We start from the raw sequence: 57460 nt of genomic DNA, 5'->3' as shown, positions 1-57460 counted from the left end.
TCGATCCGGTACGGCAGCGCCGAGCCCATCGGGTACAGGTCGATCAGGCCGCCGCGCACGCTGTATTCGCCGGGACGCATCACCGCGCTGACGTGCTCGTAGCCGGCCAGCGTGAACTGGGCCTTGAGCGCGTTCTCGTCCAGGCGCTCGCCCTGCTTGAAGAAGAAGGTGTAGGCCGCCAGGAAAGCCGGTGGCGCCAGCCGGTACAGCGCGGTGGTGGCCGGCACCAGCATCACGTCGCATTGCCCGGTCTGGATATCGTGCAGCGTGGCCAGGCGCTCGGACACCAGATCCTGGTGCGGCGAGAAGCTGTCGTAGGGGAGGGTTTCCCAGTCGGGCAGCAGGCGCACGCGCAGCTCGGGCGCGAACCAGGGGATTTCCTCGGCCAGGCGCTGGGCATCGACCGCGTGGGAGCACACCACGGCCAGCATCGGCGCGCGCTCGCGGTGCTGCCGAGCGTACGCGGCCACAGCCAGCGCATCGGCCGAGCCGCGCAGGCCGGCCACGCTGTGGCGCAGCCCCGGCTTGACCAGCGGCAGGTTGAGAAAGGGGAAGGCGGGCTTGGCGTCAGGCATGTCGGCAGCGGGGCGTTCAAAACGACGATACCCCGCCGGCATTGCGGGCGGGGGTCGGAGCAGGGGACCTCAACGGCCCGTGCCGGGCACGCGTCAATGCGGAATGGCGCGGCATGGCGACGGGCAAGGGCCGTATTATAGAATGCGCACCGGTTGTCCCGCTGGCCATGCTGGCCGGCAGGCGCCCGCGCCTCTTTCACTCCACCCCGATCCTGTGTCCGCTCGCCGCTTTGCCCTGATTCCCTGTGCCGGTTCCGGCAGCCGCGCCGGCGGCGCCGTGCCCAAGCAATACCAGACCGTGGCCGGCCGGCCGATGATCTGGTACGCGCTGGCGGCGTTCTCCGCGTGCGACGCCATCAACGCCACCGCGCTGGTGCTGGCGCCCGACGACATGCCGCTGGAATCGCGCTTCGGCGCGGCGGCGTTTGCCGGGCTGCGCTTCGATACCGCCTTTGTCGGCGGCGATACCCGCCATGCGTCGGTGCTGGCCGGGCTGCACCACCTGGCGCAGCTGGGCGCGACCGAGAGCGACTGGGTGCTGGTGCACGATGCCGCGCGCCCGGGCCTGACCCCGGCGATGATCCACGCACTGGTGCGCGCGGTGGAAAGCGACGGCGACGACGACCCTGACGCCGCCATCGGCGGCATCCTGGCTGTGCCGGTGCCCGACACGCTCAAGCGTGCCCAGGAAGACGCCCGCATCGGCGCCACGGTGCCGCGCGAGGGCCTGTGGCAGGCGCAGACGCCGCAGATGTTCCGCCTGGGCGTGCTGCGCCAGGCGCTGCAGGACGCCATGGCGGCCGGCGCGGTGGTCACCGACGAGGCCAGCGCGATCGAGCGCCTGGGGCTGCATCCGCGTCTGGTCAACGGCTCGCTGCGCAATTTCAAGGTGACCTACCCGGAGGACTTCGCACTGGCCGAAGTGCTGCTGGGCAACGACGGCAAAGGAGACTGACCGCATGATGCCTTTCGATATCCGGGTGGGACAGGGCTATGACGTCCACGCGTTGGTGCCTGGCCGCAAGCTGATCCTGGGCGGGGTCGAGATCCCGCATGACCGCGGCCTGCTGGGCCATTCCGATGCGGATGCGCTGCTGCACGCGGTCACCGACGCGCTCTTCGGCGCGGCCGCGCTGGGCGATATCGGCCGCCATTTCCCCGACACCGACGCGCAGTTTGCCGGCGCCGACAGCCGCGCGCTGCTGCGCGAGGCCGCGCGCCGCGTGCGCGCGGCGGGCTATGAAATCGGCAATGTGGATGCCACCGTGATCGCGCAGGCGCCCAAGCTGGCCCCGCATATCGGGGCGATGGTGGCGAACCTGGCGGAAGACCTGGGGGTGGCGCGCGGTCGCTGCAACGTCAAGGCCAAGACCAACGAGAAGCTGGGCTTCGAAGGGCGCCAGGAGGGCATCGTGGCGCAGGCCGCGGTGCTGCTCTGGCGCGCCTCGGTGGGCGACGTGCAGGACTGATCAGGGCCGCGCGGCGTCTGGTGCCGCGTTTTCCGGCGGGATGGCGTAGGTGTAGTCGATCAGGCGGGCCATTGCGCCCGCGCGCGCACCGGCTTCGGTGCGCTTGGTGAAGCCCATCTGCTGGCACAGCCGGTTGGCCGATGCCATTTCCGGCATGGTGCGCACCACCAGCGTGGACGCGCCGATATCGCGCGCGCGCTGGATGCAGATCTGCATCAGCGTGCGGCCCAGGCCCAGGCCGCGCGCCTGCGGGCTCACCGACAGCAGCCGCGCTTCCGGCTGGGTCAGGGTGATGGTGCTGCCGTCCAGTGCCGGCAGCGTGGCGCCCGGATGGCAGAACAGCACGGCGCCCATGATGCCGTGATCGGTCTCCGCCACCCACCATTCCATATCCGGATGGCTGGTCGCCAGCACCGCCTGCATGCCGCGCTGGAACGAGGCGCGGCAGTCTTCCATGATGGCTAGCTCATATTGCCCGTAGGCTTGTTGCGTGACGGCGGCGATGTCGCCCCAGTCATGCACCGCCGCGAGGCGGTAGTGGAAGCGGGGGGAAGTCGGCGAAGGCAGGGTCATGGCAGGCTGTAAGTGCGTGTCCTGCCTGGATTGTAGGCCGATCGCCGCACGTGTGCAGCCTCGGCGCGGAGCGGTTGCAGGATGGGAACAGCCGGCAATTCCTGATGGGAAGCTGCCGGCTGCTGTGCTACGGCGCCCGTGGCAGGGCGCCGCGGAGGGCGCGGGGGCGCGCTTTGGCGGGGCTTATTGCGCGGCGATCACGTTGGCGGCGGCCACGATCACGGCGGCGATGCGGCCGACATCGCGCAGTTGCTGCGCGGTCATGCCCTGTTCATTCTTCAGCAACTGGTAGTGCGACTTCACGCAGAAGTGGCACTTGCCCACGATTGAGGCGGCCAGCGCGTACATTTCGAAACGGCGCTTGTCCACGCCGCCATGGGTGGCATAGGCGTTCATGCGCAGGCCGGCCGGCTGGGTGGCCAGGTCCGGATCGTCGGCCATCTCGACGTACGGGTACCAGGTGTTGTTCATGCCCATCAGCGCCGCTGCGGTCAGCGCGGCGTTGGTTTCCTCGGGCGACAGCACGCCGGCGTTGCGGATGGCATCCACCAGCACCTTGCTCTGCGCCGCGAATGCCGCCGCCAGCGCCACGCCCACCGCATCGTTGCCTTCCAGCGAAGAGCGCGCGATAGTGCCGTCCACGTTCAGGCGGATGTCCTTGGCGTAATCGGGGATGAGATTTTTAATCGCGCTGAGGAATTCCATTTATTTCTCCTATCGATCGGGGCTCAAAAAACCCGCGCAAGCGGGTTTTGATGCGGAGGGCAGGACCCTCCGCGAATCGCCACGGTGTCTGGCGACAGACAGCAAATTACAGCGTGGCGCCACCAACGGCACGGTTGCACGGGCACAGCTCGTCCGTTTGCAGACCGTCCAGGATGCGCAGGACTTCTTCCGGGTTGCGGCCCACGTTAAGGTTGTTCACCGACACGTGCTGGATCACGTTGTCCGGGTCGACGATGAAGGTCGCGCGCAGCGCAACGCCGGCAGCGTGGTCACGCACGCCCAGCTGGTCGATCAGCGAACCGGTCACGTCGGCGAATTGCCACTGGTTCAGCTTGTTCAGGTCCTTGTGTTCGCGGCGCCATGCCAGCTTGACGAATTCGTTGTCGGTCGAGCCGCCCAGCACGATCGCGTCGCGGTCGGCGAAGTCGCCGTTCAGCTTGGCGAAGGCAACGATTTCGGTCGGGCAGACGAAGGTGAAGTCCTTCGGGTAGAAGTAGATGATCTTCCACTTGCCTTCGAACGACTTTTCGGTGATGTCTTCGAAAGCCGACTGGCCGTTCTCTTCGTGATTGTTGAAACCCGGCTTGACACCGACGACGTGGAAGGCTTCGAGCTTGTCACCAACGGTCTTCATAGACTATCTCCTGATACGGTTGCAATGAGAGCGGTGCTGCCGCCGCGCGGCTGGCGTGGGCCGGCTGCGTGGCTTACCGCGACAAAACGTGATTATGCGTCATCACCAGATGCCGGGCTAATTGATATTCTCAAAGAGCCCGATAGGCAAGGCATGTGACGCCTGGAGCGAATCCCGGCATGGGCAGCCGCGCGGCATCAGCCTGGCGGCTTCGATGCGGAAGGGCAAGTATGCCATGCGCGATGGGCCCGCTCATGGCAAGTTGGTGACGATTGCGGCGAGTTCAACCCGCCATGTTCAGGCCGGATGCATGACCGGCTCCGCGCGGCGCGCCCGGAAGATCACCAGCGTGGCGACCAGTCCGCACAGCGCGGCGAACATCAGCCACAGTCCCGGCGCCGCCTTGTTGCCGGTGGCGTGGATCAGCCAGGTCGAGATTGCCGGCGTGAAGCCGCCGAACAGCGCCGTGGCCAGGCTGTAGGCCAGCGAGAAGCCGGTGGTGCGCACCGCGGGCGGCATGATCTCGGTCAGCGCCACCACCATCGCGCCGTTATAGCTGCCATACAGGAACGACAGCCACAGTTCCACCATCAGCAGCCGCGAGAACGACGGCTCGGCCACCAGCCACGACACGGCAGGGTACGCGGTCAGCAGCGTCGCCACGGTGAAGAACAGCAGCAGCGGCTTGCGCCCGATGCGGTCCGACAGCGCGCCCATCAGCGGCAGCCAGATAAAGTTGGACAGGCCCACGCACATGGTGACGATCAGGTTGTCGGTGTCGTCCAGCTTCAGCACGGTCTTGCCGAAGGTCGGCGTGTATGCGGTGATCATGTAGAACGACACCGTGGTCATCACCACCATCATGCAGCCGGCCAGGATGATGCGCCAGTTGTCCAGCATCGAGCGGTAGATCTCGTCGATGGCGGGGCGGTGCTTGCGCGCCTTGAAGGCTTCGGTCTCTTCCAGCGAACGGCGGATCAGGAACAGGAACGGCACAATCAGGCAGCCCACCAGGAAGGGAATGCGCCAGCCCCATTCATCCATCTGCGCCGGCGCCAGCATGGCGTGCAGGATCACGCCCAGCAGGCCGGCGAAGATCACCGCCACCTGCTGGCTGCCCGATTGCCACGCGACGTAGAAGCCTTTGCGGCCAGGCCTGGCGATTTCCGACAGGTAGACCGAGACGCCGCCCAGCTCCACGCCCGCGGAGAAGCCCTGCAGCAGCCGCCCGGCCAGCACCAGCAGCGGCGCGGCCACGCCAATGGTGGCGTAGCCCGGCACGCAGGCAATCAGCAGCGTGCCCATGGCCATCAGCGCCAGCGTCATGATCAGGCCCTTGCGGCGGCCATGGCGGTCGATGTAGGCGCCCAGCACGATCGCGCCCAGCGGCCGCATCAGGAAGCCCGCGCCAAAGGTGGCAAGGGATAGCATCAGCGAGGCGAACTCGTTGCCGCTGGGGAAGAAGGTCCTGGCGATGGCGGCCGCGTAGAAGCCGTACACCATGAAGTCATACATTTCCAGGAAGTTGCCGCTGACGACGCGGAACACGGTGCGGAACCCGTGCTGCGCGCCGGGGGTGGCTGCGGAGGTATCTGACATGGCTGTCTCTCAGGCACCGCCGGTGGCCCCGGCGGCATGATGGTTCGGAGAAGTCAGCCAGGCGTGCGCGGGTCACGCCGCGTGGGAAGGATTTCGCCGCGGGCCTGATGACGGGCGCCAGTGTGCGCCGCGACCCTGTCATTGCCCTGACGAAAGCCTTTCAGAAGCCTATCAAAGGCTGTCGAAAACCTGTCAATGCGCCGGGGATGGCGCTCAGGTGACGCTCAGGCGCGCCGGAAGCAGGCGCTGACCACCAGACCGGTAGCCGGGGCGGCGCGGTTGGCCAGCAGCAGCCGGCCGCCATTGCGCTGCATGATGCGGTTGACGATGGACATGCCCAGCCCGGCGCCCTTGGCCTCGCTGCGCGCGGCGTCGAGCCGGTAGAAGGGCCGCGTCAGCAGCGACAGCTGGCCGTCGGGCACGCCGTTGCCGTGGTCGGCCACGGTCAGCACGGCCTCCTTGTCGTCCACGCGCGTGGTGATCTCTACCACGGCCATGCCGCTTTGCTCGTCCTTGGCATAGCGGCGCGCGTTCTCGACCAGGTTGTCCAGGATGCGCTGCACTTCCATGCGGTTGGCCACGGCCATCACCGGCTCATTGGCGCGCACGTGCACGCGCACGTCGTCATGCGCGGCGTAGACGCCCACGGCATCGTGCACCAGCGCCGACAGGTCCACCGGCTCGACGGTCTCCAGCGGCGGCCGCGCGTAGTTGAGGAACTGGCCGATGATCGCGTCCATCTGCTCGATGTCGGCGATCATAGCGTCGCGCGTGACAGTGTCCATCGGCGACATCTCGGTTTCCAGGCGCAGCCGCGTCAGCGGCGTGCGCAGGTCATGCGAGATGCCGGCCAGCATCACCACGCGGTCGTCGTCGAGCTGGCGCAGGTCGCGCACCATCTGGTTGAAGCTGTGGTTGGCCAGCGCCACTTCGCTGGCGCCATGCTCGGGCAGCGGCGGCGGGTCGCCGCCGGCGCCGATGGCGCGCGCGGCGTTGGCCAGCCGCTTGAGCGGGTAGTTGACGCGCGCGGTGATAAAGGCCGCGCCGATGATCGACAGCAGCAGCGCGGCAATACTCCACCACAGCCACTGGATGCCGGGCACGCGCTCGAAGCGCTCGGGGCTGATCGCCACCCAGTAGTCGTCGCCCTCGATCTCGAAACTGACCCACACGCCAGGAATGTCGTTGACGGTGGTGGCCAGCACCGTGTCCTCGCCCAGGCGGCTGCGGATCTCCTGCTGCACCAGGGTGGTCAGGAACGGGTTGGCGGTGGGCGCGGCGAAGTCGTCGTCCTTCTCGCGCGGATAGACCTTGATGCCTTCGTTCTGCACCAGGTCGAGCAGCAGGAAGCGGCGCCGGGCGGGGTCGGAATAGAGCAGGGCGGCGCGCGTGAGCTTGACCACGCTGACCACCTGCATGGCGATCTGCTGCGCGCGCGGGGCGCGTTCGAACAGCCGGTAGCTCTGGAACCAGATGCCCAGCGAAATCGCCAGCAGCAGGGCGATAAGCATGAAGGTCCGCCAGAACAGCGAACCAAAGAACCGCGTTGCGGTTCTACCGATTACGGTCGCCACGATGGGAACAGCGGCCGCGATCGGTTACTTCACGCCATCGGGGATGAAGACGTAGCCCAGGCCCCACACCGTCTGGATAAAACGGGGGTTGCTCGGGTCCGGCTCGATCAGCTTGCGCAGGCGCGAGATCTGCACGTCCAGGCTGCGGTCGAACACTTCGTATTCACGGCCGCGCGCCATTTCCATCAGCTTCTCGCGCGAGAGCGGCTGGCGCGGATGGCGGGCAAACACCTTGAGGACGGAGAACTCGCCAGTGGTCAGCGTGATTTCCTCATCGTTCTTGGTCAGCGTGCGCGTGGCCAGGTTCAGCACGAAGTCGCCGAAGGCGAAGGTCTCGGGCGTTTCCGACGGGGCGCCGGGCACTTCGGCCGGGCCCTTGCGGCGCAGCACCGCGTGGATGCGCGCGATCAGCTCGCGCGGGTTGAACGGCTTGGGCAGGTAGTCGTCGGCGCCCATTTCCAGGCCGACGATGCGGTCCACGTCCTCGCCCTTGGCGGTGAGCATGATGATCGGGGTCTGGTCATTGGCCCCGCGCAGCCGGCGGCAGATCGACAGGCCGTCTTCGCCCGGCATCATCAGGTCCAGCACCAGCAGGTCGAAACGCTCGCGCAGCCAGAGCTTGTTCATCGCGGTGGCGTTTTCCGCCACCAGCACGGTGAAACCCTGTTCGCCCAGATAGCGGCGCAGCAAATCGCGCAGACGCGGGTCATCGTCGACGACAAGAATCTTGTGGCTGGTATTTTCCATGGCGGTATCTTAGCGACTATCGCTTTCGCTCAAAATGGCTTAACAAAACGTTACATACTTTACCCCGTGGTATGGCAGTGTGCACCAATCGTGCGATTACACTGCGCAATCCGTCTTTTTGGGCGCCATGCGCGGCAGGTTTCCACGCATTTGCACCAGACGAACCACTGCCTCGCCCAGCCTGCCTAGCCCGCGCTGGCGCGATGCTTGCAGAGGGTGCGGCGCCGGACGGGGTACCGGAATTCCCGGCCTCAGGGCAGTCCATCCAGTCAGTCCAACGGCTGCTTTTCCCGAGGCCAAGATCGCCATTATCAATGAAAGTGAACCGAACCCGGCACGGGCATCCGCAGCATGGTATCGCCGGCGCCTGCCTAGCGCTGGCCGTGCTGGCGCTGTGCATGCCGGCCGGGACGGTGCAGGCGCAATCGGCCGGCATGGCCAACCTGCTCAAGCGCCACCCGTCGACCCAGGCCAGCGATCCCGGCAACAGCCAGCGCGAGGCGCGGGCCCGTGCCGAGCGCCATCGCGCCGAGCAGCGCGAAGCCGAGCGCCGGCGCGCGGACGAACGCGGCGGCTCGCGCCTGTCGCCGGACGAGCGCCGCAAGCTGCGCAAGAACCTCTACGACTTCGGGCGCGATATCTACCAGGGCGGCTGACCCGTTCTTGTCGTGCCGCGCCCCCCATGGTACGCCACTGTGGCGCTTAGCCGCGCGGCTGGAAGTGCCGCAGGAAATCCACGAAGACCTCCGCCGCCAGCTGGGCATCCTCCGCCGTGATGGTTTCCAGCGGGTTGTGGCTGATGCCGCCGTTGCCGCAACGCACGAACAGCATGGCCACGTCAGTGATGCGCTGCATCATCATGGCGTCATGGCCGGCGCCGGAGGGCAACTCGAAGGCCTGCAGCCCGCGCTTCTTCAGCACCGCCCCGAACTGGTCCATCAGCCAGCGCGCGCACGGCGCGTTGTTGACCGGCGGTACGCGCTCCACCTGGGCGGCCAGCCCGCGCCGTTCCGCGATCTGGCCGATGCCGGCGACGATGTCGACGATGGCGGCCTCGCGGATGCCATCCTCGCCGGCGCGAATATCCATCGAGAAGGTGCAGGCCGCCGGGATGACATTGCTCGACCCGTTGGGCACCTGCAGCTGGCCCACCGTACCGACCAGCGTCGACGCCGCCGCGCAGCGTTGCTCCACCAGCAGGATCATCTCGGCCGCGCCCGCGGCGGCGTCGCGGCGCATGCCCATCGGCGTGGTGCCGGCGTGGCTGGCCTGGCCTTCGACCCGCACCGCAAAGCGGCTGCTGCCCGCGATCTGCGTGACCACGCCCAGAGGCAAGTCGTGGTGCAGCAGCACCGGGCCCTGCTCGATATGCACTTCGACAAAACCCAGCAGCGACGCCGGATCGACCGCTGCGGCGCGCAGGGCCTGCAGATCGCCCGCGCCGGGCAGGTCCGATGCCGCCAGCGCCTCGCGCAGCGTGATGCCGTCCGCGTCCTGGCGCTCCAGCAGGGCGGGATCGAAGCGGCCCGCCAGCACGCTGCTGGCCAGGAAGCTGGTCTTGAAGCGCAGGCCTTCCTCTTCGGCGAACCCCACGACATCAAAGTGATAGGGCAGGCGGATGCCGGCCTGGTTGAGCGCGCCGACCACGGCGATCGGCAGCAGGATGCCAAGACGGCCGTCATAGCGCCCGCCATTGCGCACGGTGTCGAAGTGCGAGCCGGTCATCAGCACGCGCGCGCCGGGCACGGCCGGGTCGGCCGCATAACGGCCGATGACGTTGCCGATGGCGTCGATCCGCACCTGCATGCCGGCCGCCTCCATCCACTGCGCAAGCCGGGCCTGCGCGGCGCGGTGGGCCGGGGTCAGGTAGGCGCAGGTGAGGCCGCCTTCCATGTCGGAGAAGCGGGCGAGCTGGTCGGCGTGGGCGAGGATGGCGTCGCCGAGGGAAGCTGAGGTCTGCGTCATGGCGGTGCGGCTTGGGACGGGTCGAACAGAAAAGGGGCAGGACGCTAGCTGTTGCGCAACCAGGTCTTCCAGGCAATCCACAGCTTGCGCAGCGGGGTCAGCGCGATGCGCTGGTTCAGCACCTGGAACTGGCTCGCTTCCAGTTCGTCGAGCAGTGCGTGGTAAATCGCGCCCATCAGCAGGCCGGCACGCTGGGCGCGGCGGTCCTGCTTCGGCAGCAGCGCTAGTGCCTCATGGTACAGCGCGCGGGCCCGGCCGGCGTGGTACTGCATCAGCGCGACAAAGCGCTCGGAATGCTCGCCCTTCAGGATCTCGGAGGCCGGAACCTGGAACTGCTGCAGCGTATTGACCGGCAGGTAGATGCGCCCGCGCCGCGCGTCCTCGCCGACGTCGCGCAGGATATTGACCAGTTGCAGCGACTGGCCAAGCTTCTCGGCAAAGACCAGGGTCTGCGGGTCGGTATAGCCGAACAGCCGCGCGCTGAGCGTGCCGACCACGCCGGCCACGCAATGGCAGTAGCGGGTCAGGCCGGGCTCGTCCAGGTAGCGGGTCTGGGTCAGGTCCATTTCCATGCCTTCCAGCACTTCGGACATCTCGCCCTGGGGCAGGCCGGCGCTGCGCACATGCGGCTGCAGGGCCTTGGTGGTCGGATGGGTCGGCTCGCCCTCGAACAGGCGGCGCAGTTCGGCGCGCCACCAGTCCAGCTGCTGGTGGGCCAGGCCCGCGTCATGGGTGTCGTCGACCACGTCGTCGACTTCGCGGCACCAGGCGTACAGCGCGGTGATGGCGCGGCGGCGCTCGGCCGGCAGGAACAGGAAGCTGTAATAGAAGCTCGAGCCGCTCTGGGCGACTTTCTCTTGGCAATACTGATCGGGCGTCACGCCGGTCTCGGGTCGAAGATGTGGGGGGAAGCGGCAGAGGCGCGGCGGATTGTAGCATCGCGCCCGGCAGGGTATGGTCGCGCATGCCGAAGCCTGTCAGCGCAGTTCACCGGCCCGGAACGGCAACTGAGTCTTCATTCCAGCGGTTTCGTCGCCTGCCGTTTGACGCACCCGGAGGTCGTCGCTATATTACTGACCGACAAGTTATTTATTGCCAATGCCGGCTGCCCACGGCCATTCCGCCAGCCCCGACGACTTCCCGGGCGCAGGGATTGCGTTCACCGTCCAGTCTTGTCAGTGGTTCCCATCCGACTCGTTGCCTACCGATGCCAGTGCTTTGCCAAGTGCCGGAAGTTGCGGCTGCAGATACCCCTGTCGTTACGATGCCGCCGCGCCATATCGGTCGAGGCGCGACCGTAGCCGCACTTTTGACGGCCAGCCTGCTGGCCCTGGCCGGCTGCGGCAAAAAGGCCGAGCCGGCGCCGGAGGTGCGCCCGGTGCGCCTGATGCAGCTGAGCCCGCACAACGGCAAGACCGCCTTCGAGTTCTCCGGCGACGTGCGTCCGCGCGTGGAGTCGCGGCTGGGCTTCCGCGTGGGGGGCAAGATCGCCGCCAGGCTGGTGGATGTGGGCGCGGTGGTCAGCAAGGGCCAGCCGCTGGCGCGGCTTGATCCCACCGACCTGTCGCTGGCCGAGGCCGGTTCGCGCGCCCAGTTCGAGGCCGCGAAGACCGACCGTGACCTGGCCGCCGCCGACCTGAAGCGCTACAACGACCTGTTCACCAGGGGCTTTATCAGCGCTGCCGAGCAGCACCGGCGCCAGGCCAACTACGACGCCGCCGAATCGCGGCTGCGCCAGGCCCAGGCCGGGCTGCGCAGCCAGTCCAACCAGACCGGCTACTCGGTGCTGCATGCCGACGCCGACGGCGTGGTCACGGCGATTGATGCCGAGGTGGGCCAGGTGGTGACGCCTGGCCAGCCGGTGGTGCGCGTGGCGCAGACGGCAGAGAAGGAAGTCGCCATCGGCCTGCCCGAAGACCAGGTCGACCTGCTGCGCGGCATTACCGACGTGACCATCCATACCTGGGCCGAGCCGCAGCGCACGCTGCCTGGCCGCGTGCGCGAGATTGCCGCGGCGGCCGACCCCGTCACCCGCACCTATGCCACCCGCGTGACGGTGCCGAACCCGCCCGCCGACCTCAAGCTCGGCATGACCGCAGTGGTGACCTTCATGCGCACCGGCGCCACCCCGGCCATCCGGGTGCCGCTGACCGCGCTGCTGCAGGAGCAGGGCCGCAACCAGGTCTGGATCTATGACGCCGCCGCCGGCACGGTCAAGCCGGTGCCGGTGACGCTGGGCGAGGCCATCGGCAACGAGGTGGAGGTGCACCAGGGCCTGGCCCCGGGCCAGACCATCGTCACCGCCGGGGTGCACCTGCTGCGCGCGGGCCAGAAGGTGCGCCCGCTGCAGACGGTCGCGCCTGCGGCAGGACCTGCATCCGCCCCGGCATCGGCACCGGCCGCCACCCCGAAGCAGGGGTGAGCGGATGGACCATTCCCGCTTCAACCTGTCGCGCTGGGCGCTCGAGCACCAGCCGCTGACCCGCTACCTGCTGGTGGTGCTGCTGCTTGGCGGCATGCTGGCGTTCTTCCAGCTGGGCCAGGACGAGGACCCGCCCTTTACCTTCCGCGTGATGGTGGTGCAGGCCTTCTGGCCCGGCGCCACCGCCGAGCAGATCGCCGTTCAGGTGACGGACAAGATCGAGCGCCAGTTGCAGGAAGTGCCCTATGCGGACAAGATCCGCAGCTTCTCCAAGCCGGGCGAGACCACGGTGATCTTCCAGCTCAAGGACACCTCGCCGGCGAAGGAGACCGCGCAGGTCTGGTACACCGTGCGCAAGAAGATCGGCGATATCCAGCAGACGCTGCCCGCGGGCGTGCGCGGGCCGTTCTTCAATGATGAGTTCGGCGACGTGTACGGCACCATCTACGCGCTCTCGGCCGACGGCTTCAACTACAAGGAGCTGCGCGAGTACGCCGACCTGGTGCGCCAGGAACTGCTGCGCGTGCCGTCGGTGGCCAAGGTGTCGCTGATCGGCCTGCAGGACGAGAAGGTCTTCATCGAGTTCAACCAGGCGCGCTTTGCCCAGCTGGGGCTGGATATCAACGCCATCGCCGACCAGATCTCGCAGCAGAACAACCTGACCGGCAGCGGCGTGCTGGTCACCCCGACCGATAACCTGCAGGTGCGCCTGTCGGGCCAGTTCGCGAGCGTGGAAGACCTGGAGAACCTGGTGCTGCGTGGGCCCAACGGCATCGCCAATATCCGCCTGGGCGACATCGCGCACGTCTACCGCGGCTATGTCGACCCGACCCAGACGCGCATGCGCTTCAACGGCAAGGACGTGATCGGGCTGGGGATCTCGATGCAGAAGGGCGGCGACATCATCGAGCTGGGCAAGAACCTGCGCGCCGCGTTCGACCGGCTGCGCACGCAGTTGCCGGTGGGGATAGAGATGGACCAGGTGCAGGACCAGCCGGAGGCCGTCAAGCGCTCGGTTGGCGAGTTCGTGCACGTGCTGATCGAGGCGGTGGTGATCGTGCTGGCCGTGAGTTTTGTCTCGCTGGGCCTGCACACCCGTCCGCTGCGGCTGGACGTGCGGCCGGGCCTGGTGGTAGCGCTGACCATCCCGCTGGTGCTGGCGGTGACCTTCCTGTTCATGCATATCTTCGGCATCGGACTGCACAAGATTTCGCTCGGGGCGCTGATCGTGGCGCTGGGGCTGCTGGTCGATGACGCCATCATTGCGGTCGAGATGATGGTGCGCAAGCTGGAAGAGGGCTTCTCCAAGATGGAGGCGGCCACCTTCGCCTATACCTCCACCGCGATGCCGATGCTGACCGGCACGCTGATCACCGCGGCCGGCTTCCTGCCGGTGGGCCTGGCACGCTCGACGGTGGGCGAATATACCTTCGCGATCTTTGCGGTGACGGCGCTGGCACTGGTGCTGTCGTGGCTGGCGGCGGTCTATTTCACGCCCTACCTGGGCTACCTGCTGCTCAAGACCCGCGGCCCGGGCGCGGGCGAGGCCCACGAGGTCTTCGACACGCCGTTCTATGCGCGCTTTCGCCGGCTGGTGGACTGGTGCGTGACCTGGCGCAAGGTGGTGATCGCGATCACGCTGGTGGCCTTCGGGCTGGGCATCTACGCCTTCAAGTTTGTCGAGAAGCAGTTCTTCCCGGATTCCAGCCGCCCCGAGCTGATGGTGGAGCTGTGGATGCCCGAGGGCACCAGCTTTGCCCAGATGGAAACCGAGGCCAAGCGCTTTGAGCGGCTGGTCGGCAAGGACCGCGAGGTCGAGAGCCTGACCACCTTCGTTGGCACCGGCGCGCCGCGCTTCTACCTGCCGCTGGACCAGATCTTCCCGCAGACCAATGTGGCGCAGGTGATCGTGATGCCGGTCAGCACCGAGGTGCGCGACGCGCTGCGCCGCCGCATCATCAAGCTGATGGATGCGGAGTTCCCGTACCTGCGGGGCCGCGTCAAGCTGCTGCCCAACGGGCCGCCGGTGGCCTATCCGGTGCAGTTCCGCGTGATCGGGCCGGACGCCTCCGGGGTGCGCCAGCTGGCCGACCAGATCAAGGCCGAGATGCGCGCCAACCCCAACACCGTCGGGGTCAACGACAACTGGAATGAGAACGTCAAGATGCTGCGCCTGGAGATCGACCAGGACAAGGCGCGCGCACTGGGCGTGACCACCAATGCCATCGCCCGCGTCACGCAGACCGTGCTGAGCGGCGTGCCCGTGGGCCAGTACCGCGACGGCGACAAGCTGATCGACATCCTGATGCGCACCCCGCGCAATGAGCGCGATGCGATCTCGGACCTGAACAACATGCTGGTGCCGACCAACACCGGGCGCATGGTGCCGCTGACGCAGGTGGCGCGCGTGACGCTGCGCTCGGAGCCGGGCGTGGTGTGGCGCGAGAACCGCGACTTCGGCGTAACCGTGCAGTCCGATGTGGTCGACGGCATCCAGGGCCCGACGGTGACCGCGCAGATCAACCCGAAGCTGGACAAGCTGCGCGCGCAGCTGCCGCCGGGCTACCGCATCACCGTGGCCGGCGCGGAAGAAGAGAGCGGCAAGGCCGGCGCCTCGATCGCGGCGCAGCTGCCGCTGTGCATCTTCATCATCTTCACGCTGCTGATGCTGCAGCTGCACAGCTTCTCGCGCGCGACCATGGTGTTCCTGACCGGCCCGCTGGGCCTGATCGGCGCCGCCGCCACGCTGTTGCTGCTGCGCGCGCCGATGGGGTTTGTGGCGCAGCTGGGCATCACCGCGCTGCTGGGCATGATCATCCGCAACTCGGTGATCCTGGTCGACCAGATCGAGCAGGACGTCAGCGCCGGCGTGCCGCAGTGGACCGCCATCGTCGAAGCCGCGGTGCGCCGCTTCCGGCCGATCATCCTGACCGCCGCCGCGGCGGTGCTGGCGATGATCCCGCTGTCGCGCTCGATGTTCTGGGGGCCGATGGCGGTGGCGATCATGGGCGGGCTGATCATCGCCACGGTGCTGACGCTGCTGTTCCTGCCGGCGCTGTACGCGGCGTGGTTCCGCGTCAAGCGGCCGGAGGATGGCGTGGGAGCGCTGGCAGGCTGAGGCGCCGCGCGGTTCAGGCTGCGCGGGGGCCTGCGCAGAAGGTTTGTGCGAAGGTCTGAGTGAAGGCCGAAGCTGCCCGCGACGCCTCCGCCATCAGCCCGGCCACGATCTGCGCGGCCGGCTCGATCGCGTCGCAGAAGCCGCCGGCCGGTCCCAGCGAGACGATGCCGGCATCGACCTCGCCATCGGCATAGACACGCTGGCGCGTGCGCGACGACAGAATCAGGTCGCCGAACTCGGTATGGCTGCGCGCCCCGGCCGCTTCCAGGCGCTGCACCTCACGCGCGGTCTCGTTGGCCAGCACCCGCCAGGTGTCGCCCAGCGAGCCGAGGATGGCGGTGGAGCAGTGCTGGTCGGAGTCGACGATGCGCTGCTTGAGCGCCGCATGCGCGCGGATCTCGGCCGCGACCATGAAGCGGCTGCCCATCACCACGCCGTCTGCCCCCATTGCCAGCGCTGCCGCGATCTGCCGGCCGTTGCCGATGCCGCCGCCCAGCAGCAGCGGCACGCTCAGCCGCGCCAGCGCAAAGGCGCCGTTGACGAAGGTGGGCAACTGGCTCGCGCCCGGGTGCCCGCCTTCTTCCATGCCGACCAGCGTCACCGCATCCACGCCCATGCGTTCGGCGCTCAGCGCATGGCGCACGCTGGGGCATTTGTGGATCACGATGGCGCCGCCCTGGTGGATCGGATCGACCAGGCCCTCGGGCGCGCCGCCGGCGGTCTCGAAGCAGCGCACGCCTTCGTTCAGCGCCACATCGATCCACGCCTGGACGTTGCGGTTCTGCTCCGGCCGGCGCGCCAGCGTCAGGTTGACCCCGAACGGCTGGCCCCCGGCCAGGTCGCGGCAGCGGCGCAGGTCGTCGCGCAGCGCGGCCAGCGAGTCGAACGAGCGCGCGGTGATGAACCCCATCGCGCCGGCATTGACCATGGCCGCGACCATGCGCGATTCCCCCAGGTGATGCATGCCGCCCAGCAGGATCGGGTGGCGGATCGACAGCAGCTCGGTGATGCGGGTACGGAATGTGGCTTGCATGGGGAGGCAGGGGTTCACGCCGCGAGCGTCTCGCGCACGAAGTCGGTAATGGTTGTCTGCGGCTGCGCCAGCAGGGCCTGGCCGGCCAGGCGGTTCCAGTACGCCTCGGAGCCATCCGCCATGCGCCACTCGTGCAGGCGCCGGGTGTAGAGCTGCAGGTCGTATTCCTCGGTCACGCCGATGGCGCCGTGCAGGGCGTGCGCGGTGGCGGCGACCAGTGGCACCGCCATGCTGGTGCGGGCCTTGGCGATCGCAACCGGCATGCGGGCAGGAAAGGGGCCGTCGCCGGCAAAGGCGAGCTCCGCCGCGATCCCCGCCGCCGCCACATGCTGCGCCATCACGCTAAGCTGGTGCTGCACGGCCTGGAACTTGCCGATCGACTTGCCGAACTGGGAGCGGTCGTTGCAGTACTGCAGCGTCATGTCGAACACGCGCCCCATCGCGCCCGCCATGGCGGCGGCGTGGATGGCGGCGCTGAAGGCGCGCACGCGCTCGCCATGGTCGCCGACCGGACCCGGCAGGTCCCGCGCGGCCCATACCAGCGTGGCCGCCAGGCTGCCATGCACGCCGGACGGCTGGCGCGATGCCTGCGACGCATCGAGCAGCAGCATGCCGCCTTCCACGTTGGCCAGCACCCAGTCCGCGATCGCGCCAAAGGGCAGCAGCGGTGCGGTGATGGTGCCGTCGGCGCCACGCGCGCACTGGCCGGCCAGCGTGATCATGCCGGCCGGCGCCGCCTCGCCCGTGGGCGCCAGCAGCGCGCGGGCAGCGATGGCCTGCGCCGCCGGCAGCGGCAGCGCGTGGCTGCCGAAGAGGGTGAAGACCGGTCCGATCGCCTGCAGCGGCAGGGCCGCGCCGCCCGCGGGTTCCGGCGCCATCAGCTCCAGGAAGCCGGTATCGGCCAGTGCCGCCCACAGCGGCGCGGGTGACGCACCGCCCTCGATGGCGCGCAGCGCGGCCGGGGTGGCGTGATCGCGCAGGATGTCTTCGATGGCTTCGGTAAACATGTCGTCTCTCTGGAAGTCTGGTTGGCTCAGCGCAGGCCGAGGCCGCGGGCGATCATGCCGCGCAGCACTTCGCGGGTGCCGCCGCGCAGCGAGAAGGTGGGTGAGATCTGGCTCAGGAAAGCCACCGTGCGGTACAGCTCGGGGTCCGGCGCCGCGCCGGGGTCGGCGCTGGTCACGGCTTCGAGCAGGGCCGGGATGGACTGCTCGAAATCCGTGCCCAGGTCCTTGACCAGTGCCGCTTCCACCACCGGGCTTTCGCCGCGCGCCAGGCGCGCGGTCACGGCCACCGACAGGCTGCGCAGCGTGGCCAGCTGGGTCACGAAGCTGCCGAGCAGTGCGGCATTGGCGGCATCGGCGTCCGAGGGCTGGCCGGCGCGCAGCGCCTGCACCCAGAGATCCACCAGCACGATGCTGGAATAGAGCCGCTCCGGCCCACTGCGCTCGAACGCCAGCTCCGCCGTGACCTGCTCCCAGCCGCCGCCTTCCTCGCCGACCAGCGCGTCGTCGGGAAGGAACACGTCGTCGAAGGTGACCTCGGAGAAATGCGCGTCGCCGGTCAGGTCGACGATTGGGCGCACCGTGACACCGGGCGCGGCCAGGTCGATGATGAACTGCGACAGCCCCTTCTGGCGGTCTTCCGGCACCCCCGACGAGCGCACCAGCGCGATCATGTAGTGGCAATGGTGGGCGTTGGTGGTCCAGATCTTGCGCCCGCTCAGGCGCCAGCCGCCATCGCAACGCGTGGCGCGGGTGCGCACGCTGGCCAGGTCCGAGCCGGAGTCTGGCTCGCTCATGCCGATGCAGAAGAAGGCGCTGCCGTTGCAGATGCGCGGCAGGTGGAAGTCCTTCTGCGCCGGCGTGCCGTACTTCAGGATCAGCGGGCCGCTCTGGCGGTCGGCGACCCAGTGCGCGGCCACCGGGGCGCCGGCGGCCAGCAGCTCTTCCACCAGCACGAAACGGTGGAACGCATCCATGCCGGCGCCGCCATAGCTGGCCGGCAGCGTCACGCCAACCCAGCCGCGTTGCGCCAGCCGGCGGCTGAAATCGGCATCGAAACCCATCCACGAGCGCGCGCGGATATCGGCGCTGGCGGCTGGCAGGTGCTCGGCCAGGAAGCGCCTGACTTCGGCGCGCAAGGTTTCCGCCGCGGGCGGCAGCGCGGTCAGGCGGAAGGCGTCCAGCAATTGGCTCACGTCGTACTCCTTGGTGGCGGCATGCATTGCCGCCACGGTCATTGGGCTTTCCAGTAGCGGTCGCGCAGGGCCTGCTTGTACAGCTTGCCGGTGGGCAGCCGCGGCATGGCGTCGGTGAAGTCGATCGAGCGCGGCACCATGTAGCGCGCCACCCTGCCGCGCAGGTATTCGAGCAGGGTCTCGGCAAGTTCGGGGGACGGCGCGATGCCCGCGGCCGGTTCGACGATGGCCTTGACCTCTTCGCCCATCTCCGCATTGGGGACGCCGATCACGGCGGCGTCGCCGACGCTGGGATGCACCACCAGCGCGTCCTCGATCGCCTGCGGGTAGATGTTGACGCCGCCGGAGATGATCATGAACGCCTTGCGGTCGGTCAGGTACAGGTAGCCGTCTTCATCCATCCGGCCGATATCGCCCACCGAGGTCCAGGTGGGGTGGCGCGGGTGCTGCGCGGCGCGGGTCTTCTCCGGATCGTTGTGGTAGTGGAACGGCAGGGCTTCGCGCTCGAAGTAGACCAGCCCGCTTTCGCCGCAGGGCAGTTCGTTGCCGTCCTCGTCGCAGATATGCAGCACGCCCACCAGCGCCTTGCCGACCGAGCCCGGGTGCGTCAGCCATTCCGCCGTGTTCAGCGTGGCCACGCCGTTGCCTTCGGTGGCGGCGTAGTACTCGTGCACGATCGGTCCCCACCAGGCGATCATCTCGCGCTTGATTTCCTGCGGGCAGGGGGCTGCCGCGTGGATCGCCACGCGGTGGCTGGACAGGTCGAAGGCCTCGCGCTGCGCCGGCTCCAGCTTAAGCATGCGGATGAACATGGTCGGCACCCACTGGCTGTGGGTGACGCGGTAGCGCTCGATCATGCGCAGCGCCTCGACCGCGTCGAACTTCTCCATGAAGACCACGGTGCCGCCGCCGAACTGGGTCTCAAGCCCATAGCCGAGCGGTGCGGTGTGGTACAGCGGCGCGGGCGACAGGTAGGTGGTATCGGCGTCGAAACCATAGCGAACGAACTGGGCCCGGCGTGGCGAGCCCGAGCCTTCGGTCACATAGCCCTGCGGCTGCGCGCGCACGATGCCCTTGGGCCGGCCGGTGGTGCCGGAGCTGTAGATCATGGTCGCGCCCATCCATTCTTCGGCCAGGCGCCCGGCCGGGTGCGCGGCGATGGCCGTTTCGTAGCTGTCCCAGCCGGGAATGGTGCCGTCCACCATCAGCCGGCTGCGGCAGGTCGGCATCAGGTCCGTCAACTGGGCAGCCAGCTCGCGCATCGCGTAGGAGGTCACCACCACCTGCGCCTTGCTGTCCTCGATCAGGTAGGCGGCTTCGGGCGCGGTCAGGAAGCGGTTGACGGGGGTGATCAGCAGCCCGGAACGCAGCGCGGCCCAGCACAGCTCAAAGCAGCGCATATTGTTTTCGAGCACCATCGCGATATGGTCGCCGCGGCGTAGGCCAAGCGCGTACAGGTACTGGGCAAAGCGGTTCGAGCGCTGGTCCAGCTCGCTGTAGCTCAGGACCTCGCCGGTGGTGCCGTTGATGGCGGCGGGCTTCTCAGGGTTCAGGGCGGCGTGATCGCCCAGGTACTTGGGGGTCGGTGTCATGGTGCGGTGCTCGGTGCGGTGATCAGGCGGCGGGGATCTCGCCCGACGTGTCGGCATTGGCCGCGGCCTGGCGGACCAGCGCGGGAATCAGTTGGCCAAGCTCGGCGGCGTCCCAGCGGCCTGACTTCTCGATGCGCGGGCCGGCGTGCCAGCCTTCGGCCACCGTGATGCGCCCGCCGCGCACGCCGAACACGCGCCCGGTGACGTCGCCGGACTCGACGCTGCCCAGCCAGGCCACCAGCGGCGCCACGTTGCCGGCATCGAGCGGATCGAAGCCCGGCACGGCGCCGGCGGTGAACTCGTTGCGCCGCTTGGCGAAGATGTCTTCGGTCAGCCGGCTCATCGCGGTCGGGTAGATCGCGTTGACGGTGACGCCGTAGCGGTCCAGCTCGCGCGCGGCGATCACCGACATCGCGGCGATGCCGGCCTTGGCCGCGCCGTAGTTGGACTGGCCGGCGTTGCAGTACAGGCCGGACGACGAGCTGGTGTTGATCATGCGCGCGGCGCGCTGGCGCCCCGCCTTCGATTCCTCGCGCCAGTAGGCGGCGGCGTGCCGCGACGGCGCAAAGGTGCCGCGCATATGCACGCGGATCACTGAATCCCAGTCCTCCTCGGTCATGTTGACCAGGGTGCGGTCGCGCAGGATGCCGGCATTGTTGACCAGTACGTCGAGGCCGCCGAAGGTGTCGATGGCGGTGCGGATCATGCGCTCGGCGCCGGCCCAGTCGGCCACGTCGTCGAAGCTGGCGATGGCCTCGCCGCCGGCGGCGCGGATCTCGGCCACCACTTCCTGGGCCGGGCCGCTGGCGGCACCGCCGCCTTCGCCGCGCCCGCCGAGATCGTTGACGACCACTTTCGCGCCCTGGCGGGCGAACTCCAGCGCATATTCGCGCCCGATGCCGCGACCGGCACCGGTGATGACGGCAACGCGGTCCTTGCAAAGCTGTGACATGGTGAATCCTGTTTTCTGGGTTGTGCAGGGCGGCGCCTTCAGCGCGCGCTGACGTCGTAGTTCTTGACCAGTTCCCCGTAGCGCACCCGCTCCGAGGCGATCATGGCGCGCATCTGCTTGCCCGGCTCGGCCAGCACTTCGGCATAGGCCGTGCGCGCGGCGAAATTGCGGAATTCCGGCGTGCCCAGCGCCTTCAGCAGCGACGCCTCGAGCTTCTGCGCGATCGGCTCGGGCGTCTTGCTGCTGACGCCAAAGCCGATCCACACCGACAGCTCATAGTTGGCCACGCCGCTTTCACGCACGGTTGGCACGTCGGGCAGTTCAGGGTGGCGCGCGCGGGTGGTCACGGCCAGCGGGCGCAGCTTGCCGGCGCGCAGCAGCGGCAGGGCGCCGCCGACATCCAGCAGGGCCAGGTCCACCGCGCCACCCATCAGGTCGGTCTGCACCTGCGCCGCGCCCTTGTAGGGAATGTGGTTCAGGTCGATGCCGGCCATCTGCTGCAGCTGCAGCCCGCCCAGGCGATAGTGGTAGCTGTAGTTGGCCAGGCTGACCGTATGCGGCTTCCTGCGCGCGGTGGCGAGGACGTCGGCAACGCTCTTGTAGGGCGAATTGGCGCCCGTGACCAGCACCGCCGAAGCGCGGATCGCGGCAGCCAGCGGGCGGATATCGCGTGGGTCATAGGGCAGCTTGTCGTTGACCAGCGGGTTGATGACCATGGCGCTGGGCGAGATCATCAGGATGCTGTAGCCGTCAGCCGGCGCGTTGAGCAGGCTCTGCACGGCGATGATGGTGTCGGCGCCGGGGCGGTTCTCGACCACGGCCGGCTGGCCCAGGTCCTTGCCCACCAGCTCGGCGACGAAGCGGGTGACGGTGTCTGAGCCGCTGCCCTGCGTCAGGGGCACGATAAAGCGCAGCGGACGCGAGGGGAAGTTGTCGGCGGCGCTTGCCGGCAGCGCCGGCAGCAGCATCGCGCAGGCCAGGCCAAGGCCCAGCAGGCGGGAAAGCGTGGAACGTTTCATGGCGGTCTCCTTGCGGGGCACTGCCGGCAGCACGATGCTGCCGGCGCGCCACGTCATTGCTTGGGTTCGGTCCAGGGCTCAGTACTTGCCGTACAGCGTCACCACGCACGCGCCGCCGAGGCCGAGGTTGTGCTGCAGCGCCAGCTTTGCGCCTTCCACCTGCCGATGCTCGGCGGTGCCGCGCAGCTGGTGCGTCAGTTCGTAGCACTGGGCTAGGCCGGTGGCGCCCAGCGGGTGCCCCTTGGACAGCAGGCCGCCCGACGGGTTGACCACTACCTTGCCGCCGTAGGTGTTGTCGCCGTCCATGACGAATTTCTCGGCGCCGCCTTCGGGGCAGAAGCCCAGGGCTTCGTACGAGATCACCTCGTTGTGCGCGAAGCAGTCGTGCAGCTCGCACACATCGACGTCCTCGGGGCCGATGCCGGCGTGCTCGTAGACCTTGTTGGCCGCCGCGCGCGTCATGTGGGTGCCGACGTAGTTCAGCATGGACGGCGGGTCGAACGAGGCGGGCGGATCGGTGGTGAGCGCCTGCGCCACGATCTGCACGCCGGTGCGCAGGCCGTGCTGGCGGGCAAAGCGCTCGGACACCAGGATTGCGGCCGCGCCGCCGCAGGTCGGGGGGCAGGCCATCAGGCGCGTCATCACGCCCGGCAGCAGTTCCACGTCGTTCATCACGTCTTCGGTGGTGACGACCTTGCGGAACAGCGCCAGCGGGTTGTTGGCGGCATGGCGGCTGGCCTTGGCGCGCACCGCCGCAAAGGTCTCCATGCGGGTGCCGTAGCGCTGCATATGCTCGCGGCCGGCGCCGCCGAAGGTGCGCAGGGCCTGCGGCAGGTGCGCCATGTCGGCGGTCAGCCCGTGCATGATCGGCTGGAAGCGGGCGCGGGTCACGGGGCGGTCATCCCAGTGCGACTTCAGCGCGCCTGCCTGCATCTCCTCGAAGCCCAGCGCCAGCACGCAGTCGGCATCACCGCTCTCGATCGCCTTGCGCGCCAGGTAGAGCGCGGTCGAGCCGGTCGAGCAGTTGTTGTTGACGTTGATGATGGGGATGCCGGTCATGCCGACTTCATACAGCGCGGTCTGGCCGCAGGTGGAGTCGCCGTAGACATAGCCGGCAAAGGCCTGCTGCACCTGCTCGTAGCCGATGCCGGCGTCCGCCAGCGCGCGGCGCGTGGCTTCGGCGCCCATTTCGGTGTAGCTCAGGCTTGCGCCGGGCTTGGCGAAGGGGATCATGCCGACGCCGGCAACCAGGACTTTCTCGCTCATGATGGATTCCTGAAGGAGGTTTCGAAAAAGGGGCTCAGAGCTTGCGTGCGATCAGGTCGCGCAGTACTTCGCTGGTGCCGCCGAAGATGCGGGTCACGCGCATGTCGACAAAGGCGCGCGCGATCGGGTACTCGAGCATGTAGCCGTAGCCGCCGTGCAGCTGCACCATGTCGTCGATGCACTTCCACAGGGTCTCGGTGGCGTACAGCTTGGCGATGGCCGCCTCCTGCAGCGACAGCTTCTGCACCATGTGCTTGCCGATGTAGTAGTCGACCATGGTGCGCACCGCCACGGCCTGGGCCTTGACGTCGGCCAGCTTGAACTTGGTGTTCTGGAAGTCCCACACGGTCTGATTGAAGGCGCGGCGCTCCTTCACGTACTGCAGCGTCAGCTCAAGCTGGCGCTCCAGCTTGGCGGCGCAGTAAGCGGCGATGATCAGACGTTCCTGCGGCAGCTCTTCCATCAGGTGGATGAAGCCGCCGTTCTCGTTGCCGATCAGGTTGGTGACCGGCACGCGCACGTTGTCGAAGAACAGCTCGGCGGTGTCGGCGGCGTGCTGGCCGACCTTCTCCAGCTTGCGCCCGCGGCGAAAGCCCGCGCGCTCCGCCTCGACCATGATCAGGCTCACCCCCTTGGCGCCCGCAGTCGGATCGGTCTTGCAGACCACCACGATCAGGTCGGCATTCAGGCCATTGGAGATGAAGGTCTTGCTGCCGTTGATCACGAACTCGTCGCCGTCGCGTACGGCGCTGGTACGGATCGACTTCAGGTCGGAGCCGCTGCCGGGCTCGGTCATGGCGATGGCCAGGATCTTCTCGCCGCGGCAGATCCCGGGCAGCCACTTGCGCTTCTGTTCCTCGGTGCCCAGGCGCACGATGTAGGGTGCGGTGATGTCCGAATGCACCGAGAAGCTCGGGCCGGAAATGCCGGAACGGTGATATTCCTCGGCCAGCACGGCGGAGTGGCCGAAATCGCCGCCGCCGCCGCCGTATTCCTCGGGCACTGTGACGCACAGCAGGCCTTCGCGGCCGGCCTTGAGCCAGGTCTCGCGGTCGACGCAGCCGGCCTGGTCCCAGGCGGCCTGGCGCGGCAGGCATTCGCGCTCGAAGAAGCGGCGCGCGGTTTCCCTGAACATCTCGTGGTCTTCGCGATAGACGTTGCGGATGATTTCCATCGATGGCTCCCGGTCTGACTGGTGGACGGCAGCGGTGTCGCTGCCTCGTTGGATCCAGTGTGGCCGGGGGCGGGTGGGAAGTCCCTACACCGGTGGTGTAGGTGGAGTAGATCAGGGGGTGGGCAGGGCGCCGGCGTCGCGCAGCCGGGCCACGGCTTGGTCACGTCCGGTGACTCCCAGCTTGGCGTAGACATTGCGCAGGTGCCACTTGACCGTGTCGAGCGACACGTTGAGGATGCGCGCGATCTTCTTGTTCGGCATGGCCTGCGCCAGCAGGCCCAGCACCTCCTGCTCGCGCTCGCTGAGGGTGGCCAGGCGCGCGAGTTGGGCGGCCGGGGCCGGCGAGGGAGCGGGACTGGCGGACGCGCCCGGACCGGCGGCGTCGGCCAGGCGCTGCGCGTAGAACGCCAGTACCGGGTCCAGGCTGTCATCGCCGGCCAGCACCGCCAGCATGGCCGGCACCTGCGGCGAGGCGTCGAGCAGGCTGCGCACCAGCCCGTGGCGGTGGCCGATGCGCAGCCCGTCGAGCAGTTGCCGGCGCGCGGCGGCGGGATCGCGGCGGCCCCGGTGGGCCTGCGCCATCAGCACGCGCAAGGTGGCCACGCGGGACCAGCGCCCGCCGGCCTCGGACAGCGCCGCCAGCGGCTCCAGGCGCGCCAGCGCGCCGTCGAAATCGTTGTGGTGCAGGCACATGCCGATGCGGGCCAGGTCGGCGTGGACCCGCACTTCCCAGGCGGTGCTGCGCACCGCGCCGGCATGCCGGGCCGCCAGCGCTTCCAGCCGCAGCAGCGCGTCGTCGGCGGCGTCGACATGGCCGTCTTCCAGCAGCCGGCGCGAGCGCAGTGACAGGGCCCCGGCCACCAGGCGGTCGACTCGGTGGCGCTGCCCGTAGCGCTCCAGCCGGTCCAGGCACGCCAGCGCACCGGCGTGGTCGCCGGCGTGCCAGCGGCTGCAGGACAGCGCCAGCAGCGCGCGCAGCACGGTGTCGGGGATCGAGATGCGCACCAGCACGTCGATGCGGGCATCAAGCAGGCTGGCGGCAGCCTCGACATCGTTGAGTTCGTACAGGGTCTCGCCCAGCAGCGCGGCCGCCATGCAGGCCACGCCGGCGCAGGCGGCGCCACGCTGCTCGGCATCGGCTAGCACGTCATGCAGCACGCGTTCGGCCACCAGCACCTGGCCCTCGACGGCGTGCGTCATGCCGCCCATGCAGCGGCCCAGCAGCGTGCCGCGCGGCGCGCCGTCGCAGGGCGCGCCGTCCTCGATCACGCGCCGCGCCTGGTCGTATTCGCCGCGGTAGATATGCATCCACGACAGGATGTTGCCGCGCCCGGTCAGGGTGAAGTCGTCCGCGCCGGCGGGCACGCGCTGCAGCGCCGGCAGCAGGTTGGCGACGGCATCGGAGTCGTCGCGCAGCAGCGCCATGCTGCCTTGCAATATCGCCAGCGCATAGTGCTCGCGCGGGCCCAGCCGCCCGGCCTGGGCCTGCATCCGCTGCAGGCTGTCTTGCAGCCCGTCGGAGTCGCCGGCATACATCTGCAGATGGGCCTGGACCAGCAGCAGGCCGAAGCGGGCCCGTATCTGTTCCGCCGGCAGTTGCCGCACCAGCGCGGCCAGCTTGCTGAGTTCGCCGCGCGCGAGCAGGCTATGCGCGCGGCCGTGCACCATGTCGGCGGCGGCCGCGCTGTCCCCGGCCAGCACCGCGTGCCGCACGGCCTCGTCGACGTGGCCATGCGCGTTGAACCACTGCCAGGCCGCTGCGTGCATCGCCGCCTGCGTGCCCTGCGGCAGCCCGCCGAGGCGCCCCAGCAGCACTTCGCGCAACAGCGGGTGCAGGCGGTACCAGGCTTCGCCATGGCTGTCGCTGCCGATCTGCGCGATGAACAGGTCGTCGCGCGCCAGGTGCGCCAGCCGCACGGTGATCTCGGCGGCGGCTTCGGGCCGGCCCAGCAGGGTGGCGCACAGCGCGCCGCAAAAGCGGTGGCACAGCGCCATGCGGGTGAGCAGGCCGAGGTCGTCCGGCGTCAGCCGCACCAGCACCTCGCGCTCGAAATAGCTGGCAAAGGTCTGTGCGTCGCGCACCTGGACCGGGTTGTACGATCCGCCGCGCTTGCCCTTCAGGTCGATGGCAAAGAGCTGCAGGCCGGCGGCCCAGCCGTCGGTGAGTTCATGCAGCCGGCCGGCATCGCGGGCGTCGACGTGGCCCAGTTGTTCCTGCAGGAAACGGGCGGATTCCTGTGCCGAGAAGCGCAGGTCGGCCAGCCCGAATGACGACAGCAGCCCCTGCGTGCGCAGCCGCGCCAGCGACAGCGGCGGCGCGGTGCGCGAGGCCAGCACCACGTGCAGTTGCGGCGGCGCGTAGTCGAGCAGCCAGCGCAGCGCCAGCACCACGCCGGGGTCGTCCAGGTGATGGACGTCGTCGAGCATCAGCACCAGTTCGCGCCGGCGTGCGCCGATGGCCCGCACCAGCGTGATCACCCAGTGCTCGACCGCGGACTGGTGGCCGTCGCGGCCCATCAGCACCCAGGCATCGCGCACGATGGCCGGATCCACGGTGGCCAGGCTGGCGACCAGGCCGTTGAAGAAGGCCGCGACGCTGTTGTCTTCCGGGGCGAGCGACAGCCAGGCGACGTCGAAGTCCAGCGTCAGCAGGGCCTGGCGCCACGCCGCCAGCGTGCTGGTCTTGGCGCAGCCGGCCGGCCCCTGGATCACCACGCAGCGCTGGCGCCGCGCCTCGGCCAGGCGCGCGAGCAGGGTGTCGCGCGGCATCAGCGGGCGGGCGCCGCGGGGCGGCACCAGCTTGGTCGGCGTGACCGCGAAGGCAGGTGTGGCGGACTGGCGGGCGGATTCTGCTGGCGCGGCTCCGGCCGGGGACATGCTGGGCTCCTCTTGTCCGTGCGGCGCGGGCCGGCGGACCAATGCGATGGCAGCATTGTAGGAGCGCCGGGCTGGCCGGCGGCGTCTTCAGATGGCGGGCCACCTGACGCGGGTGGGGCGCCGGGCGCCCACCCGCGTGCCGTTTGCCTTAGTGGTTCAGGCCTGGTGCGCCATGATCCGCTCCGCCAGTGCCACCAGGCTGCGGTCGCTGCCCGCCGGCCCCAGCAGCGAGATGCCGAGCGGTGCGCCGTCGCGGCGGGCCAGCGGCAGGTTCAGCTGCGGGAAGCCGCTCAGCGGCGTCAGGCACAGCGTCTGGGAGGCGAGGTTGCGGTAGGTCTCCAGCGATTCGACCGGCTCGGCGCGCAGCGGCGCGATATCGGGCATGGTCGGCAGCACCAGCACGCCGTCCTGCCCCAGCAGCCGGCCCACGTGCGCGGTGAAGTCGCGGCGCACGGCACTGGCTTCGTCGAACTGGCTGCGGGTGACGGCCTTCGAGAAGGCGAAGCGTGCCGCGACATCGGCACCCAGCTCCAGCCCGTGTTGCTCGATCAGTTCGCCGTCGCTGTGCCACGCCTCCCAGCCCTGCACGTAGCGGAACGCCCACCACAGCTCGGACAGCGGCCGGTCGGCCACGGTGACTGGCGCGGCCCGGCCCAGCGCGGCTTCGATCCGGGCGACGGCCGGTGCCAGCGCGCCGCGGGCTTCCGGGGTGGGCTGGCCGAACAGGTCGGTGGCAACTAGCAGCCGCGGCGCGGCCGGCAGCGGCGCCGGGTCCGCGCCGAACAGCACCTCGGCCACGCGCGCGAAGGTGCCGATGTCGCTCGCGAAAAAGCCGCAGGTGTCCAGGCTCTCGGACAGCGGCAGGCAGCGCTCCAGCGAAATTCGCCCGTGCGTGGGACGGATGCCGAACAGGCCGCAATGGCTGGCCGGCGCACGCACCGAGCCGCCGGTGTCGGAGCCCAGCGCGAAGTCACACAAGCCGTTCGATACCGCCGAGGCCGAGCCCGACGACGAGCCGCCGGTGATGCGGTCCGGCGCCGCGCCGTTGACCGGGCGCCCGTAGTGGGCGTTCTGGCCGTTCATGGAGAAGGCCAGCTCGTCAGTGTGGGTCTTGCCGACGAAGGCGGCGCCGGCATCCAGCAGCCGCTGCACCGCCGGCGCGGTCGCGGCCTTGATGCCCGAGCGCGCCAGCACGTGCGGATTGCCGCCGCCGGTCGGATAGCCCGCTACATCGAACAGGTCCTTCACGGCAAAGCTAAGGCCCTGCAGCGGGCCGCTGGCGGCGTGCGGGACGGCAACCTGGGGGTACGGCATGAAGGCACGGGCAGGATGGGTGGCAAGCGTCATGGGGGGCCTGGAATATGTTGGGGTTCTGGGATGGGGCTTATGCCGCGGTGGCCACGGCGGGCTCGGCGGCCAGCACGCAGCTGACGCGGTGGCCGGTGCCGACGGTGACCGCCTGCGGCACCTCGGCCAGGCATTGCGGGCGCGCATGCGGGCAGCGTGGCGCGAAGGTGCAGCCCGGCGGCAGCGCGGCCAGGTCGGGCGGGGCGCCGCCGATGGCCTGCAGCCGCTGGCCACGGTCCATGCCATGCTGCCGGCTTTGCAGCAGGGCGATGGTGTAGGGGTGGCGCGCCGCGCGCAGCAGGGTGCGGATCGGGCCTTCCTCGACAATGCGCCCGCCGTACATCACCGCGACGCGGTCGGCGATCTCCACCGCCGCGCCGATATCGTGGGTGACGAAGACGATGGACAGCCCCAGTTCGCGCTGCAGCTCGCGCAGCAGGATCAGCACCTGGATCTGCACGGTGGCGTCCAGCGCGGTGGTGGGCTCGTCGGCGAGCAGGATCCTGGGCCGCGCCGACAGTGCCAGCGCGATCATCGCGCGCTGGCGCATGCCGCCCGACATCTCGTGCGGGTACGCTGCCAGCCGTCGCTCCGGGCTGGGAATGCGCACGGACTCGAGCGCCTGTAGCGCGCGCTCGCGCGCCTCGGCGGCCGAGACCTTGTCGTGGGTGCGGATGCATTCGACGATCTGCTGGCCGACGGTGTAGACCGGGTCCAGCGCCAGCAGCGGCTCCTGGAACACCATCGCCATGGTGCCGCCGCGCAGCCGGGCCAGCGCGCGCTGGTCGAGCGCCATCACGTCGGCGCCGTCGACGCGGATCCGGCCCTCCATGCGGGTGCGGCGCGGCGGGTGCAGGCGCATCAGCGCGCGCAGCGTGACGCTCTTGCCCGAGCCGGATTCGCCGATCAGCGCCACCGCTTCGCCTGCGCCCACTTCGAGCGAGACGCCGTTGACGGCGCGGATGGTCTTGCCGCCGCCGGAGAAGGTGACGTGCAGGTCCCGCACCGAAATCATCGGCGCGCCAGGTGTGCTTTGTGGGGTGGTGGACATGGTGGGCTCCTCAGGGCGCGGTGGCCAGCAGACAGGCGACCGGATGCCCGGCCACCAGGTCGGTCAGCTGCGGCTCGCGCCGCGCGCACACGTCCTGCGCCATGGCGCACCGCGGATGGAAGCTGCAGCCGGGCGGCGGGTTGATCGGATTGGGCGGGTCGCCCGCCAGCGGCGCGACCGCGGTGCGGTGGTCCGGGTCCAGCGACGGCATCGACTTCAGCAGCGCGCGCGTGTACGGGTGCGCCGGGTGGCGATAAAGGGTCTCGGTATCCGCGATCTCCACCACCTTGCCCAGGTACATCACCATCACGCGGTCGCACAGGTAGCGGATCACGTTGAGGTCGTGGCTGATGAAGACGTAGGTCAGGTCGAACTCGGCCTTCAGGTCCAGCAGCAGGTTCAGCACCTGCGCCTCCACCGACTTGTCCAGTGCCGAGACCGCCTCGTCCAGGATCACCAGCCGCGGGCGCAGCGCCAGCGCGCGGGCAATGTTGACGCGCTGGCGCTGCCCGCCGGACAGCTCGTGCGGGTAGCGCCCGGCAAAGCGCGCCGGGTCCAGCCCGACGCGCTGCAGCAGGTAGCGGGCGCGCTCGGTGGCTTCGCGCGCCGGCACGCCATGGACGCGTGGCGTGAAGGCGATCGACGCCTCGATGGTCAGGCGCGGGTTCAGCGACGAATAGCTGTCCTGGAACACCATCTGCACCTGGCTGCGGAACTGCTTCATCGGCAGCTGGGCCGAGCCCACGCCCTGCGCGTCGAAGATCAGCTCGCCGCTGTCCTGCTGCGTCAGCTGCATCAGCAGCCGCGCGGTGGTGGACTTGCCGCAGCCGGACTCGCCGACCACCCCCAGGGTCTCGCCCTTGAGCACGTCGAAGCTGACGCCATCGACCGCGCGCACCGACGCGGCACGCGCGCGCAGGCCGGGCAGGCCGGACTTGATGGGGAAGTGCTTGACCAGCTGGTGGGCGATCACCAGCGGCTGCGCCGGGCCGCCGACATCGCGGCCGGCCTGTGGGGAAGGGGCCTGCATCAGTGCTGGCATGGTTCAGTCCTTGATTTCCATGGCCGAGCGGATGCCGTCGGCCAGCAGGTTGAACGAGACCGAGGTCAGGAAGATCATGGCGCCGGGCAGGGCGGCAACCCACGGCTGGGTATAGATGGCCGTGCGCAGCGTGTTGAGCATCAGGCCCCACTCCGGCTCGGGCGGCTTGACGCCCAGGCCGAGGAAGGACAGGCCCGAGGCCAGGATCATCGACACCGAGATCAGGCTGGTGGCATAGACGAAGATCGGCCCAAGCACGTTGTTGAGCACATGGGCGCGCACGATGGTCAGCGACGACGCCCCGGAAGCACGCGCCGCGTCGACAAACTCGCGGTTGCGCACCTGGGTGGTCACGCTTTCGGCCACGCGCACGATCTGCGGGATAAAGACGATGGTCAGCGACAGCAGCGCATTGCCCACGCCCGCGCCCAGCGTGCCTGACAGCGCGATCGCCAGCAGCACCGACGGGAAGGCGTACAGGATGTCGGTGAGCCGCATGATCACGGTGTTGGTCCAGCCGCCGGCATAGCCGGCGACGATGCCGAGTGCGCTGCCGATGACAAAGGCCAGCAGCACCGGCGTGATGCCCATGAACAGCGACAGCCGCGCGCCCAGCATCAGCCGCGACAGCATGTCGCGTCCCAGCTCGTCGGTGCCCAGCGGGAAGTGCTCGGTGCCGATCGGCTTGAGGCGCTTGAGGATCGATGCCGCGTACGGATCGGCGGGCATCAGTGCCGGGGCGAACAGCGCCATCAGCACCAGCCCCAGCAGCACCAGCGCGGCCAGCATGGCCAGCCTGTTGCGCAGCAGGCGCCGGCCGACCGTGGTCCAGTAGCCGGGCGAGCGCTGCACCGCAGCGGCGGCCGGTGATGGGTCGAGGGTCATGTCCATGTCGGCCTCCTCAGTTGCGCTGGATGCGCGGATCGAACAGCGTCTGCAGCGCATCGACCAGCAGGTTGAGCAGCACGAAGAACACAGCCAGCACCAGGATGGTCCCCTGCAGCAGCGGGAAGTCGCGCTGGAAGATAGCGGCGTTGAGCAGGAAGCCGGTGCCGGGCCATGAGAACACGGTCTCGATCAGGATCGAGCCGCCCAGCAGGTAGCCCAGCTGCAGGCCCATCACCGACAGCGCGGTCGGCGCCACGTTCTTGAGCACGTGGCGGAACACGGCCAGGTCCGACAGGCCGCGCGCGCGCAGGCCGACGATGAACTCGTTGGCCAGGATCTCAGCCACCAGCGCGCGCACCGTGCGCGCCACGATGCCCATCGGGATCACCGACATGGTCACTGCCGGCAGCAGCATGTACTGCATGTGCTCCCAGTCCCAGGCCCAGTCGCCCGAACCGCCCGGCCCGGCGCCGGTGGCCGGCAGCCAGCCCAGCAGCACCGAGAACGCGATCACCAGCACCATCCCCAGCCAGTAGTGCGGGATGCTGACGCCCAGCACCGACAGCAGCGACGCGGTGCGGTCGGCCACGGAATCGCGCAGGTAGCCGGCGACAAAGCCGAACAGGCAGCCGAAGCTGAAGCCGATCAGCGTGGCCACGGTGGCCAGGCGCAGGGAATTGACCACGGCTGCGCCGACTTCGGCCATCACCGGCCGGCTGGTGGCGATCGAAGTGCCCAGGTCGCCCTGCAGCGCGCGGCCCAGCCAGTGCAGGAATTGCTCCAGGAAGGGCTTGTCGAAGCCGTAGAGCGCGGTCAGCTGGCGGCGCAGGTCTTCCGAGGCGTCGGGCGGCAGCACCGACACCAGCGGATCGCCGGGGGCGATATGAACCAGCGAGAAGCACAGCAGCGCCACCCCGAGCAGGATGGGGATGGCATAGAGGATGCGGCGGAACAGGTATTGCATGGGGGGATCCGGCAAGTTGGGGGCGTGCGTGCGCGGTGCGCGGCACGCGGGAAAGACCGGGCGGGACTGCCGGGCCGCGCGGCGGCGGGGCTGCCGCGCGGCGTCCGTCGGGCGCGGCCGGGATCAGTCCATCGACATTGTCGCGATATCGATAAACCAGCTCTGCGGCTGCACCACGCCCTTGACCTTCTTCGAGATCGCGCGCGGGCCGACGTCATGCGCGATCAGCACGAACGGCGATTCCTCGACGATGCGTGCATGCAGCCTGGCCAGCGCCGCGTCGCGCGATTTCTCGTCAAACGAGGTGCGCGCGTTCTCGATCAGCTTGTCGAACTCGGCATTGCCGAAGTAGCCCCAGTTGTTCGAGACCGGCGGCTGGGTCTTGGTGCTGACGAAGCGGACCATGGCGAAGAACGGGTCCATTGCCGCAAAGCTGACGTTGATGGCGTTGGCGCCGTGCGCGCTGGCGTCCTTGGCGCCGACGCGCCAGTTGGTGAAGAGCGTGTTCCACTCGACCACGTCGAAATCGACGTCGATAAAGCACTCCTTCAGGTTCTGCTGCACGTACTCGTTCATCGGCAGCGGCTGCATCTGGCCGGAGCCCGACGCCGACACCTGCACCTTGACCTTGACCGGTTTGGCGGCCGAGTAGCCGGCCTCCTGCATCAGCTTCTTCGCCGCGGCCGGGTCGTACTTGATATCGAACTTCGGATTGCCCCACCACGGATTGCCGGTCTCGACGATGCCCTTGGCCTCGGCCATGTAGCCGCCCAGCAGGGTCTTCAGGCCGCTGCGGTTGACGCACAGGTTGGCGGCCTGGCGCACGCGCTTGTCCAGCCACGGCGAGCCGGGCGCGAACGACAGCTGCCACGGCCACATATGCGGCTGCGCGTTGGCGTAGACCTGGAAGCCGCGGCTCTTGATCTGGGCGATGGCGTCGGGCGCCGGGGCTTCGATCCAGTCGACCTGGCCCGACAGCAGCGCGGCGGTGCGGGCGTTGGCCTCGGGCATCGGCACCATCACCACCTTGTCGATCTTTGGCACGCGCTTCGCGTCCCAGTATTGCGCATTGCGCACCACTTCCAGGCGCTCGCGCGGCACCAAGCGGCTCATCCTGAACGGCCCGGTGCCGGCGGCGTCGGCGGCAAACGCGACCCAGGCCTGCTTGGAGCGCTCGACCGGATCGGTGACCGAGGCCGGCACCGCGGCGAACTTCTTCTCCCACTGCGTGGGCGAGGCCATGAACAGGTTGGTCAGGTTGTAGGGCAGGAACGAATCCGGCTCGGAGGTGACCAGCTCGACGGTGAGGTCGTCGATCTTTTTTGCCGTGCGCAGCGTCGGCATGCGCGAGGCGGTTACGCCGACCTGGCTGGGATCGAACTGCCTGGCGGTCTTGTCCAGCACTTTGCCGACGTTCCAGACCACGGCGTCGGCGTTGAATGGGGTGCCGTCGTGGAATTTGACGCCGGGGCGCAGCTTGAACACCCATCTGGTCTTGTCGGCGGCGTCGACCTTCCATTCGGTGGCCAGGCCCGGGATCAGCAGGCTGGGGCCGTTGCCCCTGGACAGGTCCCATTGGGTGAGGCCGTCGTACATCGGGATGCCGGAGAAGCGGTTGCCCTCAAAGCCCTGGTCGGGCTGGCCGAGCGTGCGCGGGATGTCGGCGGCGGTCATGCCGATGCGCAGCACCTTGTCGGCATGGGCGGCACCGGGCAGCGCGAGCAGCGCCAGCACGGCGGCGCTCATGACCGAGGCAGCTGACTTGAGACCTTTCGCGAGAAGGGAGGGATCGTGGTGCACAGGCTTGCTCCTGGGTTGGCTTGAGGGGACGGATGTCTGCAAAGCAAGTCATGTGCCACGGTGGCAGGGCCGGGAACCCGGGCCGAAGCGCGGGCGATGGTGGTCTGCTTCTTGCTGAACCTGCTGCCGTTTCCTCTCCCTCCACCCCACCCGCAACCAGACATGGACCAGCTACACCTTCCCCGCATCAATGGCGCCCGCCTGTGGCAATCGCTGATGGACCTCGCCGCGATCGGCGCCACGCCCAGGGGCGGCGTGTGCCGCATCGCGCTGACCGAAGCCGACCGCAAGGGGCGCGACCTGGTGGTGCAGTGGTGCCGCGAGGCCGGGCTCGACGTGCGCGTCGACGAGATCGGCAACGTCTTCGCGCGCCGCGCCGGCAGCGCCCCCGACGCGCGTGCCGTGGCCACCGGCAGCCATATCGACACCCAGCCCTCAGGCGGCAAGTTCGACGGCAACTTCGGTGTGCTGGCCGGCCTGGAGGTCATGCGCACGCTCGACGACCTGGGCATCGTCACGCGCGCGCCGCTGGAGGTTGCGTTCTGGACCAACGAGGAGGGCACGCGCTTCACGCCGGTGATGATGGGCTCGGGCGTGTTCGCCGGAGAATTCGACGCGGCCTTTGCGCGCGCGCAGGCCGATGTGGATGGCGTCAGCGTGGGCGACGCGCTGGCGGCCATCGGCTACCGCGGCGCGCAGCCGGCGGGCGCGGTGCCGGGCGGCATGTTCGCGGCCTACTTCGAGGCGCATATCGAGCAGGGGCCGGTGCTGGAGGCGGCCGGCCTGCCGATCGGCGTGGTCTCGGGCGCGCTGGGCCAGCAGTGGTACGACGTGACCGTGACCGGCATGGACGCGCACGCCGGCCCGACGCCGCTGGCGCTGCGCCACGACGCGATGCTGGCGGCCGCGCGCATGGTCGAGGCGGTCAACCAGATCGCGCGCGACGAGGCGCCGCACGGGCGCGGCACGGTCGGCTATCTGCAGGTCACGCCGAACTCGCGCAACGTGATTCCGGGCCGGGTCGATTTCTCGGTCGACTTCCGCAACCTGTCGCAGGCTGGCCTGGACCGCATGCACGCGGCCATGCAGGCGGCATTCGAAGGCATTGCCCTGGCTGCCGGCGTGGAGGTCGAAATCCGCCAGGTGGTGAAGTTCGAGCCGTGCGTGTTCGCGCCCGAATGCGTGGACAGCGTGCGGCGCGCGGCCTCGGTGCTGGGCCTGCCGCATATGGACGTGGTCAGCGGCGCCGGCCACGACGCGGTCTACGTCGCGCGGCGCGCGCCCACCGGCATGATCTTCGTGCCGTGCAAGGACGGCATCAGCCATAACGAGCTTGAAGACGCGCTGCCCGAGCACATCGAGGCGGGCGCCAACGTGCTGCTGCAGGCCATGCTGGCGCACGCGCGCTAGGGCGCCTGCGCCAGATCCGGGGCTAGTTGCAGATCGTGCCGGGAACCGGCTTGCCGGAGGCGGTCAGCCCCTGGCACGCATCGCCGCTCGCCAGGCTGGTATCCGCGGCCGCGGCCGGTGACAGCTTCAGCTTGCCTGCCACGGTGCAGCACCCACGGGGTGGTGGTGGGGCCGGCGTGCGCTTGGTCGCCGACAGCGGCGCCGGCCCACCGGCTTCCGCGGTTTCTTCCGCGTCAGGAAAGACGCACTGCCCTTGCTGGCAGATCCGCTCTCCTTTGCACTGCATGTCGTACTGGCATCCGGCGGCCTGTGCAAACGATGACCAGCCAGCGGTCATCGACGCTGCCAACAGCAAAGCGGGGAATTTCATATGCCCTCCGATCAGGGCTGAGATAACGATGCCGGACCGGCGCGGTGCCGCCCAGACACCTTCAGCATAGATCGCGGCAAGGGTCCGCGAAAGGCACTGGCACTCAGGTGTTCTACCACCCCTGCGCACGTTGGCCGGCGTTCGCGGTGCCGGGCCTCAGTGGGCGATGGAGCACGAGATCGCCCGCGCGCATTCCATCACCAGCGGCGCCAGCTTTTTCTGCGCCTCGGCCATGCTCCAGCGGCTGGCCGGCGGCGACACGTGCACCGCGCCGACCGCCACGCCACGGCTGTTGACGATGGGCGCGGCCAGGCCCATGTCGCCGATGAACAGTTCCTCTTCATTGCTGGCGTAGCCCAGCCGTCGGCACGCTGCCACGCGCTCGAAGATCGCATCCACGCCGGTCAGCGTCGCGGGCGTGCGCGCCACGCGCGCCGACTGCTCCAGCATCGCCAGCACCTGTTCGTCGGGCAGCGTGCTGAGGTAGGCCCGGCCGGAGCTGGTGCAGTACATCGGGATGCGCATGCCCACCGGCGTCAGCACCGGCATGTGTTTGGCGGTCATCAACTGGGCCACGTAGACCATGTCCAGCCCGACCGGCTCGGTCAGGTTGGCGGTCTCGCCGCTGGCTGCGGCCAGCTGCGACAGGTAGGGGCTGGCCACCGGGATCAGCGCGTCGGCCGCCAGGTAGTTGTAGCCGATCTCCATCACCCGCGGCGTCAGCCGGAAGCGGCGCGTCTGCGGGTGCTTGTCGACATAGCCCAGCGCTTCCAGCGTATGGATGGTGCGCTGCGCCGAGCTCTTGTTCATGCCGGTCAGCGCGGCCAGCTCCGACAGGGTCAGCGTGCGGTGCACGCCGTTGAAGGCGCGCAGGACTTCGAGGCCTTTTTCCAGCGACTGGTTGAAGAGCGGGTTGTCGCGGTCGGGCGTGGGTAGCGGGACAGGTTTTGACGGCATAGTTGCGTCGGCGGGCGAGAGGCCGGGCGGCACCATCCGCGGGATGGCTGCACCACGATGAATGAGTATTGCACCAATATACGAATGTATCGATTATCGATACGATGACGAAATGATAGCGTCGCTGGCGCAGACTGGAAAGTGCCGCGGCGTGGGAGTGCCTGGCTGGAGAAGCGGGCCGAAGGGGATTTGAAAACGGAAGTTGTCAGTCCGCCACTTGAAGGGCGGATGGTGCGAGGGAGGGGACTCGAACCCCTACACCATTGCTGGCGTCAGGACCTAAACCTGGTGCGTCTACCAATTTCGCCACCCTCGCGGTCCTTGCGGCGCTGCCCGGGCGGGCGGCCGCGATGCTCGCTGGCTTGCGCCGGACAGGAAAGCAAAAAAGGCGGCTGGAACTGCCCGCCTTTCACCTGTCCGCTGCTGCCGGCACTGGCCGCCGAACCGTGGTGTCGGCATGGCTCGCACCTGCGGTGCAACGAGGCTGCGGATTGTAGCGCAAGGCGCGGGGGGAATCCAGCCCTGCCGGGCGCTGCGGTGGCGGCGGCAGGCGGCAGGGCTATATTGTCGGCTTTCCAGATGCCGCACACATGCCGATGATTGCCTTCCCGACCCTGACCCCGCTGCGCTGGCGCCTGCTGTTCTGGGGCTGCGCGGCCGCGGTGCTGGCGCTTTCGCTGATGCCGCCGACGCAGCCCCTGCCGACCACCGGCTGGGACAAGTCCAACCATATGCTGGCGTTCGCGGTGCTGGGCGTGCTGGGCCGGCGCGCCTACACCGGCCGTGGCTGGGCCGTCTTGCTGGGGCTGGTGGCGTACGGCGGGCTGATCGAACTGCTGCAGGGGCAGACCGGCTACCGCGAGGCCGACTGGCTCGACCTGCTGGCCGACAGCGTCGGCCTGGCCGCGGGCATGGCGCTGGACTGGCTGGTGCGCCGCCTCAGCTCTCCTCGGCTTCGAGCGTGAACCTTGCGCCGTCGTCCTGGCCAAGCAGGTCGGTTAGCACCGGCATGGCCTGCTGCAGCGATTCCTTCAGCCGCCACGGCGGGTTGACGATGAACATGCCGCTGCCGTGCAGGCCCAGGCCGCCCTCGACCGGATGCCTGACGGTCAGGGTCACGTGCAGCCAGCTCTTGAGCGGCAGGCCCTTGAGCTGCACCGGCAGCTGCACCGATTCACGCCGCTGCACCTGCGGGTACCAGACCGCATAGACGCCGGTGGCAAAGCGCTCCAGCCCGTCACGGATGGTCTGCACGGTGCGGGCGTAGTCCTGCTTGTCCTCGTAGGAGGGGTCGACCAGCACAAGCGCGCGGCGCGGCGGCGGGGGTAGGATGGCCTTGATGCCGCCGAAGCCGTCGCCGTCGTACAGCATGACGCGGCGCCCGGCGCCGCGGAAGTTGTCGCGCAGCACCTGGATCTCGGTGCTGTGCAGCTCGAACAGCCTCAGCCGGTCGTGCTCGCGCAGCATCTGCCAGGCCAGCCAGGGCGAGCCGGGGTAGTGGCGCAGGTTGCCGTCCGGGTTGAGCGCGCGCACCTGGTCCAGGTATTCGTCCAGCATCGCCGGCAGCTGGGTGCCGCTGGCGGCGGCGCGCCACAGCGGCGCGATGCCGGTTTCGAATTCGGCCTTCTTCTGCGCGTAGGCGTGGTCCAGCGCATAGAGGCCGGCGCCGGCATGGGTGTCGATATACCAGAACGCCTTGTCCTTCTGCGCCAGGTGATCGAGCAGTTGCACCACGATGGCGTGTTTGAGGACATCGGCATGGTTGCCGGCGTGGAAGGCGTGACGGTAGCTGAGCATGTGGAGCGGGGCGCCTGGGCGGCGCAGATCAAGGGGCAGGGCGGTGCGGTCTGCGGGAAGGCCGCTATGCTACCATCCGGCGCGAATTGCCAACCCCGGCCAACCCCGCTCCCACGCCCCGGCGAATCCGCCCTGGCATTTTGCTTTTCGCCGAGTTTCCTGTCCCATGCCGCGCGCATTAGAGCCCGCCGAGTCCATCCTGTCTGCCGAAGGCATCCCGTATTCGCCCCGCTACGACGACGTCTACCACAGCACCGAAGGCGGGCTGGCGCAGGCCGCCTATGTCTTCCTGGGCGGCAACGGCCTGCCGCAGGCGTGGGCCGGCCAGCGCCAGTTCGTCATCGTCGAGACCGGCTTCGGCCTGGGGCTGAATTTCCTGGCGACCTGGCAGGCGTGGCGCGATGATCCCCAGCGCTGCGGATCGCTGCATTTCGTCTCGATCGAAAAGCACCCGTTCACCCGCGAAGGGCTGGCGCAGTTGCACGCCGGGCTGGACGGGCTGCAGCCGCTGGCGCAGGCGTTACAGGCGCAATGGCCGCTGGCGCTGCCGGGCCTGCACCGCCTGGCCTTCGACGGCGGGCGCGTGGTGCTGACGCTGGCGCTGGGCGATATCGAGCAGATGCTGCCGCTGCTGGCGGCCGGCGTCGATGCCTTCTACCTGGACGGTTTCGCGCCGGCGCGCAATACGGAGATGTGGTCGCCGCAGGTGTTCCGCGGACTGGCGCGGCTGGCCCGGCCAGGCGCCAGGCTGGCCACGTGGGCGGCCGCGGGCTTCGTGCGGCGCGGGCTCAAGGACGTCGGTTTCGAAGTCAGCAAGGCGCCCGGCTTTGGCGGCAAGTGGCAAATGACCGTCGCGCGCTTCCGCCCGCAATGGAAAGCGCGCCGCCATGCGCCGCCACTGCCGGCGCAATGGGCCGAGCGCCATGCCATCGTGATCGGCGCCGGCCTGGCCGGCTGCGCCGTGACCGAGCGGCTGGGCGCGCGCGGCTGGCGCGTGACGCTGTTCGATGGCCATGACGGGCCGGCGCGGCAGACCTCGGCGCACCGCGCGGCGGCCATGCATGCGCACGTGTCCGCCGACGACAGCCTGCTGTCGCGGCTGTCGCGCGCCGGCAACCAGTACGCGCTGCGTGCCTGGGCGGCGCTGGCCGAGGCCGGCCATCCGGTCGGCTGGCATGGCTGCGGCGTGCTGCAGATCGGCGAGGACGAAGCCGAAAGCGAGGCCCAGCGCGCCGCGCTGGCGGCGCTGGGCTTGCCGGAAGGATTCGTGCGCTGGATGCGCGCTGAAGAGGCGGCAGCGGCCCACCATGCCGGCGTGCCGCGTGGCGGCCTGTGGTTCCCGCAAGGCGGCTGGCTGGCGCCGCCGGACATCTGCGCGGCGCAGCTGGCGCAAGCGGGCGCTGCGGTGACGGCACGTTTCGGCTGCCGGGTTGCTGCAATCGCGCGCGTTGACGGGCAATGGCAGGCGGTCGGGCAGGACGGTGAAGTGCTGGCATCGGCGCCGGTGCTGGTACTGGCCAACGCACATGAGGCGCAGCAACTGCTGCCGCGGCAGCACTGGACCATGCGGCGCGTGCGCGGGCAGCTGACCACGCTGGGGTCGGCGCAGGTGGACGCGCTCGGCGGCTGGCCGGATTGCGTGGTGACCGGTGCCGGCTACCTGCTGCCGCGTGCCGCAGACGGCGCGGGCCGGGTCGGCTCCAGCTACGACGCCGACGAAGGCCCGCTGGTGGAGCAGCCGGCGGTCCACGCGGCCAATCTGGCGCGCCTGTCCGGCATGCTGCCGCGCCAGGCCGATGCCGTGGCCGCCATCGATCCCGCAACGCTCTCCGGCTATGTCGGCGTGCGCACGGTCACGCACAACCGGCTGCCGCTGGTCGGCCAGGTGCCTGACGAGGCCGCCGCGCTGGCGCAGGCCGCATCGCTGCGCGGCGCGCACTTGCGTGACCTGCCGCGCATGCCTGGGCTCTACGCCGCCCTTGCATATGGGTCGCGCGGCCTCACCTGGGCAGCGCTGGGCGCGGAACTGCTGGCCAGCCAGATCGAGGGCGAGCCGCTGCCGCTGGAGTCGGACCTGGCCGATGCGATGGATCCGGCACGCCTGCTGCTGCGCGCGCTGCGCCATGGGCAGACGGGATAGCACCGCGGGTCCGGCGGGCGGGTCCGGGCCCGTTCCGGGCAAAATCTGCCGGAAGCGAATGAAAACCGTGCGATAATCCCCGTTTTCCGTTTGCGCGGAGCTTCCCGTTCGCCGGTGCGCCGCCCCGGCCGTCCTGTGGTGACGGCGCCGTGGCGGTAAAGCGGGCGGTACATGCGCAAGCGGTAGCACCTACGAACACAACTACATTTTCTGGATTGGATCTACGACCATGTCGAACGTGATTGAGAACCTCGGCAAGCTGGACCGCAAGGTGACCCTGGCCATCCCCAAGGCCGAAGTGGAGAAGGAAAAGCAGGAGCGCCTGGTTCGCCTGTCGAAGACCGTGAAGATGTCGGGCTTCCGTCCGGGCAAGGTGCCGATGAAGATGGTCGAGAAGCAGTACGGCCAGCAGGTCGAGTTCGAAGTGCGCTTCGACAAGGCCGCACGCAAGTTCTTCGACATCACCAAGGAACAGGACGTCAAGGTTGCCGGCCAGCCCAAGTTCGAGATCAAGAACGAAGGCGTGGGCGAGGACGAAGTCGCCTTCGACGCCACCTTCGAGGTGTACCCGGAAGTGACCATCGGCGACCTGTCGGCTGCCGAAGTCACCCGCACCGGCACTGAAATCACCGATGCCGAAGTCGACAAGACCATCGACATCCTGCGCAAGCAGCGCGTGCACTACCACGCCCGCGGCGAAGCCGGCGAGCATGGCGACGGCGGTGCCGACGTCACCGCCCAGAACGGCGACCGCGTGACGCTGGACTTCGTCGGCAAGGTCGACGGTGAAGAGTTCGCCGGCGGCAAGGCCGAGGACTTCCCGTTCGTGCTGGGCGAAGGCCGCATGCTGCCCGAGTTCGAGCAGGCCGCGCTGGGCCTGAAGGTCGGCGAAAGCAAGACCTTCCCGCTGGCCTTCCCGGCCGACTACCACGGCAAGGAAGTGGCCGGCAAGACCGCCGAGTTCACCGTGACGCTGAAGAAGATCGAGTGGGCGCACCTGCCGGAAGTCAATGATGCCTTCGCCAAGTCGCTGGGCATTGCCGACGGCAGCGTCGACAAGATGCGCGCCGACATCCGCGAGAACCTCGAGCGCGAAGTGAAGCGCCGCACGCATTCCATGCTGAAGGACCAGGTCATGGAAGCGCTGCTGAAGGCCAGCGAGCTGGACGTGCCCAAGGCCCTGATCGAGCAGGACCAGGAACGCCTGGTGGAAATGGCCCGCCGCGACCTGGAGCAGCGTGGCATGCCCAACGCCAAGGACATGCCGATCCCGGCCGAGATGTTCGCGCAGCAGGCCGAGCGCCGCGTCAAGCTGGGCCTGATCCTGGCCGAGATCGTCAAGGCCAACGGCCTGGAAGCCAAGGCTGACCAGATCAAGGCCGAGATCGAGGACTTCGCCAAGAGCTACGAAGACCCGAAGGAAGTCATGCGCTGGTACTACGGCGACCAGCAGCGCCTGGCCGAAATGGAAGCCTACGTGCTCGAAAACAACGTGGTAAATTTCGTGTGCGACAAGGCCAAGGTCACCGACAAGAAGGTGTCCTTCGAGGAACTCACCGCCGAAGGCAACCAGCAACAAGCCTGAGGCCGGAAGTGACCCGCAGCCCCGCGCCACGGCGTGGGGCGGGGCAACTTCCCGAGTTACCCCGGATGGCCTTGCGATCCGACGAATCCATGGAGAACATGCATGACCCGCAATGATTTGCTTGACCGTCTCGCCACCACGCAGGCTTCGGCACTGGAAACCCAGGGCCTGGGGCTGGTGCCGATGGTCGTCGAGCAGTCCGGCCGGGGCGAGCGCGCCTATGACATCTACTCGCGCCTGCTGAAGGAGCGCGTGGTGTTCATGGTGGGCGAGGTCAATGACCAGACCGCCAACCTGGTGGTGGCCCAGCTGCTGTTCCTCGAGAGCGAGAACCCCGACAAGGACGTGTCGCTGTACATCAACTCGCCGGGCGGTTCCGTATCGGCGGGGCTGGCGATCTACGACACAATGCAGTTCATCAAGCCGGACGTGTCCACGCTGTGCATGGGCATGGCGGCAAGCATGGGCGCGTTCCTGCTGGCGGCTGGCGCCAAGGGCAAGCGTTCGGCGTTGCCCAACTCGCGCATCATGATCCACCAGCCGCTGGGCGGCGCGCGCGGCCAGGCCTCGGACATCGAGATCCAGGCGCGCGAGATCCTGTACCTGCGCGAGCGGCTCAACACCATCCTGTCCGAGGTGACGGGCCAGCCGGTCGAGAAGATTGCGCGCGACACCGATCGCGACAACTTCATGAGCGGCGACCAGGCGGTTGACTACGGCCTGATCGACAAGGTCCTCGCCCGTCGCGGCTGATGCAGCGGGCCGCCGTGGCGCAATCCGCAGCGGCGGCCGGCCAGGCTGGCAAGGGCTCAAATGGCGAAGGCTACACCGGAACGAGGCCCCGTGCCTCGTTTTTTGCTTTTGCCCCACAGCCGGGGGGAACCGCCGGTGGTGCCAATTGTTTTGGCGTATGATGCGTTGAAGCGTATCTCCGGGGAGCCTTTCGCCCCGCGGTGTGCGCACAGCAAAAGTGACTGATTCCTATGGCGGACAAAAAAGGTTCATCCAGCGAAAAGCTTCTGTACTGCTCCTTCTGCGGCAAGAGCCAGCATGAGGTCAAGAAGCTGATTGCCGGCCCGTCGGTGTTCATTTGCGACGAATGCATCGACCTGTGCAATGAGATCATCCGGGACGAGGCCACGGCATCCGAGAAAGACGCCGCTGCGGCCGCGCGCTCGGACCTCCCCACGCCCCACGAGATCCGCGAAAGCCTGGACCAGTATGTGATTGGCCAGGAACAGGCCAAGAAGATCCTGGCCGTGGCGGTCTACAACCACTACAAGCGCCTCAAGCACCTCGGCAAGAAGGACGATGTCGAGCTGTCCAAGAGCAACATCCTGCTGATCGGGCCGACCGGCTCGGGCAAGACGCTGCTCGCGCAGACGCTGGCGCGCCTGCTCAACGTGCCGTTCGTGATCGCCGACGCGACCACGCTGACCGAAGCCGGCTACGTGGGCGAGGACGTCGAGAACATCATCCAGAAGCTGCTGCAGAACTGCAACTACGAAGTCGAGAAGGCGCAGCGCGGCATCGTCTACATCGATGAGATCGACAAGATCTCGCGCAAGTCCGACAACCCGTCGATCACGCGTGACGTGTCGGGCGAGGGCGTGCAGCAGGCACTGCTCAAGCTGGTCGAAGGCACCATGGCATCGGTGCCGCCGCAGGGTGGCCGCAAGCATCCGAACCAGGACTTCCTGCAGGTGGACACGACCAACATCCTGTTCATCTGCGGCGGCGCCTTCGATGGCCTGGAGAAGGTCATCATGCAGCGCTCGGACAAGACCGGCATCGGCTTTGCCGCGCAGGTCAAGAGCAAGGATGAGCGCGACGCCAGCGAAGTGCTGCCGCAGACCGAGCCGGAAGACCTGATCAAGTTCGGCCTGATCCCCGAACTGATCGGCCGCCTGCCGGTGGTCGCCACGCTGTCCAAGCTGGACGAGGCCGCGCTGATGCAGATCCTGGTCGAGCCCAAGAACGCGCTGGTCAAGCAATACCAGAAGCTGCTGGCAATGGAAGGCGTCGAGCTGGAAATCCGCCCGGGTGCGCTGAGCGCCATCGCCCGCAAGGCGATCCGCCGCAAGACCGGGGCCCGCGGCCTGCGTTCGATCCTGGAGCAGTCGCTGATGGACGTCATGTACGACCTGCCCAACTACAAGGGTGTGCAGAAGGTGGTGATCGATGAAAATACGATCAACGGCGATGCACCTCCGCTGCTGATGTATGAAGAGCAGCAGCCCAAAGTGGCGGGGTCCAACTGACGCGAGGGCTGCCAGACGTGGTAAGTGGTCGGGACCACACCGGCAGCTGGGCGGAAAGGCCGTTCGCGTAGAAGCGAGCGGCTTTTTTTGTTTATTTCTACCGACGAGAGGGAGGAAACGCGGGTATGCTGTTTCAGAGGGGCCAGCAAGTGCAGGGAGCGGCATCTGCCTGCCTTGATGAATCGATTGGCACGTATCTTGTAATCGATTCGGGCGGCCCAATTTACGCCTTAAATGACTGACTTGGGGAAAATGATGTCCGGAACACAACTCCTCCCGGCCGAGCCGATTCGCCTCCCACTGTTGCCGCTGCGCGACGTGGTGGTGTTTCCGCACATGGTGATCCCGCTGTTTGTGGGACGCCCGAAGTCCATCAAGGCGCTTGAGACTGCGATGGAGGCGGGCAAGAGCATCATGCTCGTGGCCCAGAAGACGGCGGCCAAGGACGAGCCGACCGCCGACGACCTGTACGAGGTCGGCTGCATCGCCAATATCCTGCAAATGCTGAAACTGCCCGACGGTACCGTGAAGGTGCTGGTCGAGGGTACCCAGCGCGCGAACATCCGCGAGGTGAGCGAGGACGAATCGCACTTCATGTGCGAAGCCGTGCCCGTGCCGCCCGCACCTGGCGAAAGCGCCGAGACCGAGGCCCTGCGCCGCGCGATCGTGTCGCAGTTCGACCAGTACGTGAAGCTCAACAAGAAGATCCCGCCTGAGATCCTGACTTCGCTGTCAGGGATCGACGAGGCAGGCCGCCTGGCGGACACCATCGCCGCGCACCTGCCGATCAAGCTCGAGCAGAAGCAGAAGATCCTGGAGATGGTCAATGTGACCGAACGCCTGGAAAGCCTGCTGTCGCAACTCGAGGGCGAGATCGACATCCTGCAGGTCGAAAAGCGCATCCGTGGCCGCGTCAAGCGCCAGATGGAGAAGAGCCAGCGCGAGTACTACCTGAACGAGCAGGTCAAGGCCATCCAGAAGGAACTGGGTGAGGGCGAAGAAGGCGCCGACCTGGAAGAACTCGACAAGCGCATCAAGGCTGCGCGCATGCCGAAGGAAGCCAAGAAGAAGGCCGACGCCGAATTCAAGAAGCTCAAGCTGATGTCGCCGATGTCGGCCGAAGCCACCGTCGTGCGCAACTACATCGACACGCTGGTGAACCTGCCGTGGCGCAAGAAGAGCAAGGTCAACAACGACCTCGCCAACGCCGAGCGCGTGCTGGACGAAGACCACTACGGCCTGGAGAAGGTCAAGGAACGCATTCTCGAGTACCTCGCAGTGCAACAGCGCGTGGACAAGGTGAAGGCGCCTATCCTCTGCCTGGTCGGGCCTCCCGGCGTGGGCAAGACCTCGCTCGGCCAGTCGGTGGCGCGCGCGACGAACCGCAAGTTCGTGCGCATGGCACTGGGTGGCGTGCGTGACGAGGCCGAGATCCGCGGCCACCGCAGGACTTACATCGGCTCGATGCCGGGCAAGATCCTGCAGAGCCTGTCCAAGGTCGGCGTGCGCAATCCGCTCTTCCTGCTCGACGAGATCGACAAGATGGGCATGGACTTCCGCGGCGATCCGTCGTCGGCGCTGCTTGAGGTGCTGGACCCGGAACAGAACCACACGTTCCAGGACCACTACATCGAAGTGGACTTCGACCTGTCCGACGTGATGTTCGTGGCGACGTCGAACTCGCTCAACATCCCGCCGCCGCTGCTCGACCGTATGGAAGTGATCCGCCTGTCGGGTTACACCGAGGACGAGAAGGTCAATATCGCGCAGCGCTACCTGCTGCCCAAGCAGATCAAGAACAACGGTCTGAAGGCAGGCGAGATCGAGGTTGCCGAAAGCGCGATCCGCGACATCATCCGCTACTACACGCGTGAAGCGGGGGTGCGTTCGCTGGAACGCGAGGTCTCCAAGATCGCGCGCAAGGTGGTCAAGCTGCTGCTGCTGAAGAAGGAGTCGGGCACGATCAAGGTCGATTCCGAGAACCTGGACAAATTCCTCGGCGTGCGCAAGTACGACTTCGGCCTGGCCGGCAAGGAAAACCAGGTGGGCCAGGTGACCGGCCTGGCGTGGACCGAGGTGGGCGGCGACCTGCTGACCATCGAAGCCGCGATCATGCCGGGCAAGGGCAACATCACGCGCACCGGTTCGCTGGGCGATGTGATGAAGGAGTCGGTCGAGGCCGCACGTTCGGTGGTGCGTTCGCGGGCACGCCGCCTGGGTATCACGGATGAGATGTTCGAGAAGCGTGACATCCACATCCACGTACCCGAAGGCGCCACGCCCAAGGACGGTCCGTCGGCAGGCGGTGCCATGACCACGGCGCTGGTGTCGGTGCTGACCGGCATCCCGGTGCGCGCGGATGTCGCCATGACCGGCGAGATCACGCTGCGCGGCGAGGTGCTGCCGATCGGCGGCCTCAAGGAGAAGCTGCTGGCGGCCCACCGCGGCGGCATCAAGCTGGTGCTGATCCCGGAGGAAAACGTCAAGGATCTGGCCGAGATCCCGGACAACGTGAAGAACGCCATCGAGATCGTGCCGGTCCGCTGGATCGACAAGGTGCTGGAACTGGCGCTCGAGCGCAAGCCCGAGCCGCTGCCGGAAGAAGACGCCAAGCCCGCCGAAGTGGCGGACAAGGCCACGGCCAAGGTTGAGCGTCTGCATCACTGACACAGCTTTGGCCGCATGAAGAAACGCCGCAGGGCAGTGATGCCCGGCGGCGTTTTTTTTGCGCGCGCAGGTCTTGGCAAACTGAAATCACCTGTATTACACTTGCGCCCTCGCAACGCAAACCACGGCAACTGCCGCGAGGTGCGGAGCGATCAGCAAGTTGCAGGCAGCCAGCCTGCGATGGTCGAGCGGGTGCTTAGCTCAGTTGGTAGAGCGGCGCCCTTACAAGGCGTAGGTCGGGGGTTCGAGCCCCTCAGCACCCACCACTCTCCATCGCAAGGACATGGGCATCGCCGGCAGCAGGCGCCGACACAGGAGTGGTAGTTCAGTCGGTTAGAATACCGGCCTGTCACGCCGGGGGTCGCGGGTTCGAGTCCCGTCCACTCCGCCAGTTTTGTTGAAAACGCCCGCGTCTGCGGGCGTTTTCATTTGCTCCCCATGTTTCCCACCCTCCACAAAGGGTGCGTGCCCAGCGGCTCCTGCTAGAATCGTGGAGTTTGTCTTTCGTGCCAATCCACTACCCGAATCCGCATGCTTGATTTCGTACGCAACAACCGGCGCCTGATGCTCTTGCTGCTGCTGGTGCTTGTTTTCCCGTCGTTCGTGTTCTTCGGCGTGGAAAGCTATTCGCGCTTCATGGACAGCTCGCACGATGCCGCCAAGGTCGATGGCCGCGCCATCAGCGTGCAGGAAATCGACAACGTCGTGCGCGACCAGAGCGAACGCGCGCGCCAGATCCTTGGCGCCAGCTATGACCCGCGCCAGTTCGAAGGCCCGGACGCACGCAAGGCCGTGCTGGACCAGCTGATTCTGCAACGCGTGATGGCCAGTGCCGTGGCGCGTGAGCACCTGACCGTGTCCGACGCCAAGCTGCTCGAGGAAATCAGCAACCTGCCGGCGATCGCGCAACTGCCGCGCACCAAGGACGGCAAGGTCGACGACAAGGCCTACCTGCAGCTGCTGCAGTCGCAGGGCATGACGCCCGAGCAGTTCGATGCCCGCATGCGCTTCGAACTGGCCACGCAGCAACTGGGCGCATCGGTCGCCGCGACGGCCTTCGTGCCCAAGTCGCTGCTCGATCGCCTGATCGCCGTGCGCGACCAGCAGCGCGACGTGCAGGCGCTGCTCTTCAAGCCGGCCGCCTACACCGCCAAGGTGCAGCCCGATGCGGCCGCGCTGAAGGCCTACTACGACAGCCACCAGCAGGCCTTCTCGGTGCCGGAACAAGCCAAGGTCGAGTACCTGTTGCTGTCGGGCGAGGCCCTGGCCGCGACGCAGGCGGTCACGCCCGAAGAGCTGAAGTCCTACTACGACAGCAATATCGCGCGCTTCCGCATCGACGAGCAGCGCCGCGCCAGCCATATACTGATCAGCGCTCCGAAGGAGGCGCCGGCCGCCCAGCGCCAGGCCGCGAAGGACAAGGCCACCAAGCTGCTGGAGGACCTGCGCAAGCACCCTGACACCTTCGCCGACGTGGCGCGCAAGAACTCGCAGGACCCGGGCTCGGCCGGCAAGGGCGGCGACCTGGGCTTCATGGGCCGCGGCGCGCTGGTCAAGCCGTTCGAGGACGCCATGTACGCGCTCAAGGATGGCCAGGTCAGCGACGTGGTGGAAACCGACTACGGCTACCACATCATCAAGCTGACCGGCATCAAGCCCGCCGAGACCAAGCCGCTGGAAGCCGTGCGCACGGAACTGGAAGCGGAGCTGCGCAAGCAGTTCGCCGACAAGAAGTTTGCCGAGCAGGCCGATGCCTTCGGCAATACCGTGTATGAGCAGGCAGACAGCCTCAAGGCTGCCGCCGACAAGTTCAAGCTGACCATCCAGACCGCCGACAACGTCACGCGCCAGCCGAACCCGGCGCTGGGCGCGCAGAGCCCGCTCAACAACGACAAGCTGCTCAAGGCGCTGTTCAGCGACGACGCGATCAAGAACAAGCGCAACACCGAGGCCGTCCAGGTGGGCCCGAACACGCTGGTGGCCGCGCGCATCGTCGAGTATCGCCCGGCGGCCGTGCGCAAGTTCGAGGAAGTCGAAGCCAAGGTGCGTGAGGGCTATATCGCCCAGCAGGCGGCCGAACTGGCGCGCAAGGACGGCGAGGCTCGCCTTGCTGCGCTGAAGAAGGCAGACAGCGCCGACGGCTTTGGCGCGGTGCGGACCGTGTCGCGCGCGAAGGCCGAGGACATTGCGCCGCAGGCTGTGGAAGCGGTGATGCGTGCCGATGCGGCCAAGCTGCCGGCGGTGGTTGGTGTCGACCTGGGGGCCGAAGGCTATGCGGTCTATCGCATCACCAAGGTGAGCCAGCCGGCGCAAGGCAATCCGGCCCAGCGCCAGGCCGAAGCGCAGCAGCTGTCGCAACTGGCCGGCCAGACCGACCTGCAGGCCTTCTATGAAAGCCTGAAGGCCCGCTCCAAGGTCAAGATGCTGACGCCGGTGGGCGCCACGCAGGCGCAAGGCGCCGAGTAAGCGCCAGATCAGCCCCGGCAGCCTCGCTGCCAGCAAGGACCCCTGCCAGGCGGCAGGGGTTTTTTTTCTTTGTTCTTACTTCGCGCCGCTGCGCCTGAGCATCGGCTTGAGTTGCGGCCACACCGTATCGAGCAGGGCTGGCTGTGCCGCGGCGGTCGGGTGGATGCGGTCGGGCTGGAACCAGTCCTGCCGCGTGATGACCTTGTCGAGGAAGAACGGCACCAGCCGCACCTTGTATTCGCTAGCCAGCTTCGGATACAGCGAGACGAACTTCTCGGTGTAGTCCTGCCCGTAGTTGGGCGGGATGCGCATGCCGATCAGCAGCACGCCCGCGCCGGCCGTCTGTGCCGTGGTGACGATGTTGCGCAGGTTGGCCTCGGTGGTCTGCAGCGGCAATCCGCGCAGCGCATCGTTGGCGCCAAGCTCCACCACCACGATGGCCGGGCGGTGCCGCGACAGCAGCTCCGGCAGCCGCGTCTTGCCGCCGATGGTGGTCTCGCCGCTGATGCTGGCATTGACAACGCTATAATCGAAGCGCTCCTGCCGCAGGCGCTCCTGCAGCAGCGTGACCCAGCCCGCGCCGCGCGTGATGCCGTACTCGGCGGAGAGGCTGTCGCCAAGCACCAGCAGTGCCGGCGCCGCGGCCTGGGCTGAGGCCCCGGCCGATAACGTCAGTGCCGTGCCGGTTGCCAGCAGCAGCCGGCGCCATTTGCCTCGGATCCCAATATCCATGTCTTCTTCCATTCTCGCTGTCGAGTCCCTCGGAAAGACCGTTGCCGACACGACCGGTTCGCTGACGATTTTGCACGACGTGACCTTTTCCGTCACGCCGGGCGAAACGCTCGCCATCGTGGGGGCGTCCGGCTCGGGCAAGTCGACGCTGCTCGGGCTGCTGGCGGGGCTGGACCTGCCCAGTACGGGCACGGTACGGCTGCACGACCAGGACCTGTTCGCGCTGGACGAGGACCAGCGCGCCGCGGTGCGGGGCCGCCATGTCGGCTTTGTGTTCCAGTCGTTCCAGCTGGTCGGCCACCTGACTGCGCTGGAGAACGTGATGCTGCCGCTGGAGCTGCGCGGCGAAACGTCGCAGGTGCGCGAGCGCGCCCTGGACATGCTGCAGCGTGTGGGCCTGGGCGCGCGGCTGGGGCACTATCCGCGCACGCTGTCGGGCGGCGAGCAGCAACGCGTGGCGCTGGCGCGCGCGTTCGTGGCGCGCCCGGACATCCTGTTTGCCGACGAGCCCACCGGCAGCCTCGATACCGCCACAGGCGAAGCCGTGATCGCGCTGATGTTCGAGCTTAACCGCGATGCCGGCTCCACGCTGGTGCTGGTCACGCATGACCGCTCGGTGGCGGCGCGCTGTGGCCGCATCCTGACCATCGACGCCGGCCGCGTGGCCAGCGATGAATGGATGGGCGCGGAGGTCTAGCTGGCGGCGCCCGCCTTCAGCACCGCGCGGGCGCGCTCGATCAGCGACGTGGTGGAGGCATCGTGCTGGCCAACGGTATTCCCGGTCAGCTCGGCTTCGATCGGACGGGCCAGGATCTTGCCCAGCTCAACGCCCCACTGGTCGAAGGAATTGATCTTCCAGACCACGCCCTGCACGAAGGTGCGGTGCTCATACAGCGCAATCAGCGCACCCAGCACCTGCGGCGTCAGGTTTTCCATCAGCAGCGTGTTGCTGGGGCGGTTGCCCTCGAACACCATATGGGCGATGCGGACTTCGTCCTTCACGCCGGCGGCACGGAGTTCATCGGCGGTACGCCCGCGCATCAGCGCCTCGGCCTGCGCGAAGCAGTTGGCCAGCAGCTTGGCGTGATGCCCTGCCAGCCGGCGCGGCGGCACCAGCGGCGCGACAAAGTCCACCGGCACCACCTGCGAGCCCTGGTGGATCTGCTGGAAATAGGCATGTTGCCCGTTGGTGCCGGCCGTGCCCCACACCACCGGCGAGGTATGCGTGCGCACGCGCTGCCCGTCGAGCTGCACTGACTTGCCGTTGCTCTCCATCTCCAGTTGCTGCAGGAAGGCGGGAAACAGCTCCAGCGAGGTGGAGTAGGGTGCCATGCAGCTGGTCGGCAAATGCCAGAAATTGCGGTACCAGATGCCCAGCATGCCCAGGATCACCGGCATGTTGCGCTCCAGCGGCGCGGTGCGGAAGTGCTCGTCCATGGCGCGCGCGCCGGCCAGCAGGTCGGCGAAGGCATTGAAGCCTACCGCCAGCGTGATTGACAGGCCGACCGACGACCACAGCGAGAAGCGTCCGCCGATCCAGTCCCAGAACTCGAACATATTGGCCGGGTCGATGCCGAACTCGCGCACCGCTTCGGTATTGGTCGAGACTGCGACGAAATGCTTGGCAAGGTCATGCTCGGCCACGCCGTTGGCGACAAACCAGGCGCGCGCGCTGCGCGCGTTGGCCATGGTTTCCAGCGTGGTGAAGGTCTTGGAGCAGACGATCACCAGCGTGCGTTGCGGGTCGAGCCGCACCAGCGTCTCGGCCAGGTCGGTGCCGTCGACATTGGAGACGAAGTGCATGCGCGGCGCGGCATTGCCATCGGCATCGGCCAAGTGCGACAGCGCGCGGCATACCATGCGCGGCCCCAGGTCGGAGCCGCCGATGCCGATATTGATGACATCGGTGATGCGCTCGCCGGTGGCACCCTTCCAGGCGCCGCTGCGCACACGCTCCGAGAAATCGCGCATGCGTACCAGCACCCGCTGGATCGCCGGCATGACCTGCTCGCCGTCGACCTTGTAGCCGGCGCCGGCGGTCGCGCGTAGCGCTACGTGCAGGGCCGCGCGGTCTTCCGTCGTATTGATATGCTCGCCCGCAAACATCGCGTCGCGGCGTCTGGTCACGCCGGCCTCGGCTGCCAGCTGCACCAGCAGGCGCATGGTTTCGGGCGTGATCCGGTTCTTCGAGTAGTCGAGATAAAGCCCGGCGGCTTCCAGCGAGAATTGCGCGACGCGTTGCGCGCCTTCGCCGTCGAACCACTCGCGCATCTGAGCGTCGCGAAGGGTTTCATGGTGCCGCAGCAGGGCGTTCCAGGCGTGAAGGTCGGTGGGCATGCGGGACTAGGAAGTTTGCAGGGGCGCGAGTGCGCGCGGCGGCGCAGACTCGCAAAGTATATCGCCTGCGCCGCGGCACTTTTACCCCTCAGCGTAAGCAACTGTTAACACTTGCAACATAGCAGCATGTGTGCGCGCTAAGTATCAGACATTGTCTGACGTCGCCGGCCAGCGAGCCGGCCCGCGACAGCGCGCAGCACCGGTTCGCCGCCCGCCACGCACAAGCCACCCAGGCAGATAATGCCGATGCCAGCTGCGGTGGTCCAGTCGGGCAGTTGGTCGAAGGCCAGGTAGCCGATCACGGTGGCGGACAAGATCTGCAGGTACAGGAAGGGGCTCAGGAACGAGGCATCCGCGTACTGGAAGGCCCGGATGACGAAATAGTGGCCCAGGGACCCGGTGATCCCTGCAGAGAGCAACAGCGCACATTGCATCGGCGTGGGCCACGCGCTGAACCAGAAGAAGGGCACGATCAGCGTGGTCAGGCAGGCGCCGGTGACACCGCTCTGGATCAGTGTGGTCATGGGCGCGTCATGCGCGGCAATGCGGCGCGTCAGCATCTGCATCAGCGCGAACACCAGTGCCGACACCAGGCCCAGGCCGACGCCGAGCGGACTGAGCTGGCCACCCGGGCGCACCACCACCAGCATGCCGGCAAAGCCGACCACCACACCGGTCCAGCGCATCCAGCGGGCATGGCGCCCGGGGCGCTCGCCCAGCAGCCACGGCGACAGCGCCACCACGAACAGGGGCGCGCAGAAATTCAGTGCCGTGGCCTGCGCCAGCGGCATCAGCATCAGCACGCTGAAGAACACCAGCGTCGAGACCAGCATTAGCCCGCCCCGCAGCCACTGCAGCCCAAGCTTTGCCGGCCGCCACTGGCACCGCCAGCCGGCGGGACCGAGCAGCAGGAAGATCGCGACCACATGGCCGACATAGCGCACCCATGCCACGGCCACCAGCGGCAGTCCTTGCTGCGTCAGGGTCTTGCTGGTGGCATCGAGCAGGCTGAGGATCCATTGCCCGATGACCAGCAGCGCGATGCCGGTAAGCAGGTGGCGGCGGTCGGCGGGATCGCGCAGCAGCGCGCCGCGCGTCATGCGCGGGTCCCGGCCAGCAACTGGTTGAAGACGGTGCGCGCCGGCGCGTACAGTTCGCTTGCGGTGACGCCGGCCAGCCCGGTGCCCTGGGCGACGAGGGCATCGGCTGCACGGCCGTGGATCCACACCGCCGCCTGGGCTGCGGCCAGAGGCGCCATGCCCTGTGCCAGCAGGGCGCCCAGCATGCCAGCCAGCACGTCCCCGGTGCCGGCACTGGCAAGCGCCGCATTGCCGGTCGGGTTGAGCGTGCATGGGCTGCCGCCAGGTGCCGCGATCACGGTGCCCGATCCCTTCAGCACCACTACGGCCAGCCATTGCGCAGCCAGTGCCGCGGCGGCAGCGGGCCGGTCGCGCTGCACGTCGGCGACGGGCACGCCCATCAGCCGGGCGGCTTCGAGCGGGTGCGGTGTCATCACGCAAGCCGCGCCGCTGGCGGCCAGTGCCCCGGCCAGCGCCGGATCGGCGGCCAGCAGGTTCAAGGCATCGGCATCCAGCACAAGCGGCACGGGCGCGGCTTGCAGCAGCCGCGCAAACTGCTTGTGTGCGTTGGCATCCGTGCCCATGCCCGGACCGATCACCAGCGCCGACATCGCAGCGAGGGCCAGTGCGTCCACGGCATGCAGCATCAGCTCGGGATGCAGCGGATCGAACAGCGGTGCGGGCTGCGCCAGGAAGCCGATATGCACCTTGCCCGCGCCGAGGAACTGCGCGGCCCTGGCGCCCAGCAGCGGCGCGCCGGTCATGCCGAGGTTGCCGCCGATGACCGCCAGCGAGCCATGCGTGCCCTTGTTGCTGGCGTGGCGGCGGCGCGGCAGCGCGGTACTGAACAGTGCCGGGCCGTTTACCAGGCAATGGGGCGCTTCGTCCGGCGGATAGCCGAGCCCGATCGGCGCGATGTCGACCTCGCCGGCGCAGTCGCGCCCGTCCAGTGTCAGCAGCCCGGGCTTGGCGGCGATAAAGGTCAGCGTGCGCTGCGCGCGCACGGCCGGCGTGCCCGCGCCGGTGTCGGCGAACAGTCCGCTGGGGATGTCCAGCGCAAACACCGGCAGCGCGCTGCGGTTGATTTGTCCGATCCACCACGCCATGGTGCCGTCGGCGGGGCGGTTCAGGCCGATGCCGAGCAGGCCGTCGACGATCGCAGCGGTGCCGGCGGGCCAGTCCGCGTCAGGCGAGGCAGCCATGCCCGCGACCACGTTGACCGGGACGCCGGCGGCGTGCGCTTGCTGCCATGCTGTCGCGGCGTCGGCGGGCAGGTGCTGCGGGTCCGCCGTCAGCCATACCTGCACGGCACGGCCGGCGCTGTGCAATTGCGTGGCGGCCACCAGCGCATCGCCGCCATTGTTGCCGGGACCCGCCAGGAACAGCAGCGGGCCGGCGGGTGCGTGGCAGGCCAGCCAGCGCGCGCCCGCGGCGCCGGCGCGCGACATCAGCGTAAAGGCGGGCAGTTGCGTGAAGGCGGCGTTCTCGATGCGGCGGATGGCGGCGACGTCGTACAGCGGAACCGGTGCGGATGCGGCGGCATCGAGTGCAAACCAGCCGTCGCCGCTTGCGGGCGAGGTGGCGGAAGAGGCAGAGGGTGTCATGTCTGGTTATCTGGCGGGCCCCAAGCCGTAGCGGTCGGGCAGCAGGCCCTCCATGTCGATGTCTGGGCCGCCATGGGGGCCGGCGCTGGCGGCGATCTGGTCAGCCGTAATCTTGCCCGATCCGCAGCTCATCGCCCAGCCCGTCGAGCCATGGCCGAGGTTGAGGAACAGGCCGGGTACAGCCGTAGGGCCGATCAGCGGCGGCCCGTCCGGCAGCATCGGCCGCGCGCCCACCCATTGCGTGGCTTCCTGGTAGTTGCCGGCCACCGGGAACCAGTCGCGCGCGACCTTGATCAGCGTATTCAGTGCGGCCGGCCGCAAATCGAGCGTGCGTGAGCCCAGCTCGGCCGTGCCCGCCACGCGCAGGCGGTTGCCCATGCGCGTGATCGCGACCTTGTAGGACTCATCCATCAGCGCGCCCAGCGGCGCCTGCAGTTCGTCGCGGACCATCACCGTCACCGAGTAGCCCTTGACCGGATACAGCGGCACGCGCAGGCCCAGCGGGCGCAGCAGCGCGGTGCTGTCGGCGCCGGCCGCGACCAGCACGCGGTCGGCGTTCAGCACCTGGCCAGGGCGCTGCTTGTCAGCGTGCGACAGCTCGACCTGCAGCTTGCCTGCGTTGTCTGGCCTGACGCGCGCCACCTGGGTGTCGAAGCGAAACGATACGCCTGCGGCCTCGGCATGCCGGTGCAGCGCGCGCACGAACATCGGGCAGTTGCCGGATTCGTCTTCCGGCAGGTGCAGCCCGCCAGCCAGCGGCGTGTCGGCCGCCAAGCCCGGTTCGATGCGGCGGCATTCCTGCGCGCTGACCAGCCGGTGCGGCACGTTGTTCTCGCGCAGCAGGGCCACGGCGGGCGCGGCCAGGTCGAGGTCGCGCGCGGTGCGGAACAGCTGCAGATAGCCTTGCGACTGCTCGTAGTCGATCTCCAGCTCGCTGCGCAGCCGGTGCAGGCACGCGCGGCTGTAGAACGCCAGCCGCTGCATGCGCAGCTTGTTGGCGCGGTAGCGCTCCAGCCGGCATTCGCGCAGCCAGCGCGCGATCCAGCGCCACATGGCGGGGTCGGCGGAAGGGCGGAACAGGACCGGCGCCTCGCGCGCAAAGAGCGTGCGCAGGATCTTGCCGGGCATGCCCGGCGCGGCCCATGGCGTGACGTAGCCGGGCGCGATCACGCCGGCATTGCCGAAGCTGGCTTCCTGCGCCGGCGCGGCGCGGCGTTCGAGCACGGTCACGTCGAAACCGGCCTGCCGCAGGTACCAGGCGGAACTGACGCCGATCGCGCCGGCGCCGATGACGATCACATGCATCGGACTGGAAACCTCCACATTGCCGCGCCGGCGGGAAAGGGTGGGGCCGGGCGGGGCCGGCCAATGCTATTTGACCAGGTGCGCGGCAAGCCTCGGCCTTTAGGCCGGGGAAGGATAGCGCGGACGCCGTCGGCGTCCTTTCG

The 57460-nt window shown here is 68.3% G+C and carries 46 protein-coding genes and 3 tRNA genes (1 of these 49 cut by a window edge); 16 read left to right on the top strand and 33 right to left on the bottom strand.

Annotation, left to right across the window (positions count from 1 at the left end; genetic code table 11):
* Positions 1-575 carry the start of a transcription-repair coupling factor gene (mfd, locus tag AC3WL8_RS27695; protein WP_013956466.1) on the bottom strand. 2875 nt of this gene lie to the left of the window's left edge, so only the first 575 of its 3450 coding nucleotides appear in the window; its start codon is at positions 573-575; the stop codon falls past the left edge of the window.
* Positions 576-717: 142 nt separating this feature from the next.
* On the opposite strand from mfd, the gene ispD reads away from it, so the two are divergent.
* Positions 718-1530 (top strand): 2-C-methyl-D-erythritol 4-phosphate cytidylyltransferase, encoded by an 813-nt coding sequence (gene ispD / locus AC3WL8_RS27690; RefSeq protein WP_013956467.1) that lies wholly within the window; start codon positions 718-720, stop codon positions 1528-1530.
* A 4-nt stretch (positions 1531-1534) separates the two neighbouring features.
* Complete coding sequence (gene ispF, locus AC3WL8_RS27685) at positions 1535-2044, top strand: 2-C-methyl-D-erythritol 2,4-cyclodiphosphate synthase (protein ID WP_013956468.1); 510 nt, start codon at positions 1535-1537, stop codon at positions 2042-2044.
* Here ispF and AC3WL8_RS27680 read toward each other — a convergent pair whose 3' ends face one another.
* The 6 genes from AC3WL8_RS27680 to ompR all read right to left on the bottom strand — a co-directional run bounded on the left by AC3WL8_RS27680 (position 2045) and on the right by ompR (position 7897).
* A complete protein-coding gene (locus tag AC3WL8_RS27680; RefSeq protein WP_013956469.1) occupies positions 2045-2617 on the bottom strand; it encodes a GNAT family N-acetyltransferase in 573 nt (190 codons plus the stop codon).
* A 183-nt stretch (positions 2618-2800) separates the two neighbouring features.
* On the bottom strand, positions 2801-3322 hold the full coding sequence (locus tag AC3WL8_RS27675) for a carboxymuconolactone decarboxylase family protein (RefSeq protein WP_211980977.1): 522 nt from the start codon (positions 3320-3322) through the stop codon (positions 2801-2803).
* 106 nt (positions 3323-3428) lie between these two features.
* Positions 3429-3977, bottom strand: a complete 549-nt coding sequence (locus tag AC3WL8_RS27670; RefSeq protein ID WP_010810110.1) for a peroxiredoxin — start codon at positions 3975-3977, stop codon at positions 3429-3431.
* 297 nt (positions 3978-4274) lie between these two features.
* Positions 4275-5576, bottom strand: coding sequence for an MFS transporter (locus AC3WL8_RS27665; RefSeq protein ID WP_013956472.1), 1302 nt, complete (start codon positions 5574-5576; stop codon positions 4275-4277).
* 224 nt (positions 5577-5800) lie between these two features.
* Positions 5801-7150 carry an ATP-binding protein gene (locus tag AC3WL8_RS27660; RefSeq protein ID WP_211980978.1) on the bottom strand — a complete coding sequence of 450 codons (1350 nt, stop codon included), beginning with the start codon at positions 7148-7150 and terminating at the stop codon, positions 5801-5803.
* A 24-nt stretch (positions 7151-7174) separates the two neighbouring features.
* The gene (ompR, locus tag AC3WL8_RS27655) at positions 7175-7897 is read right to left on the bottom strand and encodes an osmolarity response regulator transcription factor OmpR (protein WP_010810107.1); all 723 of its coding nucleotides are present in this window, start codon (positions 7895-7897) and stop codon (positions 7175-7177) included.
* Between the two features lie 314 nt (positions 7898-8211).
* Here ompR and AC3WL8_RS27650 point away from each other — a divergent pair, with 314 nt between their 5' ends.
* Positions 8212-8553: a hypothetical protein gene (locus AC3WL8_RS27650; protein WP_211980979.1), complete on the top strand. Its 342-nt coding sequence runs from the start codon at positions 8212-8214 to the stop codon at positions 8551-8553.
* Positions 8554-8599: 46 nt separating this feature from the next.
* On the opposite strand, the gene AC3WL8_RS27645 is transcribed toward AC3WL8_RS27650, so the two are convergent.
* Both AC3WL8_RS27645 and hpnD read right to left on the bottom strand, forming a co-directional pair.
* The gene (locus tag AC3WL8_RS27645; RefSeq protein WP_013956475.1) at positions 8600-9862 is read right to left on the bottom strand and encodes a Zn-dependent hydrolase; all 1263 of its coding nucleotides are present in this window, start codon (positions 9860-9862) and stop codon (positions 8600-8602) included.
* Positions 9863-9906: 44 nt separating this feature from the next.
* Complete coding sequence (gene hpnD, locus AC3WL8_RS27640; protein WP_013956476.1) at positions 9907-10743, bottom strand: presqualene diphosphate synthase HpnD; 837 nt, start codon at positions 10741-10743, stop codon at positions 9907-9909.
* Positions 10744-11069: 326 nt separating this feature from the next.
* Here hpnD and AC3WL8_RS27635 point away from each other — a divergent pair, with 326 nt between their 5' ends.
* Positions 11070-12284 (top strand): efflux RND transporter periplasmic adaptor subunit, encoded by a 1215-nt coding sequence (locus tag AC3WL8_RS27635; protein WP_153955278.1) that lies wholly within the window; start codon positions 11070-11072, stop codon positions 12282-12284.
* A 4-nt stretch (positions 12285-12288) separates the two neighbouring features.
* Positions 12289-15402, top strand: a complete 3114-nt coding sequence (locus tag AC3WL8_RS27630) for an efflux RND transporter permease subunit (protein ID WP_211980980.1) — start codon at positions 12289-12291, stop codon at positions 15400-15402.
* Between the two features lie 13 nt (positions 15403-15415).
* Here AC3WL8_RS27630 and AC3WL8_RS27625 read toward each other — a convergent pair whose 3' ends face one another.
* The 15 genes from AC3WL8_RS27625 to AC3WL8_RS27555 all read right to left on the bottom strand — a co-directional run bounded on the left by AC3WL8_RS27625 (position 15416) and on the right by AC3WL8_RS27555 (position 34553).
* Positions 15416-16435: an NAD(P)H-dependent flavin oxidoreductase gene (locus tag AC3WL8_RS27625; RefSeq protein WP_013956479.1), complete on the bottom strand. Its 1020-nt coding sequence runs from the start codon at positions 16433-16435 to the stop codon at positions 15416-15418.
* A 14-nt stretch (positions 16436-16449) separates the two neighbouring features.
* The gene (locus AC3WL8_RS27620) at positions 16450-17442 is read right to left on the bottom strand and encodes an acyl-CoA dehydrogenase family protein (protein ID WP_013956480.1); all 993 of its coding nucleotides are present in this window, start codon (positions 17440-17442) and stop codon (positions 16450-16452) included.
* A 26-nt stretch (positions 17443-17468) separates the two neighbouring features.
* Positions 17469-18635: an acyl-CoA dehydrogenase family protein gene (locus AC3WL8_RS27615; RefSeq protein WP_013956481.1), complete on the bottom strand. Its 1167-nt coding sequence runs from the start codon at positions 18633-18635 to the stop codon at positions 17469-17471.
* 38 nt (positions 18636-18673) lie between these two features.
* Entirely contained in the window at positions 18674-20227 is a 1554-nt protein-coding gene (locus tag AC3WL8_RS27610; protein ID WP_211980981.1) for an acyl-CoA synthetase, read from the bottom strand.
* Positions 20228-20249: 22 nt separating this feature from the next.
* Positions 20250-21179, bottom strand: coding sequence for an SDR family oxidoreductase (locus tag AC3WL8_RS27605; protein ID WP_153955280.1), 930 nt, complete (start codon positions 21177-21179; stop codon positions 20250-20252).
* Between the two features lie 38 nt (positions 21180-21217).
* Entirely contained in the window at positions 21218-22198 is a 981-nt protein-coding gene (locus AC3WL8_RS27600) for a Bug family tripartite tricarboxylate transporter substrate binding protein (protein WP_041228366.1), read from the bottom strand.
* Positions 22199-22276: 78 nt separating this feature from the next.
* Positions 22277-23464 carry a lipid-transfer protein gene (locus tag AC3WL8_RS27595; protein ID WP_492379232.1) on the bottom strand — a complete coding sequence of 396 codons (1188 nt, stop codon included), beginning with the start codon at positions 23462-23464 and terminating at the stop codon, positions 22277-22279.
* Positions 23465-23498: 34 nt separating this feature from the next.
* Positions 23499-24638 carry an acyl-CoA dehydrogenase family protein gene (locus AC3WL8_RS27590; RefSeq protein WP_153955282.1) on the bottom strand — a complete coding sequence of 380 codons (1140 nt, stop codon included), beginning with the start codon at positions 24636-24638 and terminating at the stop codon, positions 23499-23501.
* Positions 24639-24749: 111 nt separating this feature from the next.
* The gene (locus tag AC3WL8_RS27585) at positions 24750-27515 is read right to left on the bottom strand and encodes a LuxR C-terminal-related transcriptional regulator (protein ID WP_013956487.1); all 2766 of its coding nucleotides are present in this window, start codon (positions 27513-27515) and stop codon (positions 24750-24752) included.
* A 156-nt stretch (positions 27516-27671) separates the two neighbouring features.
* Positions 27672-28862 carry an amidase gene (locus AC3WL8_RS27580; protein WP_013956488.1) on the bottom strand — a complete coding sequence of 397 codons (1191 nt, stop codon included), beginning with the start codon at positions 28860-28862 and terminating at the stop codon, positions 27672-27674.
* Between the two features lie 37 nt (positions 28863-28899).
* On the bottom strand, positions 28900-29913 hold the full coding sequence (locus AC3WL8_RS27575; protein WP_013956489.1) for an ABC transporter ATP-binding protein: 1014 nt from the start codon (positions 29911-29913) through the stop codon (positions 28900-28902).
* 10 nt (positions 29914-29923) lie between these two features.
* A complete protein-coding gene (locus AC3WL8_RS27570) occupies positions 29924-30955 on the bottom strand; it encodes an ABC transporter ATP-binding protein (protein ID WP_013956490.1) in 1032 nt (343 codons plus the stop codon).
* A gap of 3 nt (positions 30956-30958) precedes the next feature.
* Positions 30959-31846, bottom strand: coding sequence for an ABC transporter permease (locus AC3WL8_RS27565; protein ID WP_013956491.1), 888 nt, complete (start codon positions 31844-31846; stop codon positions 30959-30961).
* A 10-nt stretch (positions 31847-31856) separates the two neighbouring features.
* Entirely contained in the window at positions 31857-32807 is a 951-nt protein-coding gene (locus AC3WL8_RS27560) for an ABC transporter permease (RefSeq protein WP_013956492.1), read from the bottom strand.
* Positions 32808-32930: 123 nt separating this feature from the next.
* Positions 32931-34553, bottom strand: coding sequence for an ABC transporter substrate-binding protein (locus tag AC3WL8_RS27555; RefSeq protein ID WP_049800552.1), 1623 nt, complete (start codon positions 34551-34553; stop codon positions 32931-32933).
* Positions 34554-34769: 216 nt separating this feature from the next.
* Between AC3WL8_RS27555 and AC3WL8_RS27550 the strand changes: the two genes are divergently transcribed.
* A complete protein-coding gene (locus tag AC3WL8_RS27550) occupies positions 34770-36017 on the top strand; it encodes a Zn-dependent hydrolase (RefSeq protein WP_211980982.1) in 1248 nt (415 codons plus the stop codon).
* Between the two features lie 22 nt (positions 36018-36039).
* On the opposite strand, the gene AC3WL8_RS27545 is transcribed toward AC3WL8_RS27550, so the two are convergent.
* From AC3WL8_RS27545 to AC3WL8_RS27535, 3 genes are all read right to left on the bottom strand, one after another.
* Entirely contained in the window at positions 36040-36387 is a 348-nt protein-coding gene (locus AC3WL8_RS27545; protein WP_013956495.1) for a hypothetical protein, read from the bottom strand.
* Between the two features lie 156 nt (positions 36388-36543).
* Positions 36544-37344, bottom strand: coding sequence for an IclR family transcriptional regulator (locus tag AC3WL8_RS27540; RefSeq protein ID WP_013956496.1), 801 nt, complete (start codon positions 37342-37344; stop codon positions 36544-36546).
* Between the two features lie 229 nt (positions 37345-37573).
* Positions 37574-37660, bottom strand: a tRNA-Leu gene (locus tag AC3WL8_RS27535).
* A 274-nt stretch (positions 37661-37934) separates the two neighbouring features.
* Between AC3WL8_RS27535 and AC3WL8_RS27530 the strand changes: the two genes are divergently transcribed.
* Positions 37935-38309 carry a VanZ family protein gene (locus AC3WL8_RS27530; RefSeq protein WP_013956497.1) on the top strand — a complete coding sequence of 125 codons (375 nt, stop codon included), beginning with the start codon at positions 37935-37937 and terminating at the stop codon, positions 38307-38309.
* Here the strand turns inward: AC3WL8_RS27530 and AC3WL8_RS27525 are convergent.
* Positions 38284-39141, bottom strand: a complete 858-nt coding sequence (locus AC3WL8_RS27525; RefSeq protein ID WP_013956498.1) for a 23S rRNA (adenine(2030)-N(6))-methyltransferase RlmJ — start codon at positions 39139-39141, stop codon at positions 38284-38286. The two genes, AC3WL8_RS27530 and AC3WL8_RS27525, sit on opposite strands and share 26 nt — an antisense overlap.
* Positions 39142-39307: 166 nt before the next feature.
* Between AC3WL8_RS27525 and mnmC the strand changes: the two genes are divergently transcribed.
* The 8 genes from mnmC to AC3WL8_RS27485 all read left to right on the top strand — a co-directional run bounded on the left by mnmC (position 39308) and on the right by AC3WL8_RS27485 (position 50260).
* On the top strand, positions 39308-41281 hold the full coding sequence (gene mnmC, locus AC3WL8_RS27520; protein WP_013956499.1) for a bifunctional tRNA (5-methylaminomethyl-2-thiouridine)(34)-methyltransferase MnmC2/FAD-dependent 5-carboxymethylaminomethyl-2-thiouridine(34) oxidoreductase MnmC1: 1974 nt from the start codon (positions 39308-39310) through the stop codon (positions 41279-41281).
* 229 nt (positions 41282-41510) lie between these two features.
* Entirely contained in the window at positions 41511-42866 is a 1356-nt protein-coding gene (gene tig, locus AC3WL8_RS27515) for a trigger factor (protein WP_013956500.1), read from the top strand.
* 102 nt (positions 42867-42968) lie between these two features.
* Positions 42969-43619 carry an ATP-dependent Clp endopeptidase proteolytic subunit ClpP gene (gene clpP / locus AC3WL8_RS27510; RefSeq protein ID WP_011615108.1) on the top strand — a complete coding sequence of 217 codons (651 nt, stop codon included), beginning with the start codon at positions 42969-42971 and terminating at the stop codon, positions 43617-43619.
* Between the two features lie 230 nt (positions 43620-43849).
* Entirely contained in the window at positions 43850-45127 is a 1278-nt protein-coding gene (gene clpX, locus AC3WL8_RS27505) for an ATP-dependent Clp protease ATP-binding subunit ClpX (RefSeq protein ID WP_013956501.1), read from the top strand.
* A 255-nt stretch (positions 45128-45382) separates the two neighbouring features.
* Positions 45383-47794: an endopeptidase La gene (gene lon, locus AC3WL8_RS27500; protein WP_013956502.1), complete on the top strand. Its 2412-nt coding sequence runs from the start codon at positions 45383-45385 to the stop codon at positions 47792-47794.
* 190 nt (positions 47795-47984) lie between these two features.
* Positions 47985-48060, top strand: a tRNA-Val gene (locus AC3WL8_RS27495).
* Positions 48061-48108: 48 nt separating this feature from the next.
* Positions 48109-48185: transfer RNA gene (locus AC3WL8_RS27490), tRNA-Asp, on the top strand.
* Positions 48186-48325: 140 nt separating this feature from the next.
* Positions 48326-50260: a SurA N-terminal domain-containing protein gene (locus tag AC3WL8_RS27485; protein WP_153955283.1), complete on the top strand. Its 1935-nt coding sequence runs from the start codon at positions 48326-48328 to the stop codon at positions 50258-50260.
* A 75-nt stretch (positions 50261-50335) separates the two neighbouring features.
* Here the strand turns inward: AC3WL8_RS27485 and AC3WL8_RS27480 are convergent, their stop codons facing one another.
* Positions 50336-50992: an arylesterase gene (locus tag AC3WL8_RS27480; protein WP_013956505.1), complete on the bottom strand. Its 657-nt coding sequence runs from the start codon at positions 50990-50992 to the stop codon at positions 50336-50338.
* Between AC3WL8_RS27480 and AC3WL8_RS27475 the strand changes: the two genes are divergently transcribed.
* The gene (locus AC3WL8_RS27475) at positions 50991-51689 is read left to right on the top strand and encodes an ABC transporter ATP-binding protein (protein ID WP_153955284.1); all 699 of its coding nucleotides are present in this window, start codon (positions 50991-50993) and stop codon (positions 51687-51689) included. The two genes, AC3WL8_RS27480 and AC3WL8_RS27475, sit on opposite strands and share 2 nt — an antisense overlap.
* Here the strand turns inward: AC3WL8_RS27475 and pgi are convergent.
* From pgi to AC3WL8_RS27455, 4 genes are all read right to left on the bottom strand, one after another.
* Complete coding sequence (gene pgi / locus AC3WL8_RS27470) at positions 51686-53329, bottom strand: glucose-6-phosphate isomerase (protein ID WP_153955285.1); 1644 nt, start codon at positions 53327-53329, stop codon at positions 51686-51688. The genes AC3WL8_RS27475 and pgi overlap by 4 nt on opposite strands.
* A 137-nt stretch (positions 53330-53466) precedes the next feature.
* Complete coding sequence (locus AC3WL8_RS27465) at positions 53467-54429, bottom strand: DMT family transporter (protein WP_013956507.1); 963 nt, start codon at positions 54427-54429, stop codon at positions 53467-53469.
* Positions 54426-56012: a bifunctional ADP-dependent NAD(P)H-hydrate dehydratase/NAD(P)H-hydrate epimerase gene (locus tag AC3WL8_RS27460; protein WP_013956508.1), complete on the bottom strand. Its 1587-nt coding sequence runs from the start codon at positions 56010-56012 to the stop codon at positions 54426-54428. The genes AC3WL8_RS27465 and AC3WL8_RS27460 overlap by 4 nt, the downstream gene beginning before the upstream one ends.
* Before the next feature lie 6 nt (positions 56013-56018).
* Positions 56019-57317 carry a D-amino acid dehydrogenase gene (locus tag AC3WL8_RS27455; RefSeq protein WP_013956509.1) on the bottom strand — a complete coding sequence of 433 codons (1299 nt, stop codon included), beginning with the start codon at positions 57315-57317 and terminating at the stop codon, positions 56019-56021.
* Positions 57318-57460 lie beyond the last annotated feature (143 nt).

It is taken from the genome of Cupriavidus sp. FW305-F7 (assembly GCF_058782875.1).
The sequence above is the reverse complement of the archived record's forward strand: the minus strand, read 5'-3'. Positions and strand labels throughout refer to the sequence as shown.

Excerpts from the sequence above, each read along its gene's own strand:
- ispD (WP_013956467.1), top strand. The coding sequence starts at position 718 with ATGCGCACCGGTTGTCCCGCTGGCCATGCTGGCCGGCAGGCGCCCGCG.
- ispF (WP_013956468.1), top strand. The coding sequence starts at position 1,535 with ATGATGCCTTTCGATATCCGGGTGGGACAGGGCTATGACGTCCACGCG.
- AC3WL8_RS27680 (WP_013956469.1), bottom strand. The coding sequence starts at position 2,617 with ATGACCCTGCCTTCGCCGACTTCCCCCCGCTTCCACTACCGCCTCGCG.
- AC3WL8_RS27675 (WP_211980977.1), bottom strand. The coding sequence starts at position 3,322 with ATGGAATTCCTCAGCGCGATTAAAAATCTCATCCCCGATTACGCCAAG.
- AC3WL8_RS27670 (WP_010810110.1), bottom strand. The coding sequence starts at position 3,977 with ATGAAGACCGTTGGTGACAAGCTCGAAGCCTTCCACGTCGTCGGTGTC.
- AC3WL8_RS27665 (WP_013956472.1), bottom strand. The coding sequence starts at position 5,576 with ATGTCAGATACCTCCGCAGCCACCCCCGGCGCGCAGCACGGGTTCCGC.
- ompR (WP_010810107.1), bottom strand. The coding sequence starts at position 7,897 with ATGGAAAATACCAGCCACAAGATTCTTGTCGTCGACGATGACCCGCGT.
- AC3WL8_RS27650 (WP_211980979.1), top strand. The coding sequence starts at position 8,212 with ATGAAAGTGAACCGAACCCGGCACGGGCATCCGCAGCATGGTATCGCC.
- AC3WL8_RS27645 (WP_013956475.1), bottom strand. The coding sequence starts at position 9,862 with ATGACGCAGACCTCAGCTTCCCTCGGCGACGCCATCCTCGCCCACGCC.
- AC3WL8_RS27635 (WP_153955278.1), top strand. The coding sequence starts at position 11,070 with ATGCCAGTGCTTTGCCAAGTGCCGGAAGTTGCGGCTGCAGATACCCCT.
- AC3WL8_RS27630 (WP_211980980.1), top strand. The coding sequence starts at position 12,289 with ATGGACCATTCCCGCTTCAACCTGTCGCGCTGGGCGCTCGAGCACCAG.
- AC3WL8_RS27625 (WP_013956479.1), bottom strand. The coding sequence starts at position 16,435 with ATGCAAGCCACATTCCGTACCCGCATCACCGAGCTGCTGTCGATCCGC.
- AC3WL8_RS27620 (WP_013956480.1), bottom strand. The coding sequence starts at position 17,442 with ATGTTTACCGAAGCCATCGAAGACATCCTGCGCGATCACGCCACCCCG.
- AC3WL8_RS27610 (WP_211980981.1), bottom strand. The coding sequence starts at position 20,227 with ATGACACCGACCCCCAAGTACCTGGGCGATCACGCCGCCCTGAACCCT.
- AC3WL8_RS27605 (WP_153955280.1), bottom strand. The coding sequence starts at position 21,179 with ATGTCACAGCTTTGCAAGGACCGCGTTGCCGTCATCACCGGTGCCGGT.
- AC3WL8_RS27600 (WP_041228366.1), bottom strand. The coding sequence starts at position 22,198 with ATGAAACGTTCCACGCTTTCCCGCCTGCTGGGCCTTGGCCTGGCCTGC.
- AC3WL8_RS27595 (WP_492379232.1), bottom strand. The coding sequence starts at position 23,464 with ATGAGCGAGAAAGTCCTGGTTGCCGGCGTCGGCATGATCCCCTTCGCC.
- AC3WL8_RS27590 (WP_153955282.1), bottom strand. The coding sequence starts at position 24,638 with ATGGAAATCATCCGCAACGTCTATCGCGAAGACCACGAGATGTTCAGG.
- AC3WL8_RS27585 (WP_013956487.1), bottom strand. The coding sequence starts at position 27,515 with ATGTCCCCGGCCGGAGCCGCGCCAGCAGAATCCGCCCGCCAGTCCGCC.
- AC3WL8_RS27580 (WP_013956488.1), bottom strand. The coding sequence starts at position 28,862 with ATGACGCTTGCCACCCATCCTGCCCGTGCCTTCATGCCGTACCCCCAG.
- AC3WL8_RS27575 (WP_013956489.1), bottom strand. The coding sequence starts at position 29,913 with ATGTCCACCACCCCACAAAGCACACCTGGCGCGCCGATGATTTCGGTG.
- AC3WL8_RS27570 (WP_013956490.1), bottom strand. The coding sequence starts at position 30,955 with ATGCCAGCACTGATGCAGGCCCCTTCCCCACAGGCCGGCCGCGATGTC.
- AC3WL8_RS27565 (WP_013956491.1), bottom strand. The coding sequence starts at position 31,846 with ATGGACATGACCCTCGACCCATCACCGGCCGCCGCTGCGGTGCAGCGC.
- AC3WL8_RS27560 (WP_013956492.1), bottom strand. The coding sequence starts at position 32,807 with ATGCAATACCTGTTCCGCCGCATCCTCTATGCCATCCCCATCCTGCTC.
- AC3WL8_RS27555 (WP_049800552.1), bottom strand. The coding sequence starts at position 34,553 with ATGAGCGCCGCCGTGCTGGCGCTGCTCGCGCTGCCCGGTGCCGCCCAT.
- AC3WL8_RS27550 (WP_211980982.1), top strand. The coding sequence starts at position 34,770 with ATGGACCAGCTACACCTTCCCCGCATCAATGGCGCCCGCCTGTGGCAA.
- AC3WL8_RS27545 (WP_013956495.1), bottom strand. The coding sequence starts at position 36,387 with ATGAAATTCCCCGCTTTGCTGTTGGCAGCGTCGATGACCGCTGGCTGG.
- AC3WL8_RS27540 (WP_013956496.1), bottom strand. The coding sequence starts at position 37,344 with ATGCCGTCAAAACCTGTCCCGCTACCCACGCCCGACCGCGACAACCCG.
- AC3WL8_RS27530 (WP_013956497.1), top strand. The coding sequence starts at position 37,935 with ATGCCGATGATTGCCTTCCCGACCCTGACCCCGCTGCGCTGGCGCCTG.
- AC3WL8_RS27525 (WP_013956498.1), bottom strand. The coding sequence starts at position 39,141 with ATGCTCAGCTACCGTCACGCCTTCCACGCCGGCAACCATGCCGATGTC.
- mnmC (WP_013956499.1), top strand. The coding sequence starts at position 39,308 with ATGCCGCGCGCATTAGAGCCCGCCGAGTCCATCCTGTCTGCCGAAGGC.
- tig (WP_013956500.1), top strand. The coding sequence starts at position 41,511 with ATGTCGAACGTGATTGAGAACCTCGGCAAGCTGGACCGCAAGGTGACC.
- clpP (WP_011615108.1), top strand. The coding sequence starts at position 42,969 with ATGACCCGCAATGATTTGCTTGACCGTCTCGCCACCACGCAGGCTTCG.
- clpX (WP_013956501.1), top strand. The coding sequence starts at position 43,850 with ATGGCGGACAAAAAAGGTTCATCCAGCGAAAAGCTTCTGTACTGCTCC.
- lon (WP_013956502.1), top strand. The coding sequence starts at position 45,383 with ATGTCCGGAACACAACTCCTCCCGGCCGAGCCGATTCGCCTCCCACTG.
- AC3WL8_RS27485 (WP_153955283.1), top strand. The coding sequence starts at position 48,326 with ATGCTTGATTTCGTACGCAACAACCGGCGCCTGATGCTCTTGCTGCTG.
- AC3WL8_RS27475 (WP_153955284.1), top strand. The coding sequence starts at position 50,991 with ATGTCTTCTTCCATTCTCGCTGTCGAGTCCCTCGGAAAGACCGTTGCC.
- AC3WL8_RS27480 (WP_013956505.1), bottom strand. The coding sequence starts at position 50,992 with ATGGATATTGGGATCCGAGGCAAATGGCGCCGGCTGCTGCTGGCAACC.
- pgi (WP_153955285.1), bottom strand. The coding sequence starts at position 53,329 with ATGCCCACCGACCTTCACGCCTGGAACGCCCTGCTGCGGCACCATGAA.
- AC3WL8_RS27465 (WP_013956507.1), bottom strand. The coding sequence starts at position 54,429 with ATGACGCGCGGCGCGCTGCTGCGCGATCCCGCCGACCGCCGCCACCTG.
- AC3WL8_RS27460 (WP_013956508.1), bottom strand. The coding sequence starts at position 56,012 with ATGACACCCTCTGCCTCTTCCGCCACCTCGCCCGCAAGCGGCGACGGC.
- AC3WL8_RS27455 (WP_013956509.1), bottom strand. The coding sequence starts at position 57,317 with ATGCATGTGATCGTCATCGGCGCCGGCGCGATCGGCGTCAGTTCCGCC.